This is a genomic window from Paraglaciecola chathamensis S18K6, assembly GCA_000314955.1.
In the GTDB taxonomy this organism is placed as follows: domain Bacteria; phylum Pseudomonadota; class Gammaproteobacteria; order Enterobacterales; family Alteromonadaceae; genus Paraglaciecola; species Paraglaciecola chathamensis.
This window is the reverse complement of the sequence record BAEM01000053.1, coordinates 173,015-216,061: the sequence shown is the minus strand read 5'-3', so window position 1 is coordinate 216,061 and position 43,047 is coordinate 173,015. Positions and strand designations below refer to the sequence as shown.

At 44.9% G+C, this 43,047-nt stretch carries 29 protein-coding genes (1 of these 29 running past the window's edge); 10 read left to right on the top strand and 19 right to left on the bottom strand.

Annotated elements, in window-relative coordinates; translation table 11 throughout:
- Positions 1-711: 711 nt before the first annotated feature.
- From GCHA_RS19565 to GCHA_RS19550, 4 genes are read left to right on the top strand one after another with little or no spacing between them, the layout of a single operon-like run.
- Positions 712-4,449 (top strand): ATP-binding protein, encoded by a 3,738-nt coding sequence (locus GCHA_RS19565; RefSeq protein WP_007991436.1) that lies wholly within the window; start codon positions 712-714, stop codon positions 4,447-4,449.
- Entirely contained in the window at positions 4,446-5,069 is a 624-nt protein-coding gene (locus GCHA_RS19560; RefSeq protein ID WP_007991435.1) for a condensin complex protein MksE, read from the top strand. Before GCHA_RS19565 ends, GCHA_RS19560 begins: the two co-directional genes overlap by 4 nt.
- Positions 5,066-6,340 carry a hypothetical protein gene (locus tag GCHA_RS19555; protein WP_007991434.1) on the top strand — a complete coding sequence of 425 codons (1,275 nt, stop codon included), beginning with the start codon at positions 5,066-5,068 and terminating at the stop codon, positions 6,338-6,340. Before GCHA_RS19560 ends, GCHA_RS19555 begins: the two co-directional genes overlap by 4 nt.
- 5 nt (positions 6,341-6,345) lie before the next feature.
- Positions 6,346-7,245, top strand: a complete 900-nt coding sequence (locus GCHA_RS19550; RefSeq protein WP_007991432.1) for a DUF7281 domain-containing protein — start codon at positions 6,346-6,348, stop codon at positions 7,243-7,245.
- A 135-nt stretch (positions 7,246-7,380) separates the two neighbouring features.
- On the opposite strand, the gene GCHA_RS19545 is transcribed toward GCHA_RS19550, so the two are convergent.
- Positions 7,381-8,151: an IclR family transcriptional regulator gene (locus GCHA_RS19545; RefSeq protein WP_007991430.1), complete on the bottom strand. Its 771-nt coding sequence runs from the start codon at positions 8,149-8,151 to the stop codon at positions 7,381-7,383.
- Between the two features lie 245 nt (positions 8,152-8,396).
- On the opposite strand from GCHA_RS19545, the gene GCHA_RS19540 reads away from it, so the two are divergent.
- Both GCHA_RS19540 and GCHA_RS19535 read left to right on the top strand, forming a co-directional pair.
- Entirely contained in the window at positions 8,397-9,179 is a 783-nt protein-coding gene (locus GCHA_RS19540) for a phytanoyl-CoA dioxygenase family protein (RefSeq protein ID WP_007991428.1), read from the top strand.
- Positions 9,180-10,319, top strand: coding sequence for an NHL repeat-containing protein (locus GCHA_RS19535; RefSeq protein ID WP_007991427.1), 1,140 nt, complete (start codon positions 9,180-9,182; stop codon positions 10,317-10,319).
- 362 nt (positions 10,320-10,681) lie between these two features.
- On the opposite strand, the gene GCHA_RS22955 is transcribed toward GCHA_RS19535, so the two are convergent.
- The 6 genes from GCHA_RS22955 to GCHA_RS19505 form a co-directional block, all read right to left on the bottom strand.
- On the bottom strand, positions 10,682-11,353 hold the full coding sequence (locus GCHA_RS22955; RefSeq protein WP_007991425.1) for a putative glycoside hydrolase: 672 nt from the start codon (positions 11,351-11,353) through the stop codon (positions 10,682-10,684).
- 45 nt (positions 11,354-11,398) lie between these two features.
- Positions 11,399-12,118: a SapC family protein gene (locus tag GCHA_RS19525; protein WP_007991423.1), complete on the bottom strand. Its 720-nt coding sequence runs from the start codon at positions 12,116-12,118 to the stop codon at positions 11,399-11,401.
- Between the two features lie 40 nt (positions 12,119-12,158).
- Complete coding sequence (locus tag GCHA_RS19520; protein ID WP_052018008.1) at positions 12,159-13,772, bottom strand: tryptophan halogenase family protein; 1,614 nt, start codon at positions 13,770-13,772, stop codon at positions 12,159-12,161.
- An 83-nt stretch (positions 13,773-13,855) separates the two neighbouring features.
- Positions 13,856-15,991, bottom strand: a complete 2,136-nt coding sequence (locus GCHA_RS19515) for a hypothetical protein (protein ID WP_007991419.1) — start codon at positions 15,989-15,991, stop codon at positions 13,856-13,858.
- Between the two features lie 73 nt (positions 15,992-16,064).
- On the bottom strand, positions 16,065-19,736 hold the full coding sequence (locus tag GCHA_RS19510; RefSeq protein ID WP_007991417.1) for a TonB-dependent receptor: 3,672 nt from the start codon (positions 19,734-19,736) through the stop codon (positions 16,065-16,067).
- Positions 19,737-20,275: 539 nt separating this feature from the next.
- The gene (locus GCHA_RS19505) at positions 20,276-21,796 is read right to left on the bottom strand and encodes a methyl-accepting chemotaxis protein (RefSeq protein WP_007991416.1); all 1,521 of its coding nucleotides are present in this window, start codon (positions 21,794-21,796) and stop codon (positions 20,276-20,278) included.
- Positions 21,797-21,900: 104 nt separating this feature from the next.
- Between GCHA_RS19505 and GCHA_RS19500 the strand changes: the two genes are divergently transcribed.
- On the top strand, positions 21,901-23,151 hold the full coding sequence (locus tag GCHA_RS19500; RefSeq protein WP_039992854.1) for an ABC transporter substrate-binding protein: 1,251 nt from the start codon (positions 21,901-21,903) through the stop codon (positions 23,149-23,151).
- A gap of 41 nt (positions 23,152-23,192) precedes the next feature.
- Here the strand turns inward: GCHA_RS19500 and GCHA_RS19495 are convergent, their stop codons facing one another.
- From GCHA_RS19495 to GCHA_RS19480, 4 genes are all read right to left on the bottom strand, one after another.
- Positions 23,193-23,462: a helix-turn-helix domain-containing protein gene (locus GCHA_RS19495; RefSeq protein ID WP_007991411.1), complete on the bottom strand. Its 270-nt coding sequence runs from the start codon at positions 23,460-23,462 to the stop codon at positions 23,193-23,195.
- 62 nt (positions 23,463-23,524) lie between these two features.
- A complete protein-coding gene (locus GCHA_RS19490) occupies positions 23,525-24,610 on the bottom strand; it encodes a glycoside hydrolase family 117 protein (protein ID WP_007991409.1) in 1,086 nt (361 codons plus the stop codon).
- Between the two features lie 43 nt (positions 24,611-24,653).
- Complete coding sequence (locus GCHA_RS19485; RefSeq protein ID WP_007991407.1) at positions 24,654-25,604, bottom strand: sugar kinase; 951 nt, start codon at positions 25,602-25,604, stop codon at positions 24,654-24,656.
- A gap of 1 nt (position 25,605) precedes the next feature.
- Complete coding sequence (locus GCHA_RS19480; protein ID WP_007991405.1) at positions 25,606-27,195, bottom strand: sugar porter family MFS transporter; 1,590 nt, start codon at positions 27,193-27,195, stop codon at positions 25,606-25,608.
- A 427-nt stretch (positions 27,196-27,622) separates the two neighbouring features.
- On the opposite strand from GCHA_RS19480, the gene GCHA_RS19475 reads away from it, so the two are divergent.
- Positions 27,623-30,004: a beta-galactosidase gene (locus GCHA_RS19475; protein WP_007991403.1), complete on the top strand. Its 2,382-nt coding sequence runs from the start codon at positions 27,623-27,625 to the stop codon at positions 30,002-30,004.
- A gap of 266 nt (positions 30,005-30,270) precedes the next feature.
- Here GCHA_RS19475 and GCHA_RS19470 read toward each other — a convergent pair whose 3' ends face one another.
- The 4 genes from GCHA_RS19470 to GCHA_RS19455 all read right to left on the bottom strand — a co-directional run bounded on the left by GCHA_RS19470 (position 30,271) and on the right by GCHA_RS19455 (position 34,884).
- Positions 30,271-31,497 (bottom strand): ABC transporter permease, encoded by a 1,227-nt coding sequence (locus GCHA_RS19470; RefSeq protein ID WP_007991401.1) that lies wholly within the window; start codon positions 31,495-31,497, stop codon positions 30,271-30,273.
- A 13-nt stretch (positions 31,498-31,510) separates the two neighbouring features.
- Positions 31,511-32,818 carry an ABC transporter permease gene (locus tag GCHA_RS19465; RefSeq protein WP_007991400.1) on the bottom strand — a complete coding sequence of 436 codons (1,308 nt, stop codon included), beginning with the start codon at positions 32,816-32,818 and terminating at the stop codon, positions 31,511-31,513.
- Positions 32,811-33,521 carry an ABC transporter ATP-binding protein gene (locus tag GCHA_RS19460; protein ID WP_007991399.1) on the bottom strand — a complete coding sequence of 237 codons (711 nt, stop codon included), beginning with the start codon at positions 33,519-33,521 and terminating at the stop codon, positions 32,811-32,813. Before GCHA_RS19460 ends, GCHA_RS19465 begins: the two co-directional genes overlap by 8 nt.
- Positions 33,522-33,585: 64 nt before the next feature.
- Positions 33,586-34,884, bottom strand: coding sequence for an efflux RND transporter periplasmic adaptor subunit (locus GCHA_RS19455; protein WP_007991398.1), 1,299 nt, complete (start codon positions 34,882-34,884; stop codon positions 33,586-33,588).
- 158 nt (positions 34,885-35,042) lie between these two features.
- Here GCHA_RS19455 and GCHA_RS22720 point away from each other — a divergent pair, with 158 nt between their 5' ends.
- Together GCHA_RS22720 and GCHA_RS19450 are read left to right on the top strand one after the other, a co-directional pair.
- Positions 35,043-35,351: a DUF1272 domain-containing protein gene (locus GCHA_RS22720; protein ID WP_007991397.1), complete on the top strand. Its 309-nt coding sequence runs from the start codon at positions 35,043-35,045 to the stop codon at positions 35,349-35,351.
- A gap of 102 nt (positions 35,352-35,453) precedes the next feature.
- Positions 35,454-37,619, top strand: coding sequence for a molybdopterin-dependent oxidoreductase (locus GCHA_RS19450; RefSeq protein ID WP_007991396.1), 2,166 nt, complete (start codon positions 35,454-35,456; stop codon positions 37,617-37,619).
- A 194-nt stretch (positions 37,620-37,813) separates the two neighbouring features.
- Here GCHA_RS19450 and GCHA_RS19445 read toward each other — a convergent pair whose 3' ends face one another.
- The 4 genes from GCHA_RS19445 to GCHA_RS19430 form a co-directional block, all read right to left on the bottom strand.
- Positions 37,814-40,879, bottom strand: coding sequence for an efflux RND transporter permease subunit (locus tag GCHA_RS19445; RefSeq protein ID WP_007991395.1), 3,066 nt, complete (start codon positions 40,877-40,879; stop codon positions 37,814-37,816).
- A gap of 12 nt (positions 40,880-40,891) precedes the next feature.
- On the bottom strand, positions 40,892-42,046 hold the full coding sequence (locus tag GCHA_RS19440; protein WP_007991394.1) for an efflux RND transporter periplasmic adaptor subunit: 1,155 nt from the start codon (positions 42,044-42,046) through the stop codon (positions 40,892-40,894).
- 234 nt (positions 42,047-42,280) lie between these two features.
- A complete protein-coding gene (locus tag GCHA_RS19435) occupies positions 42,281-42,820 on the bottom strand; it encodes an RNA methyltransferase (protein WP_007991393.1) in 540 nt (179 codons plus the stop codon).
- Positions 42,820-43,047 carry the final stretch of an aldo/keto reductase gene (locus GCHA_RS19430; RefSeq protein WP_007991391.1) on the bottom strand. 789 nt of this gene lie beyond the right edge of the window, so the window shows 228 of its 1,017 coding nt (coding positions 790-1,017); its start codon lies beyond the right edge, outside the window; it ends in the stop codon at positions 42,820-42,822. Before GCHA_RS19430 ends, GCHA_RS19435 begins: the two co-directional genes overlap by 1 nt.

The window sequence follows — 43,047 nt, the reverse complement described above, 5'->3', positions numbered from 1 at the left end:
TCAATTTCAACAAATACACTTAATGCACTGCTTGTGACGCGGGCGCTTGGCCGAAACTGTGCATTAGACGCGGTTTTCCCTTATCAACACTCAATATTCTAATTAAGCCCTCTTTATCACCAGAGCTGAAAAGTTCACAAACGCGTCCTGCTATTTATTTTGCAAACGAAGATAAAGCGGAGCAACAATTGAAATCTCAGCGAAATTAATTCTGGATGTCTATATACGTTACTTTCTTTGAATTATGCATCAGTAATTGCTGGTGAAAGTATGTGTATTGGGGAACTAATTCTAGAGTGTAAAAATATTATCATGGGTGTCCTTATAAATTCGGTGCTTATAAATTCGGTGTCCATGTAATATTTTTATCGTGGGTGTCCATGCAAGATTCTTATCATGGGTGTCCGTGTAAATTATTATCATGGGTGTCCGTGTAAGTTAATGTAAGTCTTTACAGCGAATGCTTCACTGAGTTGTTAGATCGTACTTGTTGTGAAGTAGAGGATGTCTTCGGTGAATCTGTGGATGTCTTCGGTGAATTTAGCAAAACTATTCGGCTTTGGTGGGGGCTTAAAAGATGCAGAAACAGAGGGTTTGTTTAACACTTGATATTCGAGGTATTCAAGTGGCTTAAATCTAGGTAAAATTTAGGGTTACGAAGTTAGCCAACGTGTTTGGTTTATGTTTTCTACCCCTGAGTAAAGGACGTCTATGCCTGGGTTACACCGCATCATTCTTATTAATTGTCACCTTCCTGGTTTTGTTGAACTTGACGTATCGGGTCACAGTAATATCTGTGGCACCAACGCATCGGGTAAAACCACATTGCAACGTTTGATCCCCGTTTTTTACGGTGAACTGCCAAGCAAGGTAGTCCCTAAAACCCGTAAAAAATTCGATGAATTCTATTTGCCACATGCCAATAGTTACTTAATTTACGAATATCAGCGCGAAGACGGTCAAGAATGCCAAGTGGTGTTAACGCGTAAAGGTAGCGATGGGGTGCAGTATCGTTTTATTGACGCGCCTTATAAGAGCGAGCAAATTCTAGTCGAAATGGAAAACGGCGAAGCTCAGGCCATGTTGCCAGAGCAGTGGATAAAACAACTCAGACAATTACAAATAGACTTCTCACATAAAATTCAAGCTACCAGTGAATTTCGCAGCATTATTCAAAATGATGCAAGTGTAGGTGGGGCAGGCCGTGAAAACACTAAATTACGGCAGCTGGCGGCGCGCTATAGTTTAGTCTCTAGTGCTCATCGAATTCGCCATATGGAAAAGCTCGTCAGTGCGGTGCATGCCAAAGAAGGCAAGATGGATACTCTGCGCACTATGTTGGCGGCTATTTTCGAAGAAGATGGTTTGGTACAACCCACCACCACGGTTAAAAACACTAAGGCTCGAGAGTGGATCACCCAAATGCGCCAGACCATGCGTTTGCAAAGTATGCAGGGTGATTACGAAAAAATTCAAAGCCAAACTGAACAGCTCAACGCCATAGAGCAGCAATTACTGATGCTAAAGCCACTGCTCGAAAAGGATTTAAACACCCTGACGACAGAGAAAGCGGACGGCCAAGAACAGAAAAACAGCTATAAAGCGCAGCAACGTACAGAAAAAGAGTTATTTGAACAAGCGGAAGGGGAACTTAATAGCCGTATCAGTGAAACGAATGAGCAGCTGTCTGCAAAATCGTCACGCTTAGATCACCTGCAACAACAGTACGAAAAGTACCAAGACTCAGATATAGAGCAGTTGCAAAAAGACATGGATGCATTGCCACTCACCCGTGAAGAATACGAACAAACGCTCGAGCATTACAACTTACTGATTGAGCAACACAAGGATCTGCAAAGCCAGCTTGAACAACAGAAGTTCAAATTATCTGAATCCCTAGAGCGTCTATCACGAAAGAATCAAGACAGCGTCAAAGTGATCCGCCAGCAAAAAGAAAACGTGCGCCAAACGCACCACGATAAAGAAAGTGCTCTCAGAAACCAGTTTGAACAGCGTAAAGAGCAACAATCGGTCGCGTTTGAACAGCAACTCATGGACATTGAGCGCAGTATTGTGCGCCAAGAACATCAAGCTAAGCATGCCTCTGCCACAGATGAAGAGATGGAAAACGGCGCTTTAGCTGACAAGCGTTTAGAGCTGGCTCAGCGCGCTTGGCAACAAAGCTCTAGTGCCAAAAAACAAGCGGAAGCGCTTTATCAACAAAGCCAGCAAAAACGTGATGAAGCTGACAAAGCATTGCATAGCGCTCGACTTGCTACTCGTCAGGGCAAAGACCGCTTACAACAATTACATAAACAGCTTTCACCTGAGCAAGACAGCCTGCGCCAGTTTTTACGAGACAACAAACCCGGCTGGGAACACAGCATAGGCAAACTGATTGTTGAACCTTTACTGGAGCGTAAAGATCTTTCGCCTCAACTGGTACAAAACGGTGACGAACAGCACTTATTAGGCGTACAAATTGATACCTCTGTTATTGATGCGCCTCCATATGCTCAGGATGAAACTGCACTAAGGGTCGCGCTTGAACAGGCGACCAAGCACGTATTAGCCGCCGAAAAAGAGCAAAAACACGCCGAATCGGAATTAGACCAACGACATCAAGAAGCGCAGTTACAACGTGAAATGGTTGCTGAGCGCAATCGCGCGTTTGAACAAGCCGAGCAGGAAGTTAGCTACGCACAAAATGCCAAACAACGCTACGCAGACGAACTTAAAACCGCGTTAGAAAAACGCCGCAAGCAAGCACAAGATGCATTAAGTAGCTTACTCGAAGAAAAGCAAAAAATTACCCAGCAAAAAGCGGAAGCGATTGCCGTGCTCAAGTCTGACTTTGACGAGCAATTGCTCGAATTTAAATCTGGTTGGCAAGACGAGCTAGCCGTGCTTGATGAGCAAATTGATGCACTGGAAAAACAAGTCGAACAAAAGCGCCAGCAAAACCGCGAACAAATTAAACAGCTAGAAGATGCGTTCAACCAAGAGTTAGCCAACAAAGACATAGATCCCAATACACTCAAGGAATTAAAACAAAAGACTGAAAGCCTTAAAACGCATATTCAAAGTGTTAGTAGTCGCCGTGAAGAGTTAAACGAATACAAAGCGTTCATGCAGTCAGATTGGTTAACACAGCGCCCAGTATTGCTGGAGCAAGAAGGCGAACTTAAAGCAACGGCTCAACAATTAGCGCAACAACAAAGTACGCTACAGCGCCAGTACCAAAACAAGCGTAGCGAGCTAAGCCAAGCTCTTACAGCAGTTGAAAAGCGCTTGAGCGCCTGCGCTGCCTTGATTACTGAAATTGAACCTATGGTTAGACAACTGGCTAATATCACCTTTTCCTTTAAAGCTAATGATGACACTGACATCAACTTAGGGGACCAAGCAGAGCGCATAAGCCGCTGTACCGAGGCTCTAGAGAGTCGCAGTCGCGGTGAGAAAAAACTCAAAGAAGCACTCACCGAGTTCGAAGCTAATTTAGGTAAAGACGCCGGCAAAGACTTTTTAGATACCATGCTACAAGCCTTTAGTGTGCTCGATGAAGATGCCAATGTGCGTGACCGCTTACCGATATTGCAACGTTTGTTGAGTATTTTAGCCTCACGCCAGCGCCAAATCGTTGAGCAAGGGGAAACCATAGGTGGCGACTTAAATAAATTCTTTACCGTTTTTAGCGATATCAACCGCAAGATATCACTGCAAAGTAAGCGCTTAACAGACGAAGTATCCGACGATTTAACCCTAGACGGAATTGCTCGCTCTGAAGTGAAAATTATCTCTACGGTGGATGAACTGAATTTCTGGACACCCCTTAAACGCTTCGCTCAGCAGTATGACAACTGGAATAAATCTGATGCGTTTTTACCCAGCGAGTCCTACCTCGATACGCTAGCGGATGTGGTTGAAGTATTGCCAAATGATGCGAATTACAGCATTGAGTCATTATTACGCTTAGAGCTGCACTTAAACGAAGGCGGCTCAGATCTGGTACTCAAAAACGACAGGCAATTACTTGAGTCATCCAGTCACGGTATGGCTTATCTGATTTTATGTAAATTCTTATTGGCCTTTACCCGCTTACTGCGTAATCAGGCGAATATTGATATTCATTGGCCTATCGATGAAATAGGCACTTTGGCGTATCACAACGTTGAAAAGCTTTTTGCGGCCTGTGATACCAACCACATTCACATTTTAGGGGCGTTTCCGAATCCTGAATCAGATGTATTAATGCTCTTTAAGCATCGCTATTTGATTGATAAGCAGCGCCAACGCCTTGAAAAAATTGAACCCAAACTCAGTCGTATTGCCGAGCGTTTGCAACAAAACAGTCGTTCAAACCATCACTCTGAGCAAATTGCAAAAGACAGTGCAAAAGACAACGCAGACGACAGCGCCAACAACGACCAATCACAGGTGACAGCATGATAGAAAATGGCCCATTACTCGAGCGTTTGCTAGAAGGCGAGTTTATCTGTGCAGTAACAGATGAGCACAGCTTTCATAAGCTGCAAAATGAACAATTGGTAGAGGATCTCAATCACTTTTTACGCCCGTTAAATCGTCGTGTGGCGAAAAGTGAAGACGGAGCGGTTTACTTTTTGGCCTACTGTGATTTGAATCAACAAGCGCGTCAGCAACTCAGCCAACAATTTAACACCACGGTGCAATCATTGTTGCCCATGCTTGAATGGATGCAACTGGTGCAAGAAGCCATGGGGCGCGACGGAGCCTTAAGCGCTGGCGATACCATTAAGTTGCAAGATTTCGAATCAAAAGTGGTGGACAACCAGTCTCTTATTCAACGCTTGGGGCAGCTTTCAAGTGATAAGCTGTTTAAGTCAACCAGTGATAAATCTGATATGCAGATCAAGCAGGTTTTTAAGCGTATTAAAGAATTAGGCTATTTATATCAGCCACACAAAGACCGTTTGTTTTACATAGTAACTGGTAAAGTCGAGCAGCTTATTGAGCTTGTGCGTTTTATTAAAGATGAAGAAAACGTGCCCATTGATGAGCATACTCCAGAACAAGAGGCCATGTTTTGAGTACGCTACATGAAGGCAAAAGCAGCGCCCAGAGCAATCCGTTATTTCAGCTAGGTAAAGAGCGCTTAGAGCTGATTGGTAAACATGCCGATGCACTCATGCAAGGGTATTTGCAGGGCCATGTGGACGAAAGCAGTTTTAGCCACCAAGCCCTTGAGAAATTAATTAATGGGCGAATATTGTGGCGCCCTGATGAGCAGCAACCTCTTAGTTTACGCCCCAATGTAAACGAATTAATTGCCGGCTTGACCCAAGATGAGCGCAAACGGCAAATTAATTCGGATGTAGGTGAGCATTTAGATTTAATTCACACTCGGGTGCAATCACTACAAACTGCCAGACAAAAAGGCGATTATGCCGCCAGCGAGCATCATATGCAGTTGCTAACTGAGCGAGTGCATGACATGACCGGCCAGTTTGGCGATGCCATAGAAAGCTTGTGGCATAGGTTAAATACTGAGTTTGGTTTTGTGAGTAGCTTGGACGACAAGATCCTTGAAATCGAGTTAGCCCAGCGACAACTAAGACGCATACTAGATGGCTTCAAAATCATTAGCTTTGAAGATCTGATTCAGCTAGCGGGCAGTGATGGCGCTTTGCGAAAGCTATTGGTGAGTCAATTACAAGCGCGCATATCAGAGCATTCAGGCTCATTATTAGAAGTACAGAAGCGCTTAGTGTTGTTGATGGCGCGTTTTCGCCACCAACAAGAGCGAGCTTTGTTGGTAAACCGCATGAGTGCGTTTTTGCGCCAACATCCGAATTTCAAAGTCGGTGATTACCCAAATCGCTCTAACGTACCCGAGGTCATCAATCAAGCGCACGGGATCAGTGCCCAAGGGTTTGTCGCCTTAGACAGACCACAAGACAGCTATGCGTTAGCTGAACTTGCCAGAGCCATACCGAGAGACTTAGTACCAGCGTCACAATCAGAAACGCAAACCCAAGGTTTTGCTACCGCAGTGCAAGACTTAGTCGCGACGGAGCAAAAGCAACTGGCCAAAGACGTAGAAGATTTCTTTTTACACGTGATCGAAAGTACCGAGGCGGTCAGTGGAGTCGATTACCTAGCTGAAAACGCGCTGCCATGGGAAGCCGAGATGTGGCTGTTTCAAATCGTTGCTGAATTCGAAGGTTTACCACAACAAAATAAACAAAGCTTTATGCTAGAAAAAGACAGTGCGCGAAAAAGCCCGTTTAACCATTTGCATATTATTCAAGATGTTAAATTGGGGATGCGTTTCTTCGGTGATTTTCAGGCGGTAGGTTAGGGCGCATGCCTGATGGGTTAACGCCAAAGGCAAAGTCACTGCTCAAAGAGCAGTATTTTGCCTTGTTGCATGATGAGCAAACCTACACCAGCAAGATTGCCACTGTGATGCAGATTCTTAGGTGGTGCGAGCAGGAGTATATTCAGCCAGGTCAGTGGTTGAAGCATCAAAAGCGCTATCGTTTTACGCGCTCAGGCATAGATGCCATCCGCGATACCTATTTAATGAGTTTGGGTGAGGATATCTTTGCCGACTTTAGCCAAGATACACGCCAAAGCGCGGCAGCAAAAAGTACAGATGAAAAGCAAGGTGTTATTAAACCGACGCAATCCTTGGTGCTTTGTGCACTTACTGATACAACCCCAGAACATAGCGCTACTGAAACGCTTCGCGTCTTTGCTCGGCAGTTTTACGCCAGTTGCCAAGTCAATGTAGAGCTGGATATTACTCGCGTAAACTTGGCTGATTTCGATAATTTACTGATGATAGAAAATCGCGATAGCTTTAATGATTGGCATATCTTTGAAAAGGCGATGCACCAACAGCTTGAAAAGTTATTGGTCATCTATCGCGGCGACAGTGTTTACAGCGCCGGGGCCAGTGCGCTATTGAAACAGTGGCAGCAAACACGACCACATAAACCGTGTATATACTTTGGTGATTTCGATTTGGCAGGTTTGCGAATTGCGGTATCCGGAGGTTATTCACAGCTTTTATTGCCCAGCGAAGACTGGCTCGTCAGCAATCTAGTCAAACAACACTACCCAGATGAACAGCGTAAATTTGCAGCTAATTTATTGAAAGCCTGCCCGAAGCCATGGCAAGAACTGTTGTCTCTAATGTGCGAGCAACAAGCTGGTTTACGCCAGCAAATGATGTATCAGCAAAGGTTAGTGCTTTATTAGTCTTGCTTAATGTTAGCCCTGCTTAATGTTAGAGCTGGCTACTGATAGCACAGGTTAAAAATAGCACTGGCTAATGCGCCGGCAATACGTTTTCAAACATGCACATAAGCGCAGAAATACAACAACGCGTTGAAATTAGCAGCCCAATTGTTCCGTGATGATCTGGGCAGTCTCTTGTAACTGGTTAATTAAACTGTCTTGCTCGACTTGTTTACCTAACTGGGTTTGCAGCGATGATACTGCAAGCGCGGCAATAACCTTGCCTTCAGGCTGGCCAATCAGGGTAGCCACGTCTGTAACGCCATCGATTAAGCTATTGGGCTGCACGCATAGGCCGTTTTCTCTAATCTGTGTTAGTTCTTTGTTTACGCTCAGTTGCTGTTTCTTATTCAAATCAGCATAACCGCTATCATGCTCTAGCAACATAGCTTGCACGGATGGGTTACTGTTGGCCAACAACACCTTGCCAGAGGTAGACGTGCGGGTTGAAAACAACGAGCCCTCAGTAATGTGCAGAAAAACTGGGCTGTGACTGCGTGCTTGAATAATGACCATAGTTTGACTTTGATACAACATACACAAGTAGCAAGACTGGCCGATTTTGACGGCGAGATCTTCCATGTAAGGCAAAGCGCATTGCCGCATTTGTTCAATCGGTGAAATGCTGCGAGACAAATTGTATAACTTGAATGAAATCCGGTATCGCCCTGAGGTCTCATCACGGAGTAAATAGCCTCTGGCTTCTAAGCCGACCAATACTCGGAATATTTCATTTGGGCTTCGCCCCAAACCTTGGGCAATCTCACTTTGCGAGCGAGGTAACTCTTGACTGGCCAAATATTCAAGGATGTCTAACCCTTTATCGAGGGCCGGTACCGCATATTTGGTCGTTGGCTTGTCACTCAATGAACATCACTCCATAGTTTCTTCATTCTGATAATACCTATTGATGGGCCTAATGCCTAGCAAAGCCATATGGATTAACATTTTTATCTGCTGGCTAAACGAGCATGACATTGATTTTTAATAATAAATTTTTATTTGTATATAAATATTGTATTTTTATATGAATATAAACTTGTGTGTAAAGCAAATTTGCGTCAACATTGTTAACAATTTACTACGGGTTTGATTAACAAGAGGACAAATCTATGAGCAAGATCACATTAACTGACCAGCAAATCGCAGACTTTCACCGAGACGGATACGTCATCGCTCGCGGCTATTACACAGCACAGGAAATCGCTCGTTTACAAGAAAAAGCGTTTAACGATGACTCTTTAAATGATCGTGCTTGGCACAAAAAAGATTCAGGCGGAGCAGTCAGTAAAGTCTGTTTGTGGCAAGAAACAAGTAACGATTTATACAGCATGTTTTCTCGTAGTCGTCGTTTATCTGAGGTATGTGAAACGCTAATCGGCGAGCCGGTTTACCACACCAGCACCAAGATAATGATGAAAGAGCCCTTTGTGGGCGGCGCATGGGAATGGCATCAAGATTTCGGTTATTGGCATCGTGACAACTACATGCTTTATCCAAAGGCTATCAGTTGTATGGTGGCTATCAATCGCGCCACAGTTGAAAACGGCTGTTTGCAGGTATTAAAAGGGTCTCATCATTTAGGACGCTTAGATCACAATAAAACCGGTGATCAAAAAGGGGCAGCACTTGATTTTGTCGAAGAAGCGATGAAGTTTCACGAATTGGTGAATGTGGAACTTGAGCCAGGGGATGTATTGTTCTTCCACTGCAATCTGTTACATAAGTCAAATCAAAACCGCGCGGCAGAACCCCGCTGGTCAATGATTTGCGCTTATAACGCGGTCAGTAATCAGTCGTTTCAAGAGAATGAAGCCAAATTTTACCCCTTTAGCCCAGTAGGGGATGACGCCATTCTAAATTGGCAAGAAACAGACGAAGCTAAGGTATCTTAAATGTCTGTTTTAGACGCTACGCAGCAAAATACTAAGCAACATAGCGAACAAGATACTTCTAGTGCGTTGCCGTCAGGGTGGGTGTTACCTAAAACAATGCGCGATCCCCATGGGATGATAGTCGGCCAAGGTAAATTTACCTATCGGGTAAATGCGCATTGGGGGCGGCTTGATCCCAATCAGACACCTGTGGAAAATTGCCATGGGCTGGATATTGATGCCAAGGGCAGGGTCGTCATGATCACAGACGACCCGCGCAATAATATCGTGATTTATAACCGCGACGGTATGTTACTTGATACTTTTAGCACGCATATGCCAGGTGGACACAGCGTGAAGATTGTCAACGAAAACGGTGACGACTTTATGTATCTTATCGATAGCGGTTGGGTGAAAAACCGTTTATGGGATGGGCATTCAACTGAAGCATGGGATTCACCGTATAATCGCGTTGTGGCGCAATCAGGGTTTATTGCAAAGCTAGACATGTCGGGACGCTTACTTTTCAGTATCGGGCATCCTCAAACGTATGGCGTATACCGGCCGGATCAACCTTTTAGACCAACGGACATTGCCATCAGTGAAAAAGGGGATATGTACGTTACAGACGGTTACGGCTCAGATTATTTATTGCAATACAACTCTCAAGGACAATTTATTCGCTGCTGGGGCGGCCACGATAATTCTGACCCTAATTATAATCTATCGAATACTCATGGTATTGGCATTGACACGCGAAGCGGTGCACCTGAGTTGATTGTGAGTTCGCGAGGCGCCCACTGCTTGAAGCGATTCTCTATGACGGGTGAATATATAGGTACGATTGATGCGAATGGCGCGTATATTGGTGGTCCAGTATTCAAAGGTGAGCATTTCTACGCGCCTGTATGTTGGTCGCATATTGAAGGCAAAAATCAAGATGATTCTGGGTTTATCAGTGTGTTTGATAAACACAATCGTGTGGTGGCGAATCTTGGCGGCACAGCGCCGGAGTATATCAATGGTCAGTTGCAGCCCATGCAAAGCACATGGGATGTGTTTAATCATTGTCATGGCTTGTGCGTCGATGAAGACGAAAACCTATACATCGGCCAGTGGAATGCCAACCAAAGTTACCCTATGAAGTTAGAGCGTGTGTAATACCATTCCACGTTAATAAGTGATGACTCAGCGAGAGTTTAAAAGGGCTTAAACAAGGCGTATGACTGAATGAATAGTTGTTCTCTTTCGAAGTCATGCAACGCAGTGTAAGCCCTCTTAAAACTCGCCTACAAGGAATGCCCCAGCGGCTTTTGCTCTGCGTTCTCACTATTTGAAAGGGAACAACCATTACTACATAGCGACGCCTTAATCAAAAACCGCTGGACGCATTCTGAGGCGGTCACTTATTAATGCGGATTGGTATAATTCTATTCCCATTTGTTGTTTAGGCTGAACGATAATAAACCCGCTATATAAGCGGGTTTATTAGCAAAGGGTCACAAGGTAGTCCGAGACGATTTTTAGCAGCCGAAGGCGCCTTCAGGCAGAGTGATCAGCGAGATACTGCGAATATCGATGTCCATTCGCCCCCCTGTATACAAGATGAACGGAGTAGTCACTTTACTCAGGTCAAAGTTACCGTCGTCAAAACATTTCACGGGAACAGGAACATTTAGCCATTCGTTTTGAGGGAGCCCTTTAAGCATACTTTTAAGGGGGATAGTACTGCGACATTGCCAATCCCAATTACACTCCATGGACAATTCGACATGTTTATTTGGCGCTTTGTTAATACGGAGGTTTAATAACAGCGCCATGTTTTTAGACGCTGTGGTTAAATCGGTGGCGTATTGACTATTTATCACATTCAGCGTGGAAACACTTTTATCTTCTGATCCCCACTGATTCTTTACGCCGCGAGGTCGCCAAACAAAATTAATCGCATTTACGTCGCCATCACTGACGGAGGCGACCAAACTTGATTTAGTGGTTTTCGCTTGTTTGTTTTCGATCTTGGTTTGGCCAAACTGTAGGCTCATTGCCCAGGGTTCAAGTGCTTCGCCGTGGTTAATAAGCACGCTTTTAACTTCTTGGGCATACAAGCCACCGTTAAACAGCATCAGGCACAAGCTGCTGGTCAATGTAACACGCTTTAAAGCTTTAAAAAGACGAAACGATAGGGGTGATGTCATGCAGATTCTCCGTGATTAATCGTTATAAACTGGGCGTTTTTTGTTCTATTTACTGGCCGTGTTTTGCGCATTGGCACGCTCAATCATCATTTCTAGGTGCGAACCTGAGCTCATGACCAAATGGCATACTTGTAAAACACCTTGGTCGTGGCAGGCTTTCAACGCATCACCCGTTAAGGCATTAAGGTTTTTTACGTTGACTGCATATAAGTCACTAAGCGTTATGTTGCCTTTATCTAGTGCAACGTTAAGCTCAACGCCCTCTAGTAAGTCATGTTCTACTAGGGTTGCTAGTACACTTCGGGTGTGTTCGCTGGCGCTGAGCAAATGGGAAAATAACCTTTGATGGTGTAAAAGGGCGGGTGTAGGCGAGTTATCGTGATTGTACAGCGCTTCCCCGTGTGTTGTTGAAAATTGTGGACTATGTGGGTCTATCGCTAAGTGTCCAGATTTAGTCGCCAGATCATCTGGGACATGCAACTGAAAGGGGCGTCGCTGAATATCCAGAGGCACGTGACGGGCAGTCCACTTGCCGTCACTAAGAAATAAATTCTGTCCTGATGCAAACCCTAACAGAGCCGCTAGTTGAAATTGGCCGCTGCGGGCTGATTTATAAAAGAATATGGGATATTCATGGGCCAGTAAAGCAAGTTCAGACGTCATGACTGTGGTTAAATTAACAGCAAAGCTAGGGTCCTGGTATGCCCCGCGAATGATCTTCAACTGGCTGTGTTCTGCTGGTGAAAGGAGTTCTAATGTAGCCATATTATTCTTCTTCTAATGTTTGAGTTAAAGCAAAGTGATTTCATCGTTTTTGCAAACCATAGCGGTATATTTTGCTTAGCAAGTCGCGATTACTGATCGTTTTATTTGTTAGCTGGGAGGTATAACCTTGGATCGATAAAAACTGCTGCTCTGCTGCTTCAAGTAGGTTTTTATCCGGTGTACTGAGTAATTTGCTTTTAAAGCCGGCCCCGTACAAAACAAACTGGTAGCTCGCGGCTTGAAACACTTCATCTCGCGCAGGGAAGTCGTTCATATCAGGCACCTTGTGTTGCCACAAGGCAAGCAGCTCTTTTAGCGAGTCAGGTACAGAGCTTTGTGCTCTGTTGACTTGCCAAAAAGCTGAGCTGCGCCGGCTCAACACATAATGGAGTTTCAGAAAGTCAATGATGCGTTGCCAACGATAAGTAAAGGTTTGATTGAAGCGTTTGGCGATAACATCCATGCAACTTCGCGTGTTAGGAAGCTGCTCTGCTAGCATGTTGGCTGACATCTCAACCAACACAAGTGCTGATGCCTCTAAGGGCTCGATGAAGCCTGCAGATAATCCGATAGCAACACAGTTGTTCTTCCAAAATTGTTGCTTGTATCCAGGGGTAAAATGAATCTGTTTGTAGCTCAGCGTGTCAGTGTTTTGCTGGGTTTTCTGAAGAAACTTAACCAAGGTGCGATGGGCGTCTTGTTCATCGCAATATCTATCGCTGTATACATAGCCAATGCCGCGCCGGTTGGGTAGGCCTATATCCCAAATCCAGCTGTTATCTTGAGCTGTCGACTCAGTAAAGGAGGCGATCGGACTATTCTGTTCGACGTAGGGGAGTTGCGTGGCGATAGCATTATTGGCAAAAAGCACATCGTCAACTTGCGTGTTGCACACGCCTAAGGTGTCACCTAATAACAGTGCGCGAAAGCCAGTGCAATCGACAAATAAATCACCGTTAATGTGATCAGGGTGATTTGAGTTATCCTGGCTAGGCACGGCAAGGTGCAAACAGGTAATATCGCCATTTTCATCTTGTTCAACCTGTTTGACGTTCGAAAGCACATGTTTCACCTGCAAATGTTGTATGCAGTGTTCGCGCAGGAACTCAGCAAATAATGCGGCGTCTAAATGATAACCGTAATTAGCAAACCCGGTGAACTCTGGGGTAGTGATAAGCTTGGGGGCTAAGTTGTTATTCGCCAATTCGGTTTGTAAACAGTAGGCTTGGCTAAAGGGCTCTTGGCTTTGAGTGGATAACCAGTGCTGAGCTTCAGCCCCTTGACTTGCTTGTTGGGGAACATCAAAAGGGTGATCATATTGGCTGGGGCGGTCGTGCTGCCAATTTACGAAACGTGAGCCTTGTTTAAATGACACATTACACTGACGTATGAAGTCAGTTTCTGTGACTCCTATGCTTTGCAAGGTGCTGCGCAGCGTGGGCCAACTTCCTTCACCTACACCGATAGTCGGTACATCAGGAGACTCACATAACGTGATGTTAAGTTTACCGCTTTGCACCCGAGAAGATAAACGAGATGCGAGTAAACCGGCCGTCAACCAACCAGCAGTGCCACCACCGACAATGACGATGTCTTTAACCTGTGAATTTAGTTGCACGTACTTTTCCCTATTAAGCTGCTCGTTAAATGTCATGGCTGTGGTAAATAAAAAAGCCCTATGAACGTCAGTCATAAGGCTTTGAATTAATATCTACCTGCGTTTTTTATTCCGAGTCGCTACGGAATAGCGATTAAACGCACATTATCAATGTAATACTGAGCATCCGACTCGCTTAATTTTATATTGAGGCTCATGGTCTGTTCAGCCCAATCAATTTCCGCGCTGCGGCCAAATTCCTCAGTAATAATGATGTCAGAGGTTGTGATTTCTGCCCCCTTAGTCATACCACTGCCATTTGCTGCGATAGAGTCAGTGCCGTTAGACAAGGTTAACTCATATAACACGACTGTGCTCTCGCCGGCGGTATGCAAAGTGTCATGGTTAATCAGCTGCGCATCCATTACCACTGCGTAACGCCCGCTAGTGTTGATCGCCCCCGCTTTTACCGGCAAACTAACCGTAACCCCATCTGCTGCGCCCGTGGTATCAACGAATAGCTTTTGCGTGTCATCCACATCGCGAATTTCAACAGTGCCGCCATCGCTGGTAACCGTTTGCGCGTCATCAAACAGCCCCGCATTGTCCACTAGCATATCGTGCGCGGCGAGATCATAGTGGCCATATTTGACCATATTTAGGTCGTCAATATTGTGCTCACCTCCAGCGTTTGACTCATCGTACTTTAATAAACCAAAGTGGACCGGCAATGTCTCGTAGCCATCCCATGCACCAGCATCGCCAGTATCAATAATTTGCACATGCTCCATCCAGGTATTGAGTGACTGATCGAAATAGCGACCACCTAACCAAAACCGATTATCTAGGCTTGAGCCATCGGGCACTGTGGTAAATAAAGGCACATATGGGTTACCGTTTGCGCCATTTGATGCTGTGTTATTTAACCAATAAGACATGGCGTATTTTTGGTCGTTTTCCAGCGACGCTACGATATTTTGCAATTCAAAATGACAGAAGCTGCCTTGCATATGCAAGCCATAATCACCAGTGCGAGCGGAGGTTGTTGTTATCTCAGGATTAGGACATGCCCAACCAGCCCAGCCCCATACAAAACCACCCGTATTATTAGTGGCATCAAGGGGGCCAACGTATTGCGCATCTTCAAAGTCAGCGTTGAAACCTGCCGCTGCTACTAAGTTGGTTTGTTCTCCGTTGAGGGTGACCACTAAGCTTCTTTGCCCATCAGCGGTGTTGCCTGCATCGTCTGCGACTTCAAACAGAAATTCGAGCACTTTGCTTTGACCATTTTCAATTTCATTGAAAAAGGCGTGGGGATCAACTGACAGCATATTGCCATCAAGCTCCACACCGTAGGGCAGTTCAGATTCGCCGTCTAGGGTGAGGTTATTGATCACAATTGCATCACCCTCACGCTCAACTGTGTCTTGGGTTAAGTCGTATACCTGAACCGTATCTGTTTCATTCGCGCTGGCTTCTAAGAAGTAATTTAAGATCAATGGAGCCCCAGGGATATCCTGTACGCCCAATACATTGACCACTAAATTTCTATCGATTTCAAAACGATGATCTTTGACTTGATAAGTGTAATTAAACGTGACTTTTTCGCCGTCAGGTATTTGTGATTCAACAGAGCTAATGTCGAGTTCAAGTTCGTTGTTTTCGTTTATTGTGAAGGGAATAGTGTACGGATTTTCGCTATCAGCCTCTACATTAAACGCGGTAAGCGGCTCTTCATCGCCATCGCTGACGCCTCTGAGTAGGTCAAGCACGGCAGTGCCAGCATCGCGAGTAAAATTACCTACCAGATCACCTTCAGCTTCAGGAGCAACATCTTCTCCAATGATGGTGATAGTGGCTGTTCTGGCAATGGTATTGCTGCCATCAGTAATGTCATACGTGAGCGACATAGTAAGCGACTCATCCGTATCGAGGGTTGGCGCGATTGCTGACGGGCGAATGCCGAGATACAGACCATCGATTTCAAAACCGGTCATATCCTCTAAGTTTGAGCTGATATTATTAATACGTAGAATATCGCCGTCCATATCAGTGGCGACACCTTCACCACTGTCTTCACCGGTTGGCGTACCCAATAAAAATAAACGTTTAAAGGGATCTTTCTCCGAGTAAGATAAAACAATATCACCGCCGTGTGTAGGAGCATTGCTTGATACTTCAGGTGTTGAAGAGCCACCTGAGCTGCCGCCACATGCAGTAATGACAGAACATGCTACGCTGGCTAATAAAAATTTTGTTTTTGGAATTGATTTCATATCTATATACCGTTGCTGAGAGCGAGGCCCATGTGGTCATGTACCTCGCTTATGCCTATCTTAATAACTAACCTTAAAACGTAACGTTGACACCTAGGCGATAAGTCGTGCCGACCTTATAGCGGGTATAGGTGCGTGAACGCGTAGCGTCTCCTTCTAACGGATTTCCTTCTTCAAAGGCAACAAATTGATAGCCTACATCGTTGTCAGCAAATACTCGTTCGACTTGCAATTCACGACTGGTGAAATACGTTCTAAATTCATCATCTAGTAAGTTGATGGCCTGTAATGAGAAGGTAACGTTATCGTTTAGTTTGTAAGAGGCAGAAAGGTCGAGGTTACCGCGCCCTTCATTCCAAATTGAGCCTTGGTTCCAGGTCCTACCTTGTAAGCCAGTGTTGTAATCTGTTCCTACTAAAGAGTCGCTGGTGCCGCGATAAGCGAGGCGGATCTGGTGACCGTCTTGCTCCCAAAATACGGTAGCGTTATAGCTATGCTCTGGTGTATCAGCCACAGGGAAAGACGGTAGCGTCTTGCTCGGGTCGATAGTAGAACGGTCTGGATCATACTGACTGTCTTGATAGGTATAGTTGGCTGAAACGCCTAGGCCCGACAAGAATCCCGGTAAGAAATCATAGGTTTGTACATAGCCTAGCTCGACGCCGGTAATTTGCGCGCCTTTACCATTCACGACTTTGCTAACGCTGTACTGCGCACATAGGTCACGCAAGTCGTTACTAAAGCGGGTTGGGTCGGAAGGCCACCATCCGTAATCAGCCGTTGCCCTTAGTGGCATACAGCCATCTAAGCCGTGATCGTCTGTTCCATCATCTTCGGCCAGTAAGATAATTTCACTGCCGCTGACTGGGGTTTCAATGTTACGCACATCTTTTAGATACGTAACTGCATTTTCAACCGTGGTGAAGTTAGACATGTCTTTATGGAAAACCGCCACGCTAAGCATAGAAGTTTCGTTAAAATACCATTCGAACGAGACATCCAAGTTGTTAGACTCAAGTGGTTCTAACTGGGTATTATACATGGATACTCTACTACCCGTATTTGGGTTGCCTGAACCCCAGTAGCCATTTTCTGTAAGTTGGAAGCCAGGACGCAGCTGATCAATTTCAGGTCGAGTCATGGTCTTTGAAATAGAGAAGCGACCGATCATTTCATCTGAAATGGCGTAGTTTAAATTTAAACTAGGCAACCAATTGGTGTATGTATGGGTATCAGTCGCGCGAAATGACTGTAGCTCACGGTTGGTCGTCGAGTCAGCTGAGAACTGGTTTGCATTCACTGTTGCCAATGGTGTGGTACCGTCATACACAATATTACCGTCCCAACCATTGTTTCGCGTAGTGGACACATCTGCGTAGCGCCACATATTTAGCCAACCAATGGATGTGCCCGGGTCGGGTAAACTAGGGTCTTGTTGAAAAGCAGCCCATTGTGCAAATGCTGGGTCGTGACACGGGCCTTGGTCTGCTATGCGCGTCCAGCCTGACGGATCGGGGCCACTGCTGGTATCCCATCCTTGGCCATCTACACGTTGGTATTTTTCTTCGTAACCAAGTGGCTGATTAGGATCGGAATAAACCGGTGCTTGACACTCGGGTAAGCTTGTATCGCGTAAATCACGTAACATAACGCGGTCAAATTCTCGCTCCAGCGTTTCCGTGAATTGCCAAAAATCAGCCCCTGAATAGCCCTCAGCTGCAATGTCTGTTTTGACATAGCGCATGCCGATATTACCGGTAAGACGCCCGTCAAAAAGATCAAAGTTGGTTTTAAAGTAATAGGCTTGGGTATCAATATCGGTAATACGAGACTCTGAATCGTTAGGGGTTCTTACCGTGTTTTCATCGTCCAACAATAGGCTTACTGCGTATGCTGGGTCGACAGGTGTCCATCCTGTGGTGGCCTCGTTACGGGCATACCCTAAAGACTCCATAAAATCATCATAGGGCAGGCCGCCTTCACGGGCGATTAAGTTAGCGCGAATATCTAATAGTGCGCCACCCGGTATGGCAACCGCGTTACCAAATTCATCTTCTACTACCTCAGTGGCGGTCACTGAGTTAAATTGATACGTCTGGTTATCTACGTCTTTCGTACGCTTAGTAACCTTTGCACCGAATTCGAATGAGGTTACACCGTAGCGGTCGAAATCGTATTCAAAATCAAGTTGACCATTAGCCAATTCATCGCTAACGGTAACGTCTCTTTCACTTAAAAAACTTAAATGTTGAGCGTTAATATCTGCAGGGTTGTAGCCGGTAAAAACGGTGTTGTCTTCATAACCCGGTATGTATATACCTGTGTCCGGGTCTGTTTCATTAACGATTTGTTCCCCTAAATCGGCGAAAGAGCTTCCGAACACCATTTCACAGGTACCAGTGGTGCAATCGTATCCCACAGGCTCAACGTCTCGACCTGCGTCGTAAAGCTTGACAGCAGGTACCTGCGGAAAGTTTTGCATGGCGGCAAAGGCACTGGGTAGGCTTTTCGATTCACTTTTAGAGTAACCAAATTGACTAGATACACGAAATGTATCTGTTAATTCTCGTTTATAGGTCAGTGAAATGCTGCCGTTTTTCTGATCGTCGCCTCCTTGAGACGCCTGTAAGTCACCAGCTCCGAAACGGTTTAACTCTCTAAGCATGGTGTTGGTGTTGGTATCAATAACATACCAATCTGTTTGTGGATCGGTAAACGGAGCAGGGGGACGCTGGCTTCCTAGTGGCTCAACGCCCTCTACAAAGTTTTTGTTACCCGTTGCACGGGTGATAACCGCGTCTTGGCGGGTAGCGTACTCTTGTTCAGAGTATGTGATATCTAAATTTAACTCAGACACATCATCCGGCAAAAACTGCAGTCCAAAGGTTAAACCTTGACGCTCTGTGGTGTTTTGGTGCAATTCATATCGCGTTGCGGTAGGACGTATGCCCTTTACGCCAGAGATTGCATTGCCGTCCATATCACTTGCCGAATCGATAATGGTGGAGGCTTCAAATCTATCTACCCGGTACTGATCGCGACGAATACTCGATGTTTGGTCATAAGCGGAGAAAGCGATACCCAGACGGTCGTCGAGGAACTTTTCAGTAAAGGTAAACTGGACTTTGTAATCTTCTTCTTCGGCAAAGTCGTTATAACGCCCCTGGGCCGTGAAAGAACGTATGCCTTCTTTTTGATCTAAAGGCTTAAGCGTAATGAGGTTTATGTTCGCGCCTAACGAGCCTTCGTCTTGGTCGGCACTAGAGGTCTTCACGACCTCTAGCTTTGACAATATATCAGCTGAAAACGAGCTTAGATCTACTGCTTGGCTAAAATCTGTAGAGGTTAGCTGCTGACCATTAATGGTGATGTTATTCTGATTCGCGGTAGCACCGCGCACCGTTACTTGTGTACCTTCACCGTCTCGCGTTACTAACGATACGCCAGTGACTCGGCTTAACGCATCCGCCACATTCTGGTCGGTTGATTTACCGATATCTTCAGCATTAATCGTATCAACTAAGTTTTGTGAGAAGCGTTTGTCGTTAATTGACTTTTTCAGGCTACTTTTTAAGCCTGTAATTTCAATTATTTCCATGTCGCTTGCTTCTTTTGATTCGACTTGGGTTTCAGTTTTACTCTGCGTATTTTGTTCTTCTTGCGTTTGTGCAATGGTGTTTGATGCCATTAACACCGCAATTGAGATAGCGCTCAATTTAAATGGTGTGGTGAATGCGTTAGACATAGTTAATTGTTCCCGGTAATTATAAATGTCGTTATTCGCCTTGGTGTTATTTGACTAGCGTATTCGCTAAGCCGACCAGACTCATTTTAAGGGCCCACACAAATCTCGTATGAACATTTTATTACACTTAAAATGTAAAACACATGTAAACATTTGGTTTAGCTCTTGTCAAAGGTTTTTTGTTAACAATTAACGTTAAGTTTCTCGAGGTATTTTTATCTGGCTATGTACATTTAAGCCTTAGTTATCAGTGTATTATGCTTTAGTCTAATAAGTGGTTGCAGATGCTGAAGCTGTGTTTAATGCCATAAAAAGGATACTTAACTAGTTATTTTGCCTGCAAATTGATGAACTTTACTGTGATGCAAAGGGGTAAAAGTGCGCAAAACAGGTTTATTATCGAGGAAAGGTGACAAGAGATCTTTATCGAGGAAAGGTGACAAAAAATCTCACAGAATTAACACCGCGTTGCAAAAGTAACGCCTTAAAGCCAGCACGATGCTGGCCATCAATTTTGCGCGCAGCGTCGTTGTGGGAGGTTAAATTTTAAATTTCTCACTTAATTCGGCAACAGAGTGGCTCATCTTGACGATTTGTTGGTTGATCACGGAGCTGCGCTGAGCGATATCGAGGGTGCGTTCGTTGCTGTCCTTAATGTTCTCCACGTTTTGTTTTATTTCCCCTAGCGTGTTCTTTTGATTGTCAGTATCTGTGGCAATTCCTAGCGCGCCCTGAAGACTTGTCTCAATGGCGCGCTTGATATCACTAAATGTACTTTCTGCTTCGGCAACTGAATCGACATTTTCATCCATCATTTTTTGGCCATTTTGCATGACCGCCAGTGTTTCGCTTGATTGTTGCTGTAGCTTTTCAATGATTTCGGTAATTTGACCCGTTGATACTTGGGTGCGTTGGGCAAGGGTGCGTACCTCATCTGCCACCACAGCAAAACCACGGCCTTGCTCACCAGCACGGGCAGCTTCTATTGCTGCATTTAACGCTAATAGATTGGTTTGTTCAGCAATCCCCTTAATGACCTGTATCACGGTATCAATTGATTGAGAGTGCTTTTCGAGCATTTCTGTTTTGGTGGTCGATTCTCGCATGTTTTCGGCAAGCGTTTGTATGAGCGCACTTGAGCTGTTGACTTTGCGCATGCCTTCGCTGGCTAATGAACTTGTATCCTGAGTGATACTGGAGGATTCAGAGGCCTTATGGGCAACATCTACTGCGGTCTGATCCAGTGCTTGTACTGCGGATAAAATCATAGACACTTGATTATTAAGATCCTGCACTTGTACGTTCAACTGCTCAACGTTTGCTTGGCTGTCTTCTGCACTTGCATCTAAGGTTTTAGATACGCCGACAATCTCACTTACTACGCTGTGCACGTTATCGATAAAGCGATTGATGCCTGTTGCCAACACGCCTAGCTCATCTGAGCTGGTATAATTTACGCGCTGGGTTAAATCACCGTTTCCTTGCGCAATATCCTGAACTCGGGCGGTGATATTTTCCAAAGGGGCTACTACCAACCTACTGATAAATAGATGCATAAAGAACATCAGCACAGCGTCAAGAATCACTATCTGGATAATGGATTGATATATCGCATCATTTAATGCGTTATCTAAGGTAGCAGAAGAAAAAGTTAGCTCAATATTACCGGCATCAATGAAATCGTCTTGGTCTTTGAATTGTATGGTTTTTTCAATGCGTGAATGTACATCACCGCTAAACTCATCGTCTATTACCTGTTGCGTGCGTTCATCCCACGTTACGCTAAATAAGAGGTCGTTTTCGCGATTAAACGCTCTTAGTTCAACTAGGTCGTTGGTACCTAACTCTGCTTTAGCAATTTGTGTTGCATTGGCAATATTGTAATTCCACAGGGAATCAGCCAAGGTAATACTCAGGCGTTCTGTAGTATTTTGTGCTGACTTTGCGACCTTGTCCGCAAGATTAACTTGGTTTATCGATGTGATAACGATTTGAAAAACAACCAAGGTTAACGTAACAACAACAAAAGTAACTAAGTTTAGCTTTTTACGCAGATTCATATGACATCCAAGTACTGTGTCTATTCTTTTATAAAGTATGATAAATATTAACAATCAGTTAGTGTAACTATATTATTATAAAATTGTTACGAAAAAGGAGACCTATGTTGAACTGTCGGCATCAATGGCGTAGCCCTTTAATCTTTTTTTATTCTTGTATCATGGGTATGTTGATTTCTAGCTCGGTTTTGGCACAGTCCATTGAAGTGGCTATTTTAAGTACTTCTGGGCCGCAAAAAAGCAGTTTTTTGCGCCATGCCAAATCATTTGAAGCGCAATATCCCGGCAGCGAAGTGATCTTGTCGTTTTATTCAGATGCTGATTTTAAAAAGTCGATTGTAAAGTGGTTATCGCAAGGTAGTGGCCCAGATATTTTAACGTGGCAAGGTGGCCCTAGGCTTTATCAGTATGTGCGAAACAATCAGGTAAAAGACTTGTCTCGCCTTTGGTCAGAGCATGGTCTAGATGCTTCTTTTAGTGAAGGGGCCATAGGCGCTATTTCATTGAACAACAAGCGCTATGCGATCCCGACGTCTTATTATCAGTGGGGGTTTTATTACCGACAGTCCGTTTTCGATGAACTAAATTTGCAACCCCCAGCGGATTGGAAGAGTTTTTTGAATGTGTGTGAAACCCTGAAAAATGCTGGGATCACGCCTATCACCATAGGGGCGGCCAATAAATGGACTTCTGCGGCTTGGTTTGATTATTTAAACCTGCGTATTAACGGATTGGATTACCATCAGCGATTATTGCAAGGTGAGATCCCATTCACGGATAAGGGGGTAAGAGACGTTTTTGAAAAATGGAAATTACTGCTTAATAAGGGTTACTTTACCACACGTTATAATGGTTGGGATTGGCAACAAGCCATGCCGTTTATGTACCACAAAATGGCAGGAATGACTTTGATTGGAAACTTTTTCGCAGGTGGGTTACCCCCTTTACTTAAAGAGGATTTCCGGTTTTTCCCATTCCCGCAAATTAACCCTGCGATACCAGCATACGAAGAGGCGCCAATGGATTTACTTATGGTGCCAAATTACACCAAAATGAATAAGACGATTGAGCATTATTTGCTGTCGATTGCAGGGCTAGACTTTCAAAAACGCTATAACGATGTTTCTTCGATGATTTCGCCTAACAAGCAAGTACAAAGCAAAGATGATTATTTTATCCAGCAAGGGCAGAAGGTTTTAAATAATGCGGCTGGGCTGTCGCAATTTTTTGATAGAGACACCAATGAAAAAATGGGGAGCGCTGGCACGGTTATATTTACTGAGTTTATGGACAGCAAAAATGTAGATGCTACGCTCAGCGCACTGGAGAATGCTAGGCAAGCCTATTTGTTATAAGCTTGGCTATAGCAGGTAATCAAACAGCCTAAACAAAGCGTTTAGGCTGCGTATTTACGCCAAAAATTGATGTCTGTCGGGCTGTTGTTACGCGCTGCACGTTCGCAACGCATCGATGCGAGCACTTCAAACGGGTCAAGGGCGAGCATTTCAGCTATTTCTACCGCCAGCCTGTCATCGATAGAGCCAGTTTGATTGCGGTAACGGCTAACGGCTGAACGCGATACACCAAGCTTTTTGGCAACGGTGTTGTCAGACCGTAGACGGTATTTTTTCCTCAACATGTCGATTAATTGCATGCTTTTGTACATGGGTTCATCCTCTTACTGTTGTACGTAAACATTGACTTTTGATGTCCACAGTTGGTCCACCACTAGTTACTGTTTTGAAAAGTGCCAGCGTCCAATATTTGTTTTTTCAGGCGATAGCGACAAATGTAATTCCAATTCCAACTCGGATCGTACTTGTGACACAAACCCCAATGTAAGCCTGGGGTAGGGGGGTCTTGTGTTTCGCTAGGGCGGTAAAGGCCAATCGCTTCTGGCGCACCTTTAATATGGGCTTTAATATCAAAATTAATGCCGTCTGGAGCAAATTGAATGGTGTTCTTTTCTGGCCCATCTGTGGTTAATAAGCTAGCAACCCCGCCTTTGTAGTTCCACACGACGACTTCGTGGCCACTGTTAGAAATGGGATTGTATTCAGACTTGTGATACGGGCCTAAAATGTTGTCAGCTATGGCAACGCCGTGTTTTATTTCTCGGCCACCAAAATTCATTTCTTCGCCCATGGTTTCCCCTTTGTAATACAAATGGAATTTTCCATTGAAAACCAACAAACAAGGATCGTGCACTTTATGACTGTCAAAGCTGCCTTTTGACTTAACATGGAAACGGTTGTCTTCTTCGCCCAACCATTCGCCGTCCATAGAGGGGCTGAGAATAGGCGCGGTTGATTTTACCCAAGGGCCAAAGGGCGAATTCGCGTGCGCGATAGCAATTTGTTCGATTTGCCGATTGGTGTAGGGAAACTGCACCGTCTGATATACCAAATAGTATTTTCCTTCATGGGCGAGCACTTCTGGGGTAAAAACTGCGCGATCGTCAAACTCTCCCGAGGCGCCTCGTTGAATCGCTGGGCCTTGCTCTTGCCATGTTTCACCATCATTTGACGTGGCGTGCCACACTTCCGTTAAATCCCACGGGAACACTTTATCCTCTGGGTTACTGCTACCAAAACCAACGGTTTCGCCTGTGCCTTTGGTGTACCAGCAATGGTATACACCATCTACTGATATCACAGATGTTGGGTCGCGACGTATCACCCCTTCTTCAAAGGCAAAGTCACCTTTTAGCGGGCTGGATTCGAATTCGATCATCCAGTCAGCGTTCTTTGAATCGTAACCGCGCTCGATAGCGCGCTTGGTGGCTAGGCTTTGTTTTTGGTTGGCCTGAGTCATTAAAATTTCCTCGTACTAACGGTTAGATGTTTTCCAATTGGCGTTAAAGCGCCTGAATGAATTGCTGGCGGAATACATCAAAAATACTGTGCTCTACAATGGCACCCTGGTGTTGCACAACGAGGCCTGCGGCCCCTGATGCTTGCTCAATAGCTGATTGAACATCTTTGTTTGCCATTCTGCATGCTAAGTAAACCCCGGCAAAAGAGTCTCCTGCGGCGGTCGTGTCGCGCTGCACTTTTGCAGGAGTAAAAGGCACATGACATACGGCTTGGGCGTTTTCAAAAGCAAAAACGCCTTGTTTACCCGCTTTAATGACGAGCTCGCTTACCTGGTGCTTTGTGCAGTAACTGACTATCTCTTCTACCCCGGTATGGCCTAATAGATCTTGATGATCTTCGGTTCCCGGTAAGACTATGTCGCTCACGCCATACGCGGCTTCAAGCCACTTAATAGCGTGGGCCTTGCCTGTCCACATCTTAGGACGGTAGTTTGGATCGAATGCGATTTTGCTGCCTTTGCTTCTTAACCGTTTTATTAAGTCAATAAATCGGGACTTGTCGTCTTCAGCTAATATTCCTAGGGATATTCCACTGAAATAAACCAAGTCGAAATGTGGCCAAGTAGATTCGCTATCACTTTGCTCAATTAGTGACATTAGCTGGGTAGCGGCGGAGTTTTTACGCCAATAATCGAACTGTCTTTCACCATTGGGATCATTTTTTATCGCGTATATACCCACATTATGTTCAGGGGAGGAAAGCGTGAATTGACTATGAATACCGTGCTTTTGCCAATGCTTCGTCATCATGCTACTAAACATATCTTGCCCAATGCCTGACAAAAAGAAACAGTCGATTTCGGGCTGCCAACGTTTTGCGTACACTAAAGAGTTATAGGTATCGCCTGCAAACGAATGCTGCAGCGAATTTTGTGAGTTAACACTCAACTCGACCATGCATTCGCCAATGGCCAAAAGTGATGGATTACGCATATTAGGCCACACTCACTTTGTTTTTCGTGCTGTCTAAATCCAGCTCAATTTCTTCGATAGTCTTGTTTTTGGTTTCGGGCATGATTTTAAATAAAATCACAAAACCTATGGCACCACTGATAGCGTAGAACAAGAAGATATTACTGGCTCCCATGTGACTTAGTTGCCACGGGAAGAACTGTTGCACTAAGTAGCTAACAATACTCGCTAGTAGGGCAAACATGGGGATAGCAGTACCGCGAATGGCAATAGGGAATATTTCTGAGAACAGCACCCACATAACAGGGCCAATCGAGAAGTGAAATGCAGCGATGTAGCCCATTACGCCAATTAATATCATGTTCGCGTTGACGTTAGTTGCCATTTGCATGAGTTGACCTTCATGACGTCTGAATTCTTCGACGCCAATAACCGACTGTAATTGATTTTTAAATTCTATATCTGAGCTAAACGCGGTATTTAGCATATTGTGCATACTGGCGATGCTGTGTTCATTGGTAAACGATGAGATTTGCTCTGGGGTAAGCATGTAAGTGGCATGACTAAACGCGTAGTGACACATGAATAAGCTAATGGTGCCCGCCGCTAAGCCGTAAATAACCAGTGGTCGACGTCCGAGTTTGTCCACCAAAAGCACCGCTGCAACAGTAAACAACACACTGACTAACCCGACGATCAGCGCTTGAAAAAACGCCGCATTTGTCCCTAAGCCAACTTGCTCAAAGACTGTTGGGGCATAGAACATAATCGCATTGATGCCGGTAATTTGCTGCACAACACCCATGGTTAAACCAATCAGGGCTGCTTTACGCATTTTGCTACCGAACATGGCTTTTATAGCTTGCATGGTAGATAGGGTGTGTTTATCGCCTAGAGCCACACTATGCTGAATTTGCTCTAATTCTTTTTCGACTTCTTGGTTAGTCAAAAATTGATGCAATACGGTGGTCGCTTCACTGATGCGATTGTTCATCACCAACCAGCGAGGGCTTCGAGGGATTAAAACAAGCAAGAATAGCCAAATGACCGCAGGCACAACTTCTATGCCGAGCATCCAGCGCCACGTATGCGTATCTAGGCCAAGCGCATAAACCCAATCCGCCTCCATTTGTGATACTTGCAATATCATGTAGTTGGCAAAATACGCCGCTGAGAGGCCAATAACGATATTAATTTGGATCATAGCGACCAATTTACCACGCAGTTTTGGCGGAGCAATTTCACCGATATACATGGCGGCCACCGATAATGATGTAAATGCTAACCCGCCGACAAAGCGCGCCGTTACCAACATTTCAAATGAGAACGCGCATACGGATGCCACAGCTGACAAAATATAGAGGAAAGAAATAATTAGCAGTGCCTGACGACGACCGTACTTATCGCAAATAAAGCCTGTGATCAGTAAAGCAAACAAAACACCGAAGCCAGGGGCACTGACTACCGCACCGATTTGCAAGTCTGACAGGGCAAACTCAGCAGAGATAAAACGCACTGTACCAGAGATGAGGGCAGCGTCTAGACCAAAAATGAATCCTCCGAATGCCACTACAATTGCGCAGAAGAATACATGTCTAACTTGATTATTCATTGGTGTTCCTATTTTGCTTGAGTCACAAGGTTACTCAAATCGTCTTTGCTTTATGCTAACGTAAATATTGATAATTGTTAACAATTAATTATTCTTAAATGCAAGTCGGCACCGCGTCGGTTTTATAACACTGATGTTGGGTGGGTTAAGCCATTAATGACGTTTACCAGAATGTTAATGAGTTTCTGCTGTTATGCTTCACTGTTGTGCATTAACACTAAATTTTGCGACGCAGTATAAGACAATTATCATCCCTTGTTGTCTACTTTTTCCTTATTAAGATATTCAAATATATGATTTATCAAAATAAGTTGAGGGCACTGTAGTAAAATAAATATCTAATTAATTGTTAACAATTTACATGGTGAGTGTGCTGTGTATAATGCCAAATTGTAAATTATGTTAATATTCTTTCAGAGGGACAAATATGAATGCCAGTAAAACGCTATTGTTTAGTGCAATTGTTAGCGCGTTAGCAGGGTGCAGTACCAGTGAAACCAAAGACCCTAGAAATGGTTTTTCTGATACTCAAGTTCAACAAAATCAACAGGGTGAACAGGCCGAAAAAACACTTGAAACCTTATTTGTTGCCTCTGATGATGAGTCCCTCAAAGAGGTTAAATACACCAATGCGACAGGCACGGTATCTGAGTCACCTGCCAGCGGCTTGACCGTCGTCTTTCATGGTAAAGAAAACATCAATAGTGCAGTGGACTTTGTACCGCAAAAACCATGGGATTGGAGCGACTTAGATAATTTTAATATCGCCTTTGATATTGGCAATCAGGGTGAACACTCCGTTCAGTTGTTTTTAAACATTTCAGACACCAACGGCGATACTTACACTCGCTCTGTCAGCGTGCCGGTTGGGCCACAACGTACTTATTATGCAAAAATGGCCGGGCATGATTTAGCGAAATCCATCAGTGATGATAAAAATGAATTCAACTTTACCTCTGGTTTGCGTTCAAACCCTGATACCTGGACGTCTGAAGATACGCAATTTATTTCTTTATGGGGTAAGAAAAATCTGAAGCTCAGTGGGATTAGCAAAATATCCTTGAGCGTACAAAATAACCTATTTGATAAGCAAATTACGATAAACGATATACGTTTGCGTCAAAACCCACCTATGGATACGCTGTACCTTACCGGTGTGGTCGATAAATTTGGTCAGAATGCGAAACGTGAATTCGACGGTAAGGTGCATTCATTAACAGAGTTAAAAGACGCCCGTGATAAAGAACTACAAACACTCGATGGAAAATGGAACGCTCCTCGCTCAAAATGGGGCGGTTGGTTAGAGGGGCCGAAACTGGAAGCTACCGGCAATTTCAGAACAGCGAAATATAACGGCAAGTGGAGTTTAGTGGACCCCGACGGTTATCTTTATTTTGCAACGGGTATCGATATTATCCGCTTGGCCAACTCTTCTACCATGACCGGTTATGACTTCCCGCCAGAGGTATTAGTAAAAGCAGATAACGCTGATGTTACCCCGTCTGACTCACAAGGGCTTAATCGGGTTGATGATAGTGCCGTTCCTGCGCGATTCGTGGCATCTGAATTACGAAAAGATTTATTCACTTGGCTACCTAGTTACGATGAGCCTATGGGCAAACACTATGGCTATCGCACTGGGGTGCATTCTGGGCCACTAAAACAAGGAGAAACCTATAGTTTCTACTCGGCCAATCTGGACCGCAAATACAGTGAAATTAGCAATGACTACATGCAGAAATGGCAGGATGTAACCCTAGATAGAATGCGCAATTGGGGATTCACCTCACTTGGTAATTGGACCGATCCTGCGTATTACGATAATCAGCAAGTGCCGTTTTTTGCCAATGGGTGGATCATTGGTGACTTTAAAACAGTTTCAAGTGGTGATGATTTTTGGGGCAACATGCCAGATGTGTTTGACCCTAAATTTAAGGCGCGCGCCATGCATACGGTTAGCGTGATCGCCGATGAAGTTAAAAATACCCCTTGGTGTGTTGGGGTGTTTATTGATAACGAAAAGAGCTTTGGGCGCAGCGAAACGCCTCAATCACGTTACGGCATCGTATTTAATACCTTAAAACGAGATGGTAGCAAGGTGCCCACTAAGGCAGCGTTTACCAAACTAGCTAAAGACAAATACACCACGATTGAAGCGTTAAATGCAGCTTGGGGTAAAAATATCGAATCTTGGTCTGACTTTGATCAAGGCATTGATTCTGTTCTTGCCACCAACAAAGCACAAGAAAAGCAACAGCTGGCGGATTACAGCGAAATGCTTTATGCCTATGCAGATAAGTATTTCTCGACAGTTGATGCTGCTATGCAAACCTATCTGCCTAATCATCTGTATTTAGGTTCGCGTTTTGCTGATTGGGGTATGCCGATGGAAGTGGCAAAAGCCGCTACTCAGTACGTGGACGTAATGAGTTACAACATATACAAAGAAGGCCTACATCCTAAAGGCTGGGGATTTCTAGATGACTTTGATATGCCATCAATCGTCGGGGAATTTCATATCGGCGCGACTGACAGTGGTTTATTCCATCCTGGTTTAGTACATGCAGCGAACCAACAAGACCGCGCAGATATGTACCAAGATTATATGGGCACGATCATCGATAATCCGTATTTCATTGGTGCGCACTGGTTTCAGTATATGGACTCGCCCATCACAGGGCGCGCCTATGACGGAGAAAACTACAATGTCGGGTTTGTTAATGTGACTGATACACCGTATAAGCCTATGGTGAATGCAGCTAAGAATTTACATAAAGACATGTATGAAAGACGCTTCAGCGAAAAATAAAAGCGCTTAACACATTATTTAGCGCGTTTTATAAGAGCAAAGCGCCTATACAGGCAAAGCAAAGCGCAGTGGAAACACTGCGCTTTTTGCGTTCTAGAAGGTGGTTTACAAAATGCTTCGCTATTTTCGAGCTGTACTAACATTGAACTGACCTGTGCCAACATTGAACTGAACTGTTCCAACATTGAACTCAAGAGGCCGTGTGCGTTTTGCCCAGAGGTATAGGGATTTAATCTGTTCAACCGTTAAAGACTTATCTTCAACGGTTAAAGACTTCTGGTCGCCATAGCAGGAGACACACTCATCGCCCTTACTGCAGGTTTAATAACCGCTAGTTGGCTTATGAAAAATAGAATAAGCACACCTATCGGCACGTAGAGCAAGGGCAGTGGTGTTAAGGAATATCTGTCGACCAGAAATATATTTAGCATAAAGGTTAGCAGCACCCCCAGCACCGCCCCAATAGCGCACAGTAAGGCGTTTTCAAGCATGAAGTACTGTAATATTTGCCCTTTACTGGCACCCAGCGCTCTACGTATACCAATTTGCTGACGACGCTTATCAATATTAAAACTTGCCAGGCCAGCCACACCCATAGCTGTTACGAACGCTAACACCACAATCACCACCAACAGAATACTCACTGTTGCTATATCAGCCGCGTAAATTTCATCCTTGGCTTGTTGAATGCTTTTTACTTTGCGAATAACACGTTGAGTGTTTTCTTTTGCAAGTGAAGCGCTCAAGCTTTGCATAAGGTCATTGAGCCTGCCAGGCTGAGTACGAATGACATACCGTGCTGAATTATGGGTCACCCGGGCAGGTGAGATAATCGTTTTCTCAACATGGGGCCAATCAACCCAAGGGGCATGCAGTCGCTTAACGATCCCCTTAATAATAAGCGGCGTGCTTTGATTAACAAAGAGCGTTTTACCCACAGCGGTTTGCCATTGCGCTTCACCAAACAGTGCCGAGGCGGTCGCTTGTGATATCAACACATGGCTTGGCCACTGGCTGTCAGCTTCATCTAACCAAAGGGTATCTTGCGCACTGAAGTTTTCACCCGCTACTAGGGTTAAACCAAACGTGTTTATTCCGTGTTCGTCAAACTTATAACTGGCGGCAGGAATAAGCGCAGCGTCTTTATCGGTTGTGGTTTGTAATTCATACCAGTTGCCGCTGTCTGATAAAGGAAAAGAGTTTGTTTGTACTGCATCGATGACGCCATTTGTGGCGCGAATAAGGCTTAAGTCATTTTCGATTGTGGCGCGGGGGTTAAAGCCTTGAGTGAACCCAGAACTGGTTAAAAAGAAGCTATTGTGCTCGTCAATTCCTGTGTGACGCTCTATATGTAAAAATCGCTCCCAAGTGATGGCCAGCCCATTGGTAATGATTGCCATGGTAATCGCGATTTGAACAACCACCAAAATAGCGCTAAAACGCTGGCGCATTAGTGCCCGAAAAATAGGACCAAGATTGAGAAAAAATTGCATCACCACATCCTATTTATTGTTTAATCTGCATAGCAGGCGCGGGCCTACAGGCAGAGTAGACGGGTATTAACCCTGCGATGATGGTGCCCACAACCGCAAGCGCAATAACACTGGTCACTACCGTTAAATCTAATTCAATTAATTGCCCGTAACCGGCATAAAGTGAGGCAACACCTTGTAAGCCAAAAATGGCAAGTAACACGCCTAATATTCCGCCACATAAACCGATAAACACTATTTCAACGGAATACTGCAGAATAATTTGACTGAAATTCGCCCCCAGTGCTCGGCGCAAGCCTATTTCACTGTGCTTGGTGTGTAATTTAGCGCTGAGTAAACTGGCTGCATTGATAAGGCAAACCAATAGAAACATGACCGACAGCCAGAACATCACTTGTATGTCTTGTTTCACTACTTGTTTGTATTCCAACCATTGCGTAACGTCTAAAAGGCGATTGTTGAGTGGCCGCGGGAATCGACCAAGCGTTTTTTGTTGAGTGACATAATTCGTTAAGTACTGGTTAAATTGTGCCTTTTGTTCACCGTCTTCAAGCTCTACCCAGAGTTGAAAGTTAATGCATTCTGAGTGTAAAAACGCATCATAACGCTGGCTTTCGATTGGCTTCCAGCAACTGGTAATGCCGCCATGGGGTAATTCAAATACGGCTTTTAACCCAAGGGGTAGATAAATATCTTCTGGCGCACTAAATGCCCCATAAGACATATCGTAAAATTTAGGAGACATATGCCAATCATCAAGCACCCCAACTACAGTAAATGTTGCACCGAGCATCGTCAGCGTTTTACCCACTGAGTTAACTCCATTAAACACCCGCTGATTTGTTTCTTTGCTAAGCACCACCACATAATCGTTATTCTGCTCTGCGCTTTCATCCCAACCTGCACCATAGATAAACGGCACATCAAACATAGGGAAAAAATCTTTACTGGTCACGCGCATGAGTGCCAAAAAGGGCGTTAGACCTTGTTCTGTTGGATTCACCATACCCCAAGTGATTGCACTGGCGCTTTGCCTTTTCGCTTGTTTGGCGTTCACTATATTGTTGGCGTCGGTCCAGGTAACAAATTCAGGTGGTAAATCTGGGGAAATAGCAGCTTGGTTGGGGTCCCAATTATCCAATTGTACGCGAAATAATTGTTCACTCTTATGGCTGATGGGGTTTGCGGACATGCTGCTAACAAGGGTTAAAGTGATGGTACAAGCACCTATCCCTAGGGCAATTGTGAGCATTGTCAGTAGGCTATGCACTTTTGAGCGCATAATACTGCTAAGTGCAAGTTGCACATAGTACTTAAACATTCGTTGCGCTAACCGATTCCGGACGGGTGATAGGCCCCGTTGAGTCACATACCTTGCCGTCGCGCACAATAATTTGTCGCTGAGCTTGTTCGGCCAGCGTTTTATCGTGGGTGACCATAATAATGGTGGTGCCGCTTTGATTGATTTCTTGAAGCAAAGCCATCACGCTCTTTGCCATATCGCTGTCTAGGTTTCCCGTTGGCTCATCAGCCAGCAGAAAGCGTGGTGAGCCAGCTAATGCGCGGGCAATGGCGACGCGCTGCTGTTGCCCGCCTGATAGCTGAGAAGGGAGGTGCTTCAAACGCTTGCCAAGCCCAACGCGTTCTAAGCTGTTGATGATACGTTCTTTTCGTTGGCTTGCGTTAAATCCGCGATAGCGCAGGGGAACATCTACATTATCGAATAAATTTAGATCAGGAATAAGGTTAAAGCTTTGAAAAATAAAGCCGATTTTTTCATTGCGTAATTGGCTTCGGGCACGATCATTTAGCCCTTGAATGTCTTGGCCATCTAACGTGTACTGGCCGCTATCAAAGGTTTCTAATAACCCCGCCACATTTAAAAATGTTGTTTTACCCGAACCAGAAGTACCTGTTACGGCTAAAAAGTCACCTTCATTTACCTGTAAACTAAAATCCCTTAAGGCGTGGGTTTGCACCACGTCAGTGGTAAAGACCTTACCAATATTATTCATCGTTAACATACTTCACCTTGTTATTATTTTAATTCAACGTGCTTTTATGAACGTGTTTGTACGCAGCGCCTACCTAGCGGGCTAGCATGACGGTTTGTGCTCCCTTCAATGCATCGGTAGATGAAATGATCACCTGATCGCCTTTTGTTAACCCGGCTAAAATTTCTACTTCACTTAGGCTGCGTGCGCCTATGGTAATAGGCTGGCGTAAGGCCATGTCATTATTAATCACATAGGCAAATCGGCCATTGTCACTTTGCAAAAATTGGCCTCGGGTTAGGGTTAGGGCATTTTCTTTGTGTTCCATCAAAATACGGGTACTAAGGCGCTGGTTTTGGCGTAAGCCTGCTGGTTGTTGTAGTGCTTCACCTCGTTCATTCTCTTTGGCAAAACGCACACGGCCAGCGACTTGATTGTTCTCAATTTCAGGGGAGATGGTGACCAGCACAGCAGCAAATAATTGATTATTTAAGCTTACTTGGGCATCCATGCCGATGGCGAGATCGTCAGCGTAACTTTCGGGAATATCGACTTCTAATTCAAACTCAGACAAGTCCACGACACTTAATATGGGTTGATTTTTACTGACCTGATTTTTTTGCTGCACCGCCAAGTTACCCACCATACCATTAACGGGTGAGCGCACTTCTAGTTGAGCCACTTGGCGTCTGGTTTCTGCTACCTGTAAGGCTTGTCGCTCAACTAATAATTGTTGGGTTTTAAGCTCGAAATCGAGACTTTCTTGATCTAAGTTGGCATCTTGCAGCGCATGCTTGAGTACCAGTTGCGCGTTCTTTAAATCATCTTGGGCTTTTTCAAAATCAATTTGACTGATGGCGTGAGTAGCATAAGCGTTGTCGGCTCTGCGTTTTTCCCTTTCGGCGGCGACCATGGCTACTTTCGCTAAATCAGCGGCTTTTTGCTTTTCTAACGCAAGTTTTTTGCCCTGTATACGCTGTCGGTCTAACTCCAGTTTATTGCGCTGTAAGCTAGATTCCTCTTGTTTAAGTTTGTTGGTCAGCTCGGGGCTTTCAATGGTGGCTAATAGCTGGTCTTTTGTGACTTTATCGCCAGCATCGACCTCAAAAGTGATTGTGCCTTGGGCTGGGCTATAAAGGCGAGGGCTGATGGCCGCAACGACACGACCTTGCACTGATAAGTCACGCACAAAATCTTTCTCAACAACGGTGGCCACTCTGACATTTTGCATGGACAAACTGGTATCCGCTGATGACCAATTTGTTATCGTGCGCCAAAATGTACCGACAATGAGAATGCACACTAAGGCAACGACAAGCACACTCCAAAGTCGTTTTTTGCCGGCGGGCTTTTCAAGCAGGGTATCTTGGGCGCTGGTATCAGTAATATTCAATTAAGTTCCTTGTGACATTTGTCATAGGCGCGTACATTTAATTCAGCACTTTAAGCCTTTCAACGTCTTGTTTATCAAGGGTAAATTAATTGCGCCTGAGTGTCTATATATCAATTTAACACTTTCTTACATTTACCAAAAAGGATGAGATAAACAGCATGTTAGCCCTACGTCCTAGCTGTGAACACTGCAATAAAGCGTTAGCGCCAGACGCACAAGATGCCATGATATGTACGTTTGAGTGCACATTTTGCCAAGTGTGTGTAGAGCAATTGTTGGAAAATGTTTGTCCTAATTGCGCAGGGGGGTTTACCCCAAGGCCGATTCGGCCGCGGCATAACTATGTTAACCACAATTGCCTTGATACCTATCCGGCGAGCACAGAGGTTGTGCATAAACCAGTGGATCTGAAAAAACACAAACTACTTCTCAGTATGCTCAAAGGACTAGCGCCAGAGCTCAGGTAGAGCGGAATCCGTTGAAGCAGTTGGATAAATTTCGATGATGCTTGTGTATAAGATGTTAAATCTATAACTTCTTGTTTACTTAAGTCAGAGGAATACGTTGTGATGCAAACGCAGCCGCAAAAACACTTTTCAACCTGTACATTATGTGAAGCCATGTGCGGCATTGAAGTAACAACCCAAGGCCGAGATATCTTGTCAATTGCTGGCGACAAGAAAAACCCGTTTAGTGAAGGCCATGTGTGCCCAAAAGCAGCTGCCTTGAAGGATTTGTATGACGATCCTCAGCGTTTACGCCAGCCTGTGCGTAGAACCGAAAATGGTTTCGAGCCCATTAGTTGGGACGAAGCACTCGATACCGTGGCGAACAATTTACATAATATCCAAACTGAACATGGAAAGGATGCGGTGGGTGTTTACTTAGGAAACCCCAATGCGCATAACATGGGGAGTATATTATTTGGCCCGTACTTTTATCGCGCCTTGAATACCCACAATCGCTATTCAGCGACGTCAGTTGACCAGCTACCTCATCACATTGTAAGTCGACAAATGTTCGGCCATCAGCTTCAAATTCCCATTGGCGATATAGATCACACTGATTATTTTATGATAATCGGTGGCAATCCACTTGCGTCAAATGGCAGCATTATGACGGTGCCGCATATTAAACGGCGTCTAAAAGGGATCCAAAAGCGTGGCGGCAAAGTCGTGGTGATAGACCCTAAAAAGTCTGAAACCGCCGATATCAGTTGTGATCATCATTTTATAAAACCCGGAAGTGACGTATTGTTGCTATTAGCTATGTTGCACACTTTATTCGCCAAAGACTTGGTGAATGTTGAGGAATTAATAGAGCATGCGCCGGACTTGCTCGAGGTAGAGCAGTTTGTAAAAGCATACCCTGCACAGCGCGTTGTCGACCGCGTGGGCATAAGTGCTCAAAATATCGAGAGTATGGTCAGTGAATTTTGCAAAGCAAACTCGGCTTTTTGTTACGGCAGAATGGGCGCCAGCGTGCAAGCATTCGGAACCTTGACGCAGTATTTAATTATGTTGTTCAACATGCTCAGCGGAAACTTTAACCGCCGCGGTGGAATGATGTTCACCCAGCCTGCTGCTGATACCTTGCCTCACTCTGGTCGCGGAACCATGGGTAAATACGCATCACGGGTACGAAAGCTACCTGCATTTGCTGGTGAATACCCAGTTGCGGCGCTATCTGAAGAAATTACCACCCCGGGTGAGGGGCAAATAAAAGCCATGGTGATTGGCGGTGGTAATCCTGTTTTAACCACCACCAATGGTAAGCAACTCGATAATGCCTTTACCCAATTGGATTTTGTGGTCGCTGTTGATTTTTATGTGACCGAAACCAGTCGCCATGCGGATATTATTCTGCCGCCGGTAACGGCGTTAGAGCGGGATCACTACGATGTGGTATTTCATAACTTCGCGGTGCGTAACAGTGCCAAATTCTCTCCTGCGTTATTCACCCAAGAAGCAGGCAGCAAAACTGATTGGCAGATTTATCTCGGGTTAGCTGAGCGCATGGATAAACTTAATGGTAAAGCGACCGAACACTACGCGACATTGTGGCAAAAAGAGCCCACAGGTATTGTAGACGACATGCTAAAAAGCGGCCGTTATAGCAAGGGTGAACATCAATTAAGCATTCAAACCTTACTTGAGCACCCTCATGGGATAGATTTAGGGCCGTTGCAATCTGAGCTACCTGAAGCGATTTATCACCCAGATAAGAAAATTCATATGGCGTTTGATTACTTTATGGGGGATCTACCGCGAGTAGAGCAGCACTTCTTTTCAGACACTTCGCCCCTTGATGCGCGTAGTGCAAATACCTTGGATTTGATTGGTCGACGTCATTTGAAATCGAATAACTCTTGGTTGCATAACAGCCCAAGAATGATGAAGGGCTTAAACAGTAACGAAAAAGGGCAAAACCCTCGCTGCAGTGCACAAATTCATCCTGATGATGCCCAGCGATTCAATATTCAAGATGGGCAGTTTATCCGCGTTACCTCAAGGGTAGGGCAAGTCGACATTGTGGCTGAATTAACCGAAAAAATCATGCCTGGGGTGATCTCTATTCCACACGGTTGGGGCCATAATAAAGCGGGCAGCAATTGGGCGTTAGCAGAGCAGCACAGTGGTGTAAGCGTAAATGACTTAACCGATGAAATGTGTCTAGATGAGTTATCGGGCAATGCGGTGTTAAATGGTGTTCCTGTGACCATAGAACCATTGTAAACAAGAAGTTTAATAGCCAGCGCTCAATATTATTTATTGGAAGTGGAATTGGAATTGGAATTGGAATTGGTATTGCCAGCGTTATAAAGACTGCATCGTGTGAAGCGATCTTTTAACGCTGGCTTAAACCGTCAACTTATCTTAGGAAAGGACGGGACAGTACAGTACAGGACAGTACGGTTGTGCTTTACCTATTAAGCGCTAGTTGATTCTTCCCGTGATGCCTTAAAGAAAGCGGCATACAATACAGGCACTACGCCCAAAGTGAGTACAGTTCCCACGGCTAGTCCAAAAGCAATGACACTGGCCATGCCGTAAAATAGCGGGTCGTGGCTAAGGATCAGCGGCAGCAGCCCAGCCACTGTGGTAATGGTGGTCATGGCGATTGGTCGCACGCGAGTAATGCATGCTTTTACGATTGCATCGTAATCTGAGGCGCCATCACGGCGCTCAATATCAATGCGATCAATCAATACAATCGCGTTATTAATGATGATCCCCGCCAGGCTGTATAACCCCAGTGTCACCATAAAACCGAACGGGGCAAACATAACACCTAATCCCAGTACCGCGCCGATAAACGACAATGGCATCGTTAACACAATAATTCCGGCTTTTCGAAACGAATTAAACTGGGCGACCAGCAAAATTAGAATTAAGCCCAGTACCATTGGCATACTAGCGCTCAAGGCTTTTTGCGCTTCCTCAGATTGCACAATAACGCCGTCATACTCAATATAGTGATTGAGAGGTAAGTCTTCGGCTAATTTTTGTAAATCCGCATCGATTTTGGCTTTTAGATCTTCTGCGGCCATGCGGCTATTACGCGCCTCTACGCTGACAGTGGTGAACATGTCCTCGCGCTGAATAATCGAATATTGGTTCACTGGCGAAAACTCGGCTACCTGAAATAAGGGTATGGCTTTACCTGTGGCCTGTGAAAAGACATTCAAAGAGCGTAAGCGGTCTAAATTGTGGCGTTCGGCGTCGCTGGCTCGAAACATAATGGGAATAATATCGTCTTCTTCACGAAATTCAGTAACCGCCGCCCCAGAAAAGTACGCTTGCAACGAATTCGCTATGTCTTGTGAAGTAACAGAGGCACGGCGGGCGCGTTGCTGGTCAACACGTACCTCTATTTTAGCGGTCATGCTTTCCCAGTCACTGCGAATATCACGGGTGTCAGGCACCTCATAGAGTAAATCCATGATCTGTTGCGCCTTTTGGTAAATTACGTCCTTGTCTGGGCCTTTGACTTGAATTTCGATGGTTTTCGAATCTGACGGCCCTAAAAACATTTTTTGGGCGCGCACGGATACATTAACAAAACGATGTTCAAGATCTTCATCAAGCTTCAATGCAAGTGCTGCAATGTCATTTTCAGGTTTAATGTTAAGCACCATAAATGCTTTGTTTTCGGCGGGATCTTCCGGGCTCAGTGACAACACAAAGCGTGGGCCACTAAAGCCAACATAAGCTGAGTGGCTTTCAATAAAATCATAGCCAGATTCATTGTCTAACCAGTCCATGACTGCGCGCATTTGTATGTTGGTTTGACGCTCTGATGTACCGCTAGGCAAATCGATGTTTACCAGTAACTGATTGCGATCAGAGTCAGGGAAAAACTGGTTAGGGATAAATTTCATAGCAAATACCGCTGCTATCAATAAGGCAAACATTGAGGCTATAAAGAGAAGCTTGAAGCGCAGAATGAAATGCAGGAACGTCTCGTATCGACCAGTGACTTTTTCCGACGAGAGGGCTTCTGCTCCTGCTTGTGATTCATCGACTTTAATAAAGTGATAGCACAATAGGGGCGTAACACACAGGGCGAGTACCCAGCTAGCGAGTAGGGTGATAAGGATAACCAAAGAGACAGAGCGTGTGTACTCGCCTGCCACATGTTCCGCCAGCATCAGAGGTAAGAAGAACAAAATGGTAGTAACGGAGGAACTCAATAAAGGAATGGCGAGTTCTTTTCCTCCTTGGGTCATGGCTTTAAAGCGCTCGTCGCCATCTTCAAGGCGGCGCTTAAAGTCTTCGGCGATCACGATGCCGTTATCGACTAACAATCCTAGCGCAATGATAAGGGTTGCTAAGCTCATGCGCTCAAGACGAATTTCGAAAATTTGCATAAGGGTGAGGGCTGATAGCATCACAAAGGGCACTATGGTTCCCACAATCAAACCGGTGCGCATACCGAGAAATAAGACCACTACGATCAATACAATAATCAGGGTTTGCAAGACGTTCATAGACACGCCTTGAACTGTTTTCTCGACTTGTTCCGCTTGGTAAGTGGCAATATGCAATTGGTAACCTACGGGCAAACTGTCTTCAAGTTGCTCGATGGCAGATTTTAGGCGAGGAGCGTATTCTAAAATGTTGTAATTGGGCAACATGGAAATAGCAAACACGATAGCTTGTTCACCGTTAAAATAAGCAAGGTTATTTGGCGGGTCTACATAGCCTCTGTGCAGTGTCGCTATATCGCTAAGGGCAATGGATTCTTGCGTACCGGGGATCGTAATATAGGTTTCTGCGAGATCTTCAAGGCTATTGAAATTCCCTGTGGGCTCGATGATAAACGACAATAGACCGGTGTCTATTTGCCCCCCAGAGCTAATAATATTCTGGGTTTGTAGCGCATTCATCAGCGTGTTGGGAGAGATCCCCAGTTGAGAGAGTTTAGCGTTTGAGGTCTCTAGGTAAATTCGTTCGTCTTGCACTCCTAACAACTCAATTTTTTTGGTGCCATCGACTGCGTACAAGGTGTCCCGCGTGTGTTTTGATATATCAAACATCTGACCTAAATCGAATCCGTCAGCGGTCAATGCTAATGTTAATACAGAAACGTCGCCGAATTCGTCATTAACAAAGGGGGTGCTTGTTCCTTCAGGTAACGATGCTTGCGCCTCTTGTACTTTGTTGCGCACGTTTTGCCATATAGAATCGAGGTTAAAATAGCGGTCGTAAATCTCCACATGGATCACCGACAGACCAGTCGACGAGGTGGAGCGAAGCTTTTCTACTTCGGGGATTTTGCGAATTTCTTCTTCTAATGTTTTGGTGATCAGTAATTCAACCCGTTCCGGAGACATACCAGGGTAGGAGGTACTAACGATTGCTTCACGGATTGTGATACTCGGATCTTCCCGCGCGGGTATCGTAAAATACGCGATAACGCCATTGATGAGGATGATCGCAACAATCATCAATACCAGTTTCTGATGCTTAAAGGCAATTTCTGTGAGATTCATAACACCCTGCCTTTAATTAAAACGTTGTACATTGTCATCGAGTAAGGACACTTTTTGACCCTCACGCAAAAATGATACACCTGCTATCGCTATGATTTCTCCGGCTTTTAAGCCACTTGCAATGAATACCTCATTGCCAAGAATGTTAGTTGCTATTACGTTGCGCTTGGTCACGGTTTGACTCGCTTCGTTATACACAAAGACAAATTTTGATTGATTAAGCCCTGCACCTACAGAGGAAACCGGAACGATCATGGATTCATGACTGGAAGAATTTATTTGATTGTTAGGCAATTGGGTAAGCGCATTTTGATACTCCTCATTGGTGTAGGTGATATCAACTTCTGCTGTCATACCGGCGCGCAATAACGGCGAGCTTCCGTTTAACACTAGGGTAATAGGGAAGGCATTCGCCGTTTCAGCACGCGTACCTACCTCGGTGATAACGCCGGTGAGTTCGACATTGGGGGCAGCTGGGAAGCGTACCGGCACTATCATACCGTCAGATAAGTGCTGAATTAAACTTTCAGGCACAGATACGTGTACCTCAAGGCCACCGTGGCCTTCTACTTCAAACACACTTTGTCCGGGGGAGATCTGCTGAGAAGGTTCTATCATACGCTTGGTGATGACACCGTCATAAGGGGCTTGTAAGGTACTGTCTTGTCGGTCTTTGGTGGCTAATTCAAGCTGACTTTTGGCCACTTCTACGTTACTCAGCGCAGACTTGTACGCGGCTTCAGCGTTGTCAAAACCCGACTTTGAGACCAGCCCTTGCTCGACCAATTCTTTGTAACGCTGGTACTCATTTTCGGCTTCATTTAATGCTGAACTCGCCTGGGCGTATTTGGCTTGAGCAGATTGAAAGTTGAGATTGAAACTGCGCTGATCTAAGGTTGCTAGCACTTGCCCTTGGGTTATTTTCTGGCCTAAATTGACTGCGACGCTGGCGACTTTTCCGCCCACCAAAAAGCTCAAAGAGGCTTTTTCTACCGCTGCTGTTGCACCGGCTAATCTGCGAACCTGGGTGAGATCGTGAGGTTTTACTTCTGTCCAAGCTATGGGGCGAACGACTTCTTGTTCGACTTTTTCTTGCTCTGAACAGCCAGTGACGATAAAGAGTGTGGCCAGCGTTAGGCTGGTGAGTAAATATGCAGGTTTAATCACAAGTTCGTCCTAAATATAAGATTTTTATCGTCTGACAATGGCTTTAAAATACCCGCTATGGTTACGCGTAACCAGTAGGCGCATTTAAAAACAATGCCTGTTTAATATGGCTACTTTAATTAAGAAGCAACCAAATCGCCAGTGTCACTGCAGCGATACATTCTCAAAGAATACTAAAACGGGCACTATATGCGCTTATTTGCCCATCAAATACCCACTTCATTTTTTTGCTGATCATACCTTGGTACGATTATTCGTGTCCCGACTGGCGACTATAATTTGGTCACCATATTGAGTGGTATCTGACTTGGCCAATCGGTCATAAAGTAATACGTTAACTGTGGCTGCTAAGTTCATACATCCCGTGGTGGGTACATAAACAACATGTTGGCATTTATCTAATATGCTTTGTTCAATCGACCCATCCTCAGGGCCAAATACGTAGTAGGCATGTTTAGGGTGTTCAAAGTGCGGTAGCGGTGTCGCACCTTCTACTAATTCAACGGCTACCATTGCCATATGTGGTTCTGGCATAGGCTCGTCTATTTGCGCCAGGGGTATATTCAAGCCGACATTTTTTGTATCTGTGTTAAAGGCCCGCGCTCTGGCGTACCGCTCCCCAGTGTACAAGACGCTATCTGCACGATAGCAGCCAGCCGCCCTCAGGATGCTGCCCATGTTTTGTGGGCTTTTCGGATTAATAATGCACAGCGTCACTGAGTCATCTGAAGGGCTACTACTATCAGGCGTTGCTAAATCATTCGAGTATGTCATTAACCTGCCAAAATCTGTTCAATACCCGTAAGGTGCTCTGGGCTAAATTCCAGATTGTCTAACGCACTGACGCAATCTTCAATCTGTTCGACCTTACTGGCTCCGATGATTGCCGATGTAACCGCTTGCGGTTGAAGTACCCATGCTAAGGCCATCTGAGCTAAGCTCTGCTCACGCTGCACGGCTATCTCGTTAAGCTTTTGTACTTTAGCAATTTTATCTCGGGT

Coding starts and splice junctions, on each gene's coding strand:
- GCHA_RS19510 (WP_007991417.1), bottom strand. CDS start 19,736: ATGTCTAACGCATTCACCACACCATTTAAATTGAGCGCTATCTCAATT.
- GCHA_RS19495 (WP_007991411.1), bottom strand. CDS start 23,462: ATGTACAAAAGCATGCAATTAATCGACATGTTGAGGAAAAAATACCGT.
- GCHA_RS19565 (WP_007991436.1), top strand. CDS start 712: ATGCCTGGGTTACACCGCATCATTCTTATTAATTGTCACCTTCCTGGT.
- GCHA_RS22955 (WP_007991425.1), bottom strand. CDS start 11,353: ATGACATCACCCCTATCGTTTCGTCTTTTTAAAGCTTTAAAGCGTGTT.
- GCHA_RS19505 (WP_007991416.1), bottom strand. CDS start 21,796: ATGAATCTGCGTAAAAAGCTAAACTTAGTTACTTTTGTTGTTGTTACG.
- GCHA_RS19525 (WP_007991423.1), bottom strand. CDS start 12,118: ATGGCTACATTAGAACTCCTTTCACCAGCAGAACACAGCCAGTTGAAG.
- GCHA_RS19480 (WP_007991405.1), bottom strand. CDS start 27,195: ATGAATAATCAAGTTAGACATGTATTCTTCTGCGCAATTGTAGTGGCA.
- GCHA_RS19470 (WP_007991401.1), bottom strand. CDS start 31,497: ATGCAATTTTTTCTCAATCTTGGTCCTATTTTTCGGGCACTAATGCGC.
- GCHA_RS19490 (WP_007991409.1), bottom strand. CDS start 24,610: ATGACTCAGGCCAACCAAAAACAAAGCCTAGCCACCAAGCGCGCTATC.
- GCHA_RS19535 (WP_007991427.1), top strand. CDS start 9,180: ATGTCTGTTTTAGACGCTACGCAGCAAAATACTAAGCAACATAGCGAA.
- GCHA_RS19560 (WP_007991435.1), top strand. CDS start 4,446: ATGATAGAAAATGGCCCATTACTCGAGCGTTTGCTAGAAGGCGAGTTT.
- GCHA_RS19500 (WP_039992854.1), top strand. CDS start 21,901: ATGTTGAACTGTCGGCATCAATGGCGTAGCCCTTTAATCTTTTTTTAT.
- GCHA_RS19460 (WP_007991399.1), bottom strand. CDS start 33,521: ATGTTAACGATGAATAATATTGGTAAGGTCTTTACCACTGACGTGGTG.
- GCHA_RS19475 (WP_007991403.1), top strand. CDS start 27,623: ATGAATGCCAGTAAAACGCTATTGTTTAGTGCAATTGTTAGCGCGTTA.
- GCHA_RS19520 (WP_052018008.1), bottom strand. CDS start 13,772: ATGACATTTAACGAGCAGCTTAATAGGGAAAAGTACGTGCAACTAAAT.
- GCHA_RS19540 (WP_007991428.1), top strand. CDS start 8,397: ATGAGCAAGATCACATTAACTGACCAGCAAATCGCAGACTTTCACCGA.
- GCHA_RS22720 (WP_007991397.1), top strand. CDS start 35,043: ATGTTAGCCCTACGTCCTAGCTGTGAACACTGCAATAAAGCGTTAGCG.
- GCHA_RS19550 (WP_007991432.1), top strand. CDS start 6,346: ATGCCTGATGGGTTAACGCCAAAGGCAAAGTCACTGCTCAAAGAGCAG.
- GCHA_RS19450 (WP_007991396.1), top strand. CDS start 35,454: ATGCAAACGCAGCCGCAAAAACACTTTTCAACCTGTACATTATGTGAA.
- GCHA_RS19465 (WP_007991400.1), bottom strand. CDS start 32,818: ATGTTTAAGTACTATGTGCAACTTGCACTTAGCAGTATTATGCGCTCA.
- GCHA_RS19485 (WP_007991407.1), bottom strand. CDS start 25,604: ATGCGTAATCCATCACTTTTGGCCATTGGCGAATGCATGGTCGAGTTG.
- GCHA_RS19515 (WP_007991419.1), bottom strand. CDS start 15,991: ATGAAATCAATTCCAAAAACAAAATTTTTATTAGCCAGCGTAGCATGT.
- GCHA_RS19435 (WP_007991393.1), bottom strand. CDS start 42,820: ATGACATACTCGAATGATTTAGCAACGCCTGATAGTAGTAGCCCTTCA.
- GCHA_RS19445 (WP_007991395.1), bottom strand. CDS start 40,879: ATGAATCTCACAGAAATTGCCTTTAAGCATCAGAAACTGGTATTGATG.